The organism is Amycolatopsis sp. NBC_01307 (assembly GCF_035975215.1).
Classification (GTDB): Bacteria; Actinomycetota; Actinomycetes; order Mycobacteriales; family Pseudonocardiaceae; genus Amycolatopsis.
The window spans coordinates 10,185,066-10,242,736 of record NZ_CP108403.1 but is presented as its reverse complement, the minus strand read 5'-3'; the positions used below and the strand labels follow the sequence as shown (position 1 = coordinate 10,242,736).

The window sequence follows — 57,671 nt, the reverse complement described above, 5'->3', positions numbered from 1 at the left end:
CTACTCGAAGAGTCCTCGGCGCAGGCCATCATCCGCAACTACCTCATTCCGTGGTTTGTGCCCCGACTGGCGCGCATTCAACTAGTTTCAGCAGGCGGAGTCGGCAAAGTCGAACCAGCCTTCGAAGACTTCCGCCGCTTGTTCCTGTATGCCCATCTCGAAAAACACTACCAGGGTCGAGCCTGGGTCGTCGTTTACGGTGACGAACTCGGGAAGAAAACTATTCAATCGCTACGTACTGCGTACAAGTCGTGGTCGGACGACCACTTCCAAACCTGGAGCGAAGAGGACTTCGAGCGTTACTACCCACCACGCTTTGCCTCGGAGATGCAGCGCGTGCTTGCTTTGTCGCACCGTGAGAAGCGCGAGCCAAAGCGCCGTCTGCTTGAACAGGTCAAGACCTGGTGTGAGGCGAATGCAGATGAAGCGAAGCGCGAGTTTGAGCAGTCCGCCACCGAGGTTATTGAGTTCTTGCGGAAGATTGATGCCAGACTGTTCGAATAATGCCAGACTGCAATAACTAAAGAGGCGGAGCACTTACCTCTGCGCCACCCCCGGTTGCCTGTTTTTCCTTCCAAATCTTTGTGCGAGGCTTTTGAGTAGACTTGTAAGAGCTAAGGACCATTGACAGCAACGCCTACAGCAACGCAGCCAATTAACCACGTGCACGAGCGCACGCGAGCTAACTCGGTAACTGCCGTAAACCTATTGACATTGTTGCCAAAAGATGAGCTGAAGAGCCTTGTGTCCCCAGTTCGAGCCTGGGAGGAGCCACCAAGATTATGACCCCTGATAAAATCAGCCAACAAGCTCCAGCCCCATGCTGGAGTTTTTTGGTTTGACAGCAATAAATCGGTAGTTTGACAGCAACGGCTGCTGTCAAAGGCGCGGTAAAAGATTCGCTGCTCAACCTTGGTTAGTGCATCGTGTTTGCTTGCCATGTCAACATGCTCGTAAATACCCGTGGTTTTCACGTCGCCATGGCCAAGGATTGCCTGGATGTCGCGGTCATGCACCTGCAAGCTTTTTAGGGTAGTCGCGTTGGTGTGGCGAAGCCCGTGAAGTTTTATAGCCTTGAGGTCGTGTTGCGCACAGATACGCTGGAAAGATCTAAATAGATTTCGAGCTTCGATCGGCCGGCCGAATCGCGTGGTGAATATCAATGCTTCCCGGCCACTGGCTCCATGCCAGTTAGCGCCAGCTGCTTTCTGTTCACGATTCTGCTTATCTTGCTGTACTTCCAGGACACTCTTAGCGGCGTGTAGCAGAGGTTCATCGCGGCGGCTTGTGCGCGTTTTGAGTTCGACACTACGCATCTGCCCGTCAATACGCTGTACTTGCTGACGTATTCGTATGATGCCAGCCTTGGTGTCAACGTCGCACCAGCGTAATCCTCGCACTTCGCCGCTACGCAGGCCGTACAGCACAAGTAGCGCGAACATGGGGTAAAGCGGTTCATCTCTGGATACTTCAAGGAAGCGCCGGGCGTCGTCGGCTGTCCAGTGTTCGGCTTCTTTTGCAACGTAACTTGGTAGCAGCACGAGACGAGCAACATTACGAAATACTAATTCTTGACGCACTGCGTATGTCAAGGCGGCACTTAGAACTTTCCTGACTTGGTGCAGGGTTGCAGCAGACTTGCCAGAATTATGCAGAACCGTAAAGTAGTCTTGCACTATTCGCACGGATAGCTGCGATAGACGATACTGGCCAAGACCAGGCTTAAGGTAGAGCCTTACTATCGAGGCGTGACGGCGAGCCGTTAAGGGTCGATTGAAAACGTGCACAGCATTGGTAATCCAGTAGTCAAAGTATTCTGCAAGTCGCCAGTCTTGTTCCGGAATTGGGATGCCGCGATGAGTTTGAGCCTTCAGTGCAGTAGTTTTCTCATGAACCACTGTAAAGCTCGAACCGTAGACACTTTTTCGCTTGCGTAAGCCCGTGGTCGTCGTAACGTAGACTTGGCCTACCCAGCGCCCATCTTTGCGCTGGAAAATTGAACCTTCGCCGTTAGTGTTGCGGCGAGCCATCAGAGCGAAGCTCCGCTTTGCTCATCACGAATGAAGCGTTGTAGCTCTTCCCGCGGTACAAGCCGACGTGCGCCAATCTTGATTGTTGACAAGCGCCGCGAGTCAATCAGCCGGTACAGGCTCCACCGACTAACCCTTAGCGCCCTACAAGCCTCATCGACCGTCAACAGCAGTGGCCGCTGCGGAGCTTCATCGGATATGGGCGTCGCCAAACGTCGCCAAAACAGGCGCGGCATGGTTGCCGGTTGTTGCGTGAACATCGTTCACCTCCTCTCGTTAGTTGATCTTTCAGCGTGGGTGTCCACCCAGTCCGGCCGCCGACGTGGGTCGTCAGCGGCCGGACCGGAAGGACTAGGAGGCGTCGAACTGGCGTTGCTCCTCACGCCTGACAAGGCGCTGGATGCTGCTAAGGGAGACGCCGTACTGCTCGGCGAGAGCGCGCTTCGAAGCACCCTTAGCGGCGGCCCGGCAGATGAGTCGGATGCTGGCAGCGTCGAGCCGATCGCTCACCCGCCACTGGCGCTCGCTTCGGCCAGTGGACTGCACGCTACGACGCGGCCGGCGTGGGGCCTGCTGGGCCTTCCGCAGTCGCTCTAGCGCCCTGACCAGGGCGCCTGCGAGGTCAGAGCGTTTGTGATAGCGGCTCGTCAGGTCCACATCGTAAAGAACCCCTTCGTTTCAGCCTTCCTGGCTGGTCGGAGGGGTTTTCTGCATTCCGCGTTCGATCTTCGGTGATCGACTTACGGCGTGATGTTGCGCTCCTGCTGGGGCAGAACTGGAGCACCGCCCCAGCCCCAGCCGACCGTCGGCGCGGCCTTCCGGCTGCTCCTAGGCCCGGCCGACGGGTGACCCCCACCGTGGCGAAGAGGGGGATAACCATCGCCATCCGCCCACCCTCGACCACACTCGGTGACGGCGTCGGCGGTAGTGGCGCCGCGGTGTGCCAGCGGCGCTCGAGGTCATCGAGCAGCCGTTGCTCAACCTCGGCGCGACGTGGGAGTAGGTCTCGACGACCCGGTTGTCCAAGTGATGCCCGAGCCTGCGGGCCTGGGCGATCTCCGGTGCGCCGCCCGCGATCAGCCATGTCTTGTGACTGTGCCGCAGCCCGTGGAAAGTCAACCCGGGCCGAATAGCCGCGCAGCCCGCCTTCGTCCCGGAGGCGTCGCTGCCGTCGACCGCGGGGCGGATGACCTGCCGCAGGAACGTCGAGCGCCACAGCCACGTCCCGCTCGGCGTGGTGAACACGAACTCATACCGGTGCCGGGCGAGATGCTCGCGCAGCAGCGCGACCAGGAACGGCGGCAACGCGATCGTCCGGGCAGAGGCCCGCGTCTTCGGCGGCCCCAGCCACCACATAGACCCCGACTCGTGCAACGCACCCACCAGCGGATCGATCACGATCACGCCACGCCGGAGATCGACACTGTCCCGGTGCAGGCCGGCCAGTTCAACCCATCGGCAACCGGTCCACGCCGCGGTGATGATCAGCAGCCACGCAATCGGCCCACCGAGAACACCGGCCTGCTCGGCGATCCGCACCACCTGCTCCGGCATCGCCCAGATCCGCTCCCCCACCGCCCGCCGTGACCGCCGGCCCCGACACCTCCGTCGATGCACCGGGTTGAACGGGATCAGCCGCTCGTCGGCCGCATCGGTCAACAGCATCGACAACAGGTTTAGCTGCGAACTCACCGTCGACGGGGCGAATCCGTCCCGCTCCAACCCCGGACCCACTCGGTCACACCCAGCGCCGTGATCACACCCAACGCCAGATCCCCGAACTTCGGCAGGATGTGACACCGCAACCGACTCCGATAACTCTCGATCGTCCGCGGATCCAAATCCAGCGACCGAAACCACCGCGCCACCCACTCAGCCACCGTAACCGCACTGTCCGCCGGATCAATCCACACCCGCCGACGCCGATCCACCTCCAACCCGGCGGCATAGGCCACAGCATCACGCCGCGAGCCAAATCCGGACACCGACCGAACACCGAAACCTTGCCGCCGATACCTCACGCGCCACGACCTGCTGCCGCACTGCTCCACCCACGCCACAACTACCTCCACACCTGGATGAGACCAACGAGGCGCTGGCCCCAACGGTGGAGTTCCCCAGCGCAGACATCGCCAGCATCCGCCCTCAACGACGATGCAGCCGCCAGCCGGCAGCCAAATGCGCAGACCGAGATGACCGGTCGGTACGCACTCTCATAGCCGATGAGCGGTCCGCTTGGATGTCGATGTGACCGCGTACGACCTCGCCCGTTGCCTGCCCGCCATCCCGGACCTGCGCGCTGTGCCGTGCGCTGGTCGCGTCGGACGTCGTACTGAGCCCCGACAGCCAAGACCGGTACCACCTCTACGACACCGGTTGGCGCCCGGTGAAGAGCTGGCGTCCATGCGGGACGGCGCGAGCAACGATTACTCCGTCGTGTTCATGGCCGCGGGGGCGTACGTGCGCGGTTTCGACCACGAGTCGCCGACGAGTCCCTGCGCCACCGACGACGAGCCTTGACCCGGCGTTCCCGACGCCGTGCCCGACGTGTTCCGCGATTGTGTTGAGGAACCGGCGTTCTCCGACGAGTCAGGGGCGCCGTACGTCACGGTGTGCCTGTGGCGCGAGCACGGGCGACACCGTCTGGTGGCACGGGGACATCGCCTTCCCCGACAAAGCGGTGGCGTGGCCGACTGGCTGTTCGCCCTGCTGTCCGACGGCACACCCCAGGAGTTCCGGGACTGGGGCGCAGGACGACTACGAAATGCCGATCGACCTCGACGCGGTACGGCACATCTACGTCGGACAGTCACTGACCGCGAACGTCGTGACCGCGCTCAACTCCGCCACCACCCCTAGCAGCCGTCGCAGATCGCGTCACCGCGACCGGTTACCCGATCCGTTGACCGGTTAAAGGACATGATCCTCGAAATTGAAGAGTTGCCGAGGAAAGAGCCGTGCCGCAGGTTGGATCTGCTACTGAACACCCCTCGCACAGGCCACGGACTGCCGTCGGCCTCGGGACGATCGGCGTGGTTAAAGGCGACCAAGACGGAGGCCGACTCGCGTCCCATCAACGGTCGCCGCGACCGGCGCAACCCTGTCATTCCCGGCCTCGACGGGGCGGAGTGACGGTCTCGATAGAATCTGCCGCAAGGACCGCTTGACCGGCCACCCGCGACCTTGATACCCCTTCGGCCAGCGCGGCACGGGCCGGTTTGCCACAGAAGGGCGACGACCAACTCATGCCCATTGGACCTGGTCTACCGGCCAACGGAGCCCAGACCGGCAACGACAGCGGCCCCGCGCAGGCACCGAAGGTGTTCATCTCCTACGCCCACGACTCGGCCGACCACAAAGACGCAGTGCTCATCCTGGCGGAACTACTGACCAGGAAGGGTATCGACGTCATCCTCGACCAGTGGGCCGACCCCGTCCGCAAGGACTGGGGCTCGTGGGCGCTCGGGCACATCATGAACAGCGACTTCGTGATCATCGTCGCGTCGCTCGACTACCAGCGGGTCGGCGACGGCCTGATCGCCACGACGAACAACCCGGGCGCGCAGTCCGAGGTCGTGGTGATCCGCGACCAGCTCCACTACGACCGCCCTGTTTGGACTCGCAAGCTGCTGCCTGTGGTGCTCCCCGGCCACAGCATCGGCGAGATCCCCCTCTTCTTGCAGCCCTTCAGCGCCGACCACTACGTCGTCAGCGAGCTGACCGACGCAGGCATCGACGACCTGCTGCGGACGCTGACCAGACAACCCAGCCGGGTCCGACCGCCGCTCGGGGCCGTGCCGAACCTGCCACCCCTGCCATCCACGCTGCCGCCCTCGACATTCGCTCTGGCCACAGAGCCGGCCATGCCATCACCACACTGGTCGGTGTTGCCGGAGCCGCTTGCCGTGACCTGGCGCGCGACCCTGCTCGACGACCGTTGGGGTGCGCAGCGTGCCGCGATGCTGGAACTCCACATCGTGCCCGACGGTGGCGACCCGTTGCCGTCCGTCCGGCTCCGCCGATTCGCCACCACACTGGCTTCGTCGGGCCGCAGCCACGGCCTGTTCGCGGACACCGAGGGGGTGACTCCGCGATCGGACCAGACCGCGGTCGCGGTAACCACCGATGGCCTTGCGGGTTCTGGCGTAGCGGTACTCCGCAGCGGTCAATGCAGCGCATGGCTACCGTTGCCGAGAGCCAAGATCGGCTACGTCCTGGACGCGGACGACGTCGCAGGCCGCGTTACCGAACTGCTGTCCCTCCTCGCCGGACTGGACATACCCCACCTGCCGTACGTCGTGCCGACGATCGGCATCGAGCCGGCCACATTGGTCTGGGAGGGCTCCATCAGCGACATGAACCGCACCAGCGTGCAGATGTCACCGCACCAGCGGGATCAGATCCGGCTCCCGGCGGACGAACGGCTGCGCTGGGACGACGTCGTGGAGCACCCCGACATGGTCGCCCAGGAGTTGACGATCCGTTTGCTCCAGCTCTTCCGCACCAGAGCCAGCTGAACCGGACAAGCGGACACTGCGGCTCGGCGGGATCGTGCTACCTCGGTGGGCAACCGCAGTCCGCCGCGGCCTCCACGTTCACGGGTCCCGCTGCGGAATTCCGGGTTTCCCACCCCGAACCCGTGCGGCGGCACTAGAATTGTTCGGCGTGCCGCCTACGCGATGTCCCCGGGTGTTCGTCTCGTACGCCGGTGACTCTGACGAACACACCAACACCGTCGTCTGGTTCGCTGAGCGACTGCGCGGTGAACTGGGCATCGACGTCCGCCTGGATCTGTAGGAGCGCGATCAACGGCGGGACTGGCCCGAATGGGTGGTGGACCAGATCGAGCACGGCGACTTCGTGCTCGCGATCGGATCGCCCAAGTACAAGCGGTTGGCCGCATCGGACGACGGTCCTCACGACCACGCCCGGTTCCAACTCGCGATGCTGCGCGAGCACCTGGCCGCGGATCGGGCTCAGTGGCTGGCCAAGATCCTTCCGGTCGTCCTGCCCGGATGCTCCGCTGACGACCTGCCTGCGTTCCTCCAGCCCTACTCCGCGACCCGATACGTGGTCCCCGAGCAACTCGACGAGTTGCTGCGTGTGCTGACCGGGCAGCCCCGCCGCGTCCAGCCGGAACTGGGACCACCCGCCAACCCGGCGATCTCGGATCAAGACGGGCTGTTCCGCTCAGCGGTGCTGAACGCGGACCTGAGCCAAGTACTGGTCGAGGCGGCGGAGAGCCTCGCAGATGCGGTCGCCGATCTGTGGCGAGGCGAGTCCAGGCGGCTCAGCCTGGACGACCCGCGCCCGCTGGCCACCCATTGGCGCACTGATGCTGGCGAATTCGACCGGCTCGGGCCGTTCTTCCGCCGGGACGTGCCGTCCCAGCGGCTGGTCGTGCTCGGCCGCCCAGGGTCCGGCAAGAGCGTATCGGCGATTCGGCTGGTCTCCGAGTTGCTGGACGGGTGGACCAGGGGCGACCCGGTGCCAGTGCTTGTCCCGGTCACCGACTGGCACCCAGGCGAGCTGCACGCGTTCGACTGGCTCGCTCGCCGGCTGGCCCGGACCGTGCGCTGGGTCGACGGGAGGCGCATCACGCTGGCTTCCGCGTTGCTGGAGGTGGGCTTGGTGCTGCCCGTCCTCGACGGCCTGGAGACGATCGCGGAGGGCCTGAGGGCCGAGGCGATCGCGGCGCTCAACCGTCTGGGGTCGTCGATTCCGCTGATCGTCACGTGCGGCTTGGCCGAGTACGGCGCGCTGGACGCAGCCGGAATCGGGCTGGCGCGCGCCACCCATGCCGAACTGCTACCGCCCGATCGGGATGATGTCGAGGAGTACATGGTCGAGACCGTGCCCCACGGTGTGTCCCGCTTGGCCCCGCTGTTCGCCCGGCTGCGTGCGGAGCCCGCGCCGACACCGCTCTTGGTGTGGCTGGTCCGCGTGGTCCACCAGGAACCCAGCCGCGATCCCGGTGACCTGTGCGACCGCACACGCTTCCCGGACTTGGACTCGATCGAGGCCTACTTGATGCAGCACCTCGTCCGCGGGGTCTATCCGGACCACCCCGGTCACCGCACTCACGTGGCCTTCGCCCGAGTGCACCACAGCACGGCGCAACGCTGGCTGGAGCACCTCGCCCACAACCTCGCCTCGACCGGGGCCGCGGACATCGCGTGGTGGCAGCTCGATCGTTCCCTCCCGTGGATCGCTCCCATCTGTCGAGTCGTGGCGGGCGCCGCGCTGGGCTTCGGACTGCTCAGCGCAACCGGCGTCGTGCCCGGGTTGGTGACCGCCGCCGCGGTCGGCCTGGTCGCCGGCAACTCGCGGTACCTGGCGTACTTCAATGTGACCGACATAGAAACCCCGCACGCGTTCGACGGCTCAACACCCAACGTGCGCGCCGAGTTGCGCGATTTCGCGAAATTGCTGGGGAGTGCGCTGTTGTTCGTGGTCGGCTTGCTCGCATTGCTGACCGCCGGCCGGAGCATCGCGACGGGCCGCGTGCTCAACCTCCGCGCAGCACTGGTGCTGACGACGCTGGCACTCGGCGGCGGGTTCCTGGTCTGGTGGTTCGGACGCAAGCTGTGGCACCGGCAACGCCACGGCCGCAGCGACGGCCTGGTGGTGCTCGCCGATCTCAAACGCCCGACGAGTCCGGGCGGAACCCTCCGCGCAGACCGGAAGGTGGTCCTGGCCGGCACCGGAACCATGCTCGCGATCGCGGCGGTATTCGCTGTGCTGGGCGTCGACTACGCGGTCGGGATCGCGCTCGGCTATGCCGCCGCTTGGATGTTGTTCAGCGCGTACGCCAGATTCACCGTGGCCCGGTTCGTGCTTGCCGTGCGCGGCAAGCTGCCATGGCGGCTGTTCGGGTTCCTGGACGACGCTCGCGACCGCGGCGTGCTCCGCCAGTACGGAGCGGTCTACCAGTTCCGACACCAGCACCTGCAACGGCACCTGGGCGGCCGGGCATAGCCGGCGCCGCCCATTCCTGGATACAGCGACGACGTCGACCGCGGGCCTATGACCATGACACGGGCAACTCATCCGCCTTCATCGTCTGACGATGACCTTGTACTCCGACTCGCCGCCGAGGCCTACCTCGACCGCTACACCGGTACCGAACTTCGGCAGGATGTGACACCGAAGCCGGCTCCGGTAGCTCTCGATCGTCCGCGGATCCAGATCTTGGGCCGGGAACCACCGCTCCAAACACGACCGCAACGCGAGCCCGACCGCCGGCCGGCTCGATCCACACCCCGGCGGCGCTGATCAGTCTCCATGTTCTCGCGGCGGGTCGCACCGGGCCCTTCCGAGGAATGTTCGGCCCGGCTGTGGCGCGGGGGCCGGCCGCGTCGTCCTCGTGCCGGATGGCGTCGTACCTGGTCGCCGCGGCGTTCTCGCGGGGCGTCGCGTTCGGCTCGGCCATCCGATACTCCCCCGGCTCCAGCAGCTACCGGACGGCCAGAGGCGCGGCACGCCGGACGCACCATGGAATTGTCATCTTTCTGTCCGAAAACGACTGCCCAAAGCAATTGACAGTACGCCAGAAGCTGGTCTGGCAACGAATCTGTCATTTCGTCGACGTACTAGTAACGGCAATACCGGCCGGAACGAATGAACGGAGGCGTTGCGCGCCGTGCCTGGCCGCTCACGAATCCGCCCGAACCCGTCCGGAGGACACTGATGACGAGCACCGAAACGGTCATGACCGCGGTGGCGCAGACACTGTTCCAGGTCGCGGCCGACGGCTGGGTCGCCGTGGTGGCGTGTCCGCTCGACGGGTCCGAGGCGGAAGGCACGTGGCTCGTCTCGTACGGCCGCACCTGAGCTTTTGCGAAAGACAGTCGAGGTACGTCGGCCGGAAATCCGGACTGCAGTAGGGCGGGAGGTTCTCTTCCGTTGCCTGATCAAAGAACTTCCGTCCGACCGTCCCAGGAGGATCCGTGCATTCGTCACCGGCCGATCGGACGGCGGGCAGTGTCCCGTTGTTCCTCGACGTCCTCGTGAGATCCGTCGAACTTGCGCCCAACGACATCGAGATCGGCCTGATCCGGTTCTCCGGCTGGCAGCTGCACCGGATCGATCCGCTGCCGGCCGGTTTCGCCGGGCACGCCGCCTATCTCGTCCGGGTGAACTACGAGTTCGACGTGCCCGCCGGGGAAGCACCTCCGGCCTGGGCGGAGGTGTGGTTCGCCTTCGACGCCGCCGAGGTGATGGTGGTCGACGCGATTCCCCGCGCGGCGACGGTGGCCGAGCCCGCGCGCACCTACGAGCTGACCCAGCAGCTCAACTTCGTCCGCCGCGGCGAAGGCCGCTCCCTTTGGGCGGCCTACGCGAGCGAAACGAACGTCGCGCTGCCCGCTGTCCGGCCGGAAGTGGTCAGCTTCGGCCTCGGGGGCGCCCGGGTCCGGTGGCGGCATTCCGGCGGCGTCCGCGCCGGTACGCACACCGCGTGGCTGGTCCTGCTGGCCCCGCCGGACCGCACCGAGCTGCCGGTGCTGGCCGGGGGTGCTTACCACCTGATGGCGGACGGCGACCTCGATCTCCGCGCGAGCGGCGAGCCGGACGCGTTCAGTGTGCGGCTCCCCGAAGCGCCGGAACCGGAAGTCCCGGCCGGGCCGGCGGGCGACGGACGGCCCCGGGTCTTCGTCTCGTACGCGCAGGAGTCCACGGCGCACAAGAAAGCCGTCATGAAGCTCTGCCTGCTGCTGAGCGAGGCGGGCGTCGATGTACGCGTCGACCAGGACGGCTTGGAACACCGCCGTAACTGGGACGAGTGGACCACGACCCAGATCCTGCGCACCGACTATGTGATCGTCGTGGCGTCGCCGGCGTACCGCGCGGTGGGCGACGGCGAGCTCACCGACTCGACACGCCACCGCGGCATCCGATCGGAGTACAGCCGGCTGGCCGACCTCCTGCACCGCCAGCGGGACCAGTGGACGAAGAAGCTGCTGCCGGTCGTCCTGCCCGGCCGGAGGCCCGACGAGATCCCGCTGGCATTCCTCCCCGCAATCGCCGACTACTACGTCGTTCCGGCCTTCACTCTGGACGCGGCCGCGGAACTGCTGAAGGTGCTGTTCACCGACCTTGCAGGGTGAACCCCGCCCAGCTCTCGATACCGGTCGCACCGGAGCCGGGCCGCCTCAGCTCCACCAGCGTGTCCGGCAGCGCGTCGAGCGACGGCGATTCCTCGAGCAACGCGATCTGCGCCCGGCGCAACGCCTCGGCGGGAGCGAGACCGTGGCGGCGCACATTGTCGTGGAACAACCACATCAGCGCGGCCGTGGACCAGCCCGCGGACACCCGCCACAGAGAGCCGACGACGGTCCGGGCACCGATGGCCAGGAAAGTCGCCGAGAGCGACAGCGCTTCGTCGTAGTCCACTCCGGACACCTGCGTCGTGCAGCCGGCCAGGACGACCAGCGCGAGCTCGAGAGGCCGCGCCGGGCTCAGCTCCAGCAGATCCCGCGCCGACAGAGCGCCGCCGGCGAGTTCGATTCGGGACCCCAGCGGGCTGCGCACGTCCGCGAAGGCGTGGCAGGCGAGGTGCAACACACCGAGCGGGCCACGCAAGTGATCTCGAACTTGCTCGGGGGTGCCCGGACCGGCCGGGGCGGGGATCCACCGCCGCGGCGCTTGCCCGGTACCACCCAGGAAGACGCCGCTGGGGTAGCCGGAGTCCCGGATGGCCACCGCTTCGACCGCCCCGGCCGCCAAGTCGCCCGCCGGGTTCCCGACAAGCAGGGCCTCGTCGCCACGGATCTCCGGGCGCGCTACAGCTTCGCATAACAACCGCCCCGAAGGGACGTACGAGACGGTCGCATCCTGGACGAAGTGGCGGTCTCGGCCGTCGACCGGGCGGTAAGCGGCGTGCCAGGGCACCAGCCCGAGGACGCCGAGCGGAACCAGGACGAGCCGTGGTTCGCGGCCGGCGACCTCGACGGCGTAGCCGAGCAGCGCAGCGGCCGCGGCGTCCCACGCCCAGCCGCACAGCTCGCGCAGCTCGGCGCGCCACCGCTGGTACTCGGGGCCGGCCGGGTGAGCCGCGTCATCCCAAGCGGCGTAAGCCTCTTGGTAGCGCTTGACCGCCACGGCGTCGCCCATCGCGGGCAGTGAGCGCACGTGCGGGTCGCCCACCGCGGGGACGAGGACGGCAACGGCCGCGTGGTGGGCGTTCGCCGGCAGGATGTAGGCGAGCACATCCGAACCCTGCGCCCGCAGCGCGTCTTGCAGCTCCTCGACGGTGGGCGGGCTGAGCAGGTCTTCCGAGTCCTTCGCGAGGACGCGGAGCACTTTGCGCCGCAGGGCGCCCCAGCCGCTGCCCGGGCCACCGTATTCCGGCACCAGCGGCTCTTCGACACCACCCGCGGACTCCCATTCGAGCGCGAGTTCGTCCTGGCCGAGGGTGCTCAGCTGGGCAGAGACCGACCGCGTCGTGTTCGCCGACCGCAGCACCAGGCTCCGCCGGGCATCGATGATCTGGACGAGCTCCCCCACGGCGTCGTCGTCGACGCACCAGCCGGTCAGCTGGTCGGCGGCGTCCATCGCCGTGCGGGCGATCTCCGTCGCGTGCTCGCTGTCCGACTGGATCAGCACCCGCCACGCGGCGTTTTCCACGACTTGGCGGGCGAGCTGCCGGCTTTCGGCGAAGTCGCCGGGCCGGCCTCGCCGCCGCAGCGCGGCAGCGAGCGACGTCGCCTGTCCGGTCAGCAGCAGGGTGCCGTCCCGGCCGATCCCGGCAAGACATCGCCGGTAGGCGTCGATCGCGCGCTCCAGCGCCTCGGGATCGCCCGGGACCAGTTGCGAGAGATTGTCGTACGCGACGGCTCGCACACCGTGGAGCGGCATCGACTCCTCGCCGTCGGCCGGAACTTCCATAGTGGCCAACCGAGCGCAGATGTCCCGCAGCGCGCCGACATCCTTGTTCCGCAGGGCGGCAGTCACTTCGCCACCGATCGATATCGGTGCCAGCAGGCTCCCGAACAACCCCCCGGCGCGAGCGGGACCGCGGGCCGGCAACGGGACGGTGCCGAAGGCGGGCGCACCGACCCCGATGATCGTCTCGATCATGCCGAGAAGCGGCTCCAGAGCGGGCTCGGGTGGCAATGCGCTCAGGAGGTCCCAGGCGCTCCGGGCCAGAGTGTGGACCTCCCGTTGGTCCGTTCCGGCGTTGAAGGCCCTGATCACCCCGTGCACCAGGTGGAGCGCCGCGGCTTCGGCGCGCTTGGCCGGATCTTCCGCCTCGTCGTCACGCACGTCGGCGAAGTACGCCATCCCGGCTTCCAACGCGCTCAGGGAACCGGTGGCCGATCCCACCATGGCGAGCAAGGGAGCCATGAGGGTCACGAGTTCCCCTGGACCGTCCGGCAGGCCGGGAGCGGCGAACGCCCGCTTCAGGGCGGAGAAGTCCGCGTCGCCGTCGCCGGCGACGATGCGGGCAGTGTTGTCGAAGAACTCCGTCATCGCTTCGAGAAGGGTGCGGAGTTCCGGTGCCAGGTCCAGGGCGTCCAAGGCGTTCCGGAACAGCGGGCTCATCGAAGTGAGCAGCGTGCGGAACGCGGCGAGGTCGGCGGTCACCCCGTGGGAGTCGTGGACCACCAGGTAATACCAGGACATCCCGACCTTGTACGACAGCCACGCCGCCTCTTCGGACAGCCCGCCCGCGGCGACCGCCTCGTCGACAGCTGTGTGGGCTTGCCGCACCCATTCCACCACCGGTTGCCGTGCCAGCAAGTCCTGCAGGTCCGGCCGATTGCCGTCCTGAAACGCCGCCTCGAGCCGCCTGGCGTGGAATTCGTACGTCAGGCCGGGGTCGGGCACGGGAAGCCCGATGCCGTGGCCGACCGCTTCCAGAACCGCATCGGCATGGCGCTGCTCCCCGGTGCGCTCGAACAACTCGCCGTGCGTCTCGGCGAGCTGGCTCCAGACGTACCAGGCGTCGTCGGCCGCCGAGTCCTGCGCGGCGGCGCCGCGGGCCAGCCACTCGGTGGCCGCGGTGAGGTCAGTGACGCTACCGGCTTCCTGGCCGCGTTCGAGCAGCGCTTCGCCATACCACAGCTCGATTTCAGGGTCGGCCGTTCCGGCGGCGACGGCGAGACTGTCGATTATTCGGTCGAGGTCGTCGGGATCCTGCTTCTCCGCGAGTTCCCGGCGGGCCAGCACGAGCCGTGCCAGTTGCAGGTGCCGCTGCGGCTGCGCGGGATCGTCGTGGGCGGTGATGTCGGCTGCGGCGGTGGCCAGCGCGATGGCCGTCTGAAGGTCGTTCGGGTCGTCGTCCTTCGCATAACGGTCGCGGTGGAGGCCGGCTAGCAGTGACATCCCCTCGGGCAGCGCCGGGTGCCCGGCGGGTAAGCGGCCCAGTGCGTCATCCACGAGCGTGATGGCCTGCCGGAGGTCGGCGTCCTCCTCGAGGAGGTCGTGGCGGCCGCTGAGCATCCGGCTGCGGTGCAGGTCCAGGAGCGCCCGGGCGGCAGAGTCGGCCAGCTGCTCGCTCAGCTCGGAGATCGCCGTGAGCGCGTCGTCCAGCTCCTGGAGGCGCGTCTCCGGGGACACCGACTCGTCATCCCACAACGCGCCCAGCCGGTCGGTGCGGATGTCGGCCGTGGTGAGCACCGCTTCCGTGAGCTCCTCGACGGTCGACGCGGTCGTGATCGCCTGCTCACCCCAGTGCAGTGCGGCGGTCCACTGGGCGGGGTCGCCAGCGCTCGCGCGGTAGGCGTACGCCACGGCCAGCGCGGTCCGCCACGAGCACGCCAGTTCGTCGCCGCCGGCGAACGTGACGCCGTGCCGGAGCAGCAGCGTCGCGATGGCCAGGCCGGCCGTAAAACCGGGGGTGGTCTCGTCGAGCGAATCCAGCAGCAGGTAGCCGATCGGCCCCGTGCGTCCCGGATTCGCAGTCAGCGGGTCGTGCGCAACCTGGGCAGCCAATTCGCTCGCGCGTCCAAGAATCGCGGCCTCACTCAAGCCTTCTTCGCTCATCGGACCTCTCGTCAATCCACTGTTCCTAGGGACCCTGGTACAGGCGCAGCTGCACCCGCGTCGCGTCGACGCCGGCGAATTCGGTCAGGTCTGGTAGTCCTCGACCACACCGGCTCAGCCCAGGAGAGGTGCGGGCAGGCGTACTCCAGCGCCACGTCCCTCCGGAGGGCGGGCGCGCTCCGCACGGTTAGGCCCGCCCCTGGTTCGTTCCCCGCGCGCCGGATCCCGCACGACCACGGCGACCACCAATGCGGCCCGAGCCCGCGTCGTGGCGCCCAGCCCGATCCGTACCCGGATCTTGCTCCGCACCAACTTCGCCGCCGCAGTCCGGCCGTCCACAGGGCAAGGAGGACCACCTCGGCGACCTCCGGGCGGTCTTGCCGAGCAGGACGGCGTCGTACACCCGAGCGGCCGGCACCCGGAACGCCGCTGCTTGCCCGGGTGCCGGCACGGTCCCCGGCCGATGGCGCAGCGCGGCCACGGCCCGGCGGACCCGGTCGACGAGGAACGCCAGTTCGTCCGAGGTGTCGGAAGGGCGGGCGCCGGTCAGCCACGCGGTGACGACGGTCCAGTGTGGCCCAGCGCCGGCGTACATCGCGGCGAAAGAGGCGCCGGGCCGTCTCGTACTCGGCCACGGCGGCGGCCGACGCATCAGCCGGGCCGGGCGAGTCGAAGAAGGCTGACAACCGCCTGGCCTCGGGCTCGAGTTGGCCATCGGGCGTCCGAGCGCTCGAATCTCTCGTAGACCGGCTCCGGTCGCGACAGTCATCAGCGCAGTGACACTCTCGTAGTCCTCCATAGTGCCATTCTCCGATCCCACACGTGGAGTCCACGTGTGGGAAATAAACTTTTTCGGCGAAATGAATGTCAAGCCCAATAGAACATCCATTCGGATCGTTCCACCGCCCCAGCATTACTTCATCCGAAGTGCTCTGTCAAGCTCTCCGCGTCATCGATCGGACTTTTTAACCCGCGATATCACGACGCCGCATCAGTGACGTTCACCCGTAACAACCTTGACCACCCCGCGACTTACACGGCGAATCACGACCACCAGAGGGCGACACTCGCAAGAAAACTGGTGCACACCTTGACACAGGGCGTTGTCAACTATCCGAAGACGACGGCCGACCCGCACTGATCCGCCGGATCACCGGTGTCCGCAAGGACGGTTACCAGAATCTAAATAGGGACTCCGCCGACCCCGGCTGAGGTCATCGTCTACGTCGCGACTCCGAGTTCGGCAGCCCGCGTCAACCTGCAACACCACCGAGCGGACCGGCGTGCACCCAGCCGTCACCGGCTCGGCCAGCCGAGCCGCGAATCTAGTCAACGAAGCAAGCGATCAGAGAGGGTGACCCGGACGGTACCCGATCTACGTCATCCTGGACAGACTGTCGGCCAACCATCTCAGCTATCCGGATTTGAGGCTAGCGACACAACGTCGAGTTGTGCTTGACGCCAACATTACCCCTGGGGTCAACCCGATCGATCCACACTTCGGACCGTTACGTCAGTTCACCATCGCCAACTTCCTCCGGCCCAACCGGTCCGCACTACGTTGACGCAACGCAACCGACACCCCGACGTAGTGGCCGCACAACGCCAGAAAGGCGCTCGCATCCGCAGCCGAACACCGCCACCGGGGCCACAATCGACCCAGAGCAGCATGACCAACCCGAGTGGGGTTCGAACTCGACGTCCGCGCGTTACATCCATTCATCAAACCGAAGCACGACTGTTATCTTCATAAAGATAAGTACACACCATGAGAATTACTTACCAACCGACGTTGAGCAACTTCGATAATCACAATCCGAGAAGAAGACAAAAGTATGACACTTCGCATTACCTGTTTGATTCCGTCTTCCGCCGCGTGCAATCCTCCGTCGACGATCCTACAAAGAAAGGCGTGAGCCAACGATGACACAGGTATCCGACGAAACCGTGTCCGACACATCCTTGTCGGACGGGCAGATGATCATGCCCTTCTACCTGCTGGTCGACGTCTCGAGTTCCATGAGCGGCGATGTCGGCGAGCTCACCACCGCCATCAACGACATGGTGCAGGCGATCCTCAAGGACCCCGTGGTGGACGACCTGGTGATGCTTAGCATCATCACCTTCAATCACACGGCTTCGACGATCGTGCCGTTGAGCCCACCCAGCGACATCACTGTGCCCGCTCTGCACGCCAGCGGCGGCACGAGCTACGGAGCGGCCTTCAATGAGTACAACCGGGTGTTCGAGGCCGACCGCGCACGCCTGAAGGGCCAGGGCATGCGGGTCTACCGCCCGTGCGTCTTCTTCCTGACCGACGGCGCCCCCGGAGACTCCGACCACCTGACGACCTTCCGTTCGCTGTTCGCCTTCGACCCGGAGACCCGCAAGGGGAACCGCGCGTTCCCGTACTTCGTGCCATTCGGCTTCCGTGGCGCACCGAAAGACGTGATGCGCTCCCTGGCCTACCCCGATTTCGGTAAGACCAAGGGCCGCTGGTTCTCGTCCGGTTCAGACAAGGTGGGCGAAATCCTCCGCGCGATGACCGAGGTCATCGGCCGGACGGCGTTGAGCTCCGGCCAGTCGGCCGCCGCCGGCGCCCCGCAGATCATCCCGCCGGCGCCGACACCGGGCATGGACGCCCAGTTCGGCGAGGCCGGCGGAGACTGGATGTGAGCCAGGCAGCGGACCGTGCGCCACGACCACCGCTCGTGGGGGGCCGCGGCTCTCCCGCAGTCGGCGACTCCGGGCGGGCCGCCCGGGAGCTCGCCGCGGGAGAGCCGCCTGCCGGCCCAGCGGTGCCCGACCATGTGCTGTCCGAGCATTCGACGCCGGAGCTGGAGATCCGCGCAGCTTCGGTGCGGGGTCTGATGCACCGGCACGTCGGCACGCCCCGGCAGGACGCGTTCTCCGTGGTGCGCGACCCGCTGAGCGGCACTGTGGTGGCGGTCGTCTGCGACGGCGTCGGCTCGCTGCCCCGGTCCCACGAAGCAGCCGCCTTCGTCGTTGATCGGCTGCCACCGCTGTACCTGGCCTGTCGTGATTGGGAGAAAGCAGTGCTGACCGTGAACGCGGAGCTGGCGGCGTTCGCCCGGCAGACCAGCGCCAACGTGCCTCCGGAGCAGCAGGACGAAGCCGGCATGGCGACGACAGTGGTCGCCACGGCGGTGACACCCACGAAGACCGGCGTCCACGTCGACTTCGTCCGCAGCGACGACAGCACGGCGTGGGCGCTGTCGACCGCAGGCACGTGGTCCGAGCTCGCGGCCGACTTAGCCGCCGAAGGTGTGGTGCACACCGGCTCGGTCCGTGCGCTCCCCACCGAAGCCCCTCGGTTACGGCTCGCGCAGACGGCCCTGGACGGCGGGGCGCTGTTCGTCATGACCGACGGCGTCGACAACCCCCTGCGTGGCGCCGTCGAGGTTCGCGCGGAGCTGGCCGGCTGGTGGAGTGCGCCGCCGCCGATCTTCGACTTCGGCAGCCAGGTCGGCTTCGCCCGGAAAGGACACCTCGACGACCGCACGGTGGTCGGCTTTTGGCTACGCCCCGGGGAGGGTGAACAGCCGTGATCCGCAAGCAGGACCTGGGGCCGATGGACTACATCGCCAGCGGCGCGATCGGCGACGTGCACGGGTTGACGGCGTTCAGCCTCCCGGGGCACCCGGAGCTGGCCTTCAAAGAGATCAAGCCGGTCGGCGGAGCCGTCACCGCCTCCGCGCGCGCCCAAGCCCTCGACAGCATCGTGAAGATGGTGGCTTTCCGGGCGGGTCTCAACCAGGCGGATCGCGACGACCTCGACGAGTACACGACGTGGCCCCTCGACGTCGTCGAAGACCGCGGGCAGCCCTGCGGCATGGTGATGCCGCTCATTCCGGCAGACTTCTTCACCACGACCACGCCCCAGAACGGCAAGCCGGGGAAGCTCGTCATGGAGCTCCAGTGGTTATCCACAAAGGACGCCCTGGTGCGCCGGCTCGGCATCGACCGGTCCGGCTTCCAGGACCGGCTCACGCGGATCGCGTTGACAGCGCAGCTGGTTTACGCCGTCGGCCGGCTGCACAAGCACGGGCTCGTCTACGGGGACTTGAGCCTGAAGAACGCCGCGGTGGCGCTGAACCCATTGCGGGTCAAGCTGCTCGACTGCGACGCCGCGGCTTCGCTGACCGATCCCCAGCGGAAGCAGATGCACTCGCCATCGTTCAACCCGCCGGAGATGTCCACAGGCACCAAGCTCCAGGACGATGTCACCGACGTCTACAAGCTCGGCCTGTGCGTCATTCGGTGCCTGGCGCAGGGGGCCGGGATCACGCAGGCCAAGGACCCGGCCATCCTGACCGCCACGCTGGACCAGCCAGCGATCGACGTCATCGCCAGGGCCGTGGGCGTCGACCGGGCCCGGCGGCCGGACGCGCGCGAACTCTTCGACTGCTTGGAACGCAACCTCCTGGCCAAGGCCTCACCGCCCGTCCTCCGGGCCGCCTGGCTGGACCGCGACACCACCATTCGCGGCCAGGACATTCAGGTGAGCTGGAACAGCACCGGGGCCAAGGAGGTCGTCATCAACGGCGCCAACGGCCTGCGTACCACCGTGCCGGACCAGGGCACGCCCACCGGGACCTGCACGGTGACCCCGCTCGCGTCGGGCCCCATCCACGTCGAAGTGGTCAACAGCCACGGGAGCATCCGCATGCTCGCCGGTAACGCCACGCTCTACGAGCTGCCGCCCTTCCGGGTCGACCTGACCGGGCTTCCCCGGCCGGCGGTTCCGGGCATGTCGCCTGTGCGCATCCCTCCCGTACTGCACGCACTCCCGGCTGTACCCCAGGTGGGCACCGCAGCACACCCGGTGCCACGGGTCGAATTCCCGTCGCTGGACGCGGTGGCGGACGCGGTTTCCTCCGTGCGCACGGGGCCGCCGCCGATGGACCGAGTCGCAGCCGCGCTGACCGGCGCTTCAGGACCGGCACCGGGCAGCCGTTGGGCGCACCTCGCCGCTGCACCCGGCCCGAATCTTGCTGCTGCCGCCGGGAGCACCGCGAGTGGTGTGCACCAGGCGCTCGTGGACGCGCGTGAACAACTCAGGGACCGGGTGGCGGCCGAGGTCGCCACCGCCATGCGACAGGGAAGCCCAAGACCATGAAACACTCCCCTGGCCTCGCCGCGAACCCGCCACGGCGGTCCGGTGACACGCTCACCTGGATCGGCGGCGCCGACCGAGCCATCCTGCAGGCCGCACCGACGAACCGCAGTTCGTTCAGCCAGATGGGCCTGGTCGTGCTCGCGACCGCCGGGCTCGGCGTCCTGTCGATGTCGTTCGCCCTGCACAACGGCCTCCACCTGCCGGTGCCGCTGGCCGTCATGGGCGGCCTGATCTGGGGCTGCATCATCGCGGTCATCGACCGCTTCCTGGTCATGAACCTCAAGCTGCGCGGCGGATTGGCCAAAGCTTTCGTGGTCGTCGGGCTCCGCGTCGCGATCGCCGCGCTGCTCGGGATCGTGATCTCCACCCCGCTGGTCCTGCAGATCTTCGAAAAGGAGATCTCGGCCCAGGTCGTCCGGGACAACCTGGACAAATCCGTGTCGGACGGCAAGGTCGCCGCAGAGACACCGGAGTCCAAGCAGCTCAACGAAACCAAGGCGAAGATCGTCGAGGACGAGAACACCCTTCGCGGTATTCTGCCCGCCGCGGACTCGCCGGAGATCAAGAGCCAGCAGGAGTACCTGGAGAAGGCGCGCCAGGACGCCAAGACCGCGCAGGACGCCGCCGACACCAAGTACCGCGCCTGGCAGTGCGAGCTGTACGGGTCCTCCTGCGAAGGTTCCACCAGCATCCCGGGCAACGGGAACCTCGCGAGAGCCCGCGAAGCCGAGTACAAAGCCGCCAAACAGCAGGCCGACACGGCGAACGATGCGGTCACCAAGGCCGAAACCGCGGTCACATCGACGCGTGAATCGGCTTCCACTCAGGGACGTGACGCGCTCAAGAAGGCGCAGGACGCCGCCAACGCGGAGCTGCCCGGACTGCGCCAGCGAGCGAACGAACTGCAGGCTTTCGTCAACGGCAACGTCAACAACGTCAGTACGATGAACAGCAACGACAAAGGGATCCTGGCGCAGATCGTCGCGCTCGGTCATCTCAACAACAGCAGCAGTGCCGCCGCGATGACCCACTACTCCGTCGCCGGCCTGCTCTTCATGATCGAATTGCTTCCTGTCCTCGTGAAGGTCCTGACCAGTATGGGGCCGCCATCGGCTTACGAGCGTATCCGCGACGTCGCCGAAGACGCGGACGTCGAGAACGCGAGGATCGAAAAGCGCCGGGAAGCGCGCGACCGCGACGAGATCGAGCGGCGAGCCGCGGAAGACGTCAAGAAGGACGGCGCGGTCGTCGACGACATGCGCGCGCGCGAGCAGGACCTCGGCGTCAAGGCCAACAAGCGGGTCGCGAAGGAGATGGAGAAGATTCTCGACGCCGCATTGGCCCAGTGGGCACGCGATGTCCAGAAGACACTGCAGACCGCGGCCGGAGCGGGAACGAACGGAACCGCAGTCAATGGGATCGCCGGCCCGGGATCGCCGGCCGCGACCGTACCGCCTGCGCCCCAGCCGACCACGGGCGCTCCAAACACCGTCCGAAGCAAGTTCAACCTGCCGAACGGGAAGAAGATCGGCTCGACGAACGGGAGCACGCCATGACGGAACCGGTGGCGACGTGGGCCGGGTGCCTCGTCCTCGTGGTCGCGCCGGCACCCCTCTCAGCGACGGCCGCCGAGGCGGTTCTGCAGGTCGAGCGGATGATCTACAACGACCCCGTGTACATCGACGCAACCCGCGTTTCGTCGTCCGATGTGGCCGAACCGCTGAGCGGTGAACTCGACACCGTCGCGTTCACGCTGTACCGGGAACTGGTGGTCTGGGGAGCCTCGCCGGCGCGCAATCCCGCGCCACGTGCGACGTTCTGTGTGCTGCTGGTGCATCCGAACCAACAGGAAGCCGACCGCCTTGTCAACGCGCTGGCGAACAGCCCGCAGCTGAGTGAGCTCCCGATCATCTTCCGCACCGCCGAGGTGGCGGACCCCGGCACCGAAGATCGCGACGTCGTTCCCGAGCTGGTCACCCACGTGAAGGAAGCGATCGATGCAACGGCGCGCGAGATCGACCGCGATGCCGAGTTCAGCCTCGATGTGGACCAGCTATCACGCATGGCCGTGAACACACCCTTGGTGCCGTCTCCACCGCCGTCCTCATCGCCGGCTCCGGAGCAGCAGTTCCCGGAACCGCCCCCGGAGCACTCGGTGGTGCCGGCGCGGATCACCGAGGAACCAGCTCCGGTCGAGCCACCCGATCCGGAACTGCCGACACTCGCAGCGATTCTCCTGCCGGGCAAAAAGAACCGGCTGTCCCTCGCCGATCTGGTGCCCGACGCCATCCGCCACCGGTCGCAGGAGGTCATCGCTCGCCGGAACCTGCCGAGCTCCGGCGTGGACGTAATCAAGGAGCTGAGCGACCACACGAGCCGCGTCATCCTGCTGTATATGGTGTTCGCGTCCGAACCCTTGAAGCCATCACGGGGGAAGCGCAGGGCTCGGACCGAGTTCGCGTGCGCGCTCACCCGATTGCTGCTGGCAGAGGCCGTCGATCGGGATCCATGGTACGTACGGACATTCAGCGCGGGACGGAAACTTCTCCCCGGGCGACCCGTGACCGACCCGGAACTGGTGCGCCACCGCGACTTCCCGGACCAGTGGGGCCAGCACTTCGACCTGTTCGACATCGTGGGCGCCATTTCGGACGCCGCTGAACGGGACCGGTCGTCATTCCGGCGGCGGGGCGTCGAGCCTGCGCGGACAGCGGTGGTGTTCATCGCGGGGTCGGTGCCGCACATCTGCGAAGACACCAGGACGCGTCTCACCGCGCTCTGCTCAACCGCCACGGTCACCTGGGTCAGTTTCGAACCCGTCAGCACCGAGAAGGACGAGGAGCGGTTCGAATCCGCGGGTGTGCAGGTCTTCGAGCACCACGAAGACCTGGTCGATGAGCTGCTGCGAGCCGTCGACCCGCCACTCCCGCCACCCGCCGAGGCCGAGCTGACCGCGGTCTCAGCGGAACCGTCGCCCCAGAGCGAGGAGTGACCGGTGTCCGGGATGCTGTCAATGTACACAGCCTTGGCCAAGGGAGTCGTCCGCACGTCCACCGCAGCCGGTCGCGCAATGGCGGAGCGGATAGGCAGCGCGCAGCTGGCGGCCGACGGTCGCAGACAGTCGGTGGGCGCCTACGACCATCGCGGTCTCTACCAGGGATCACGTGCTCCCGCGGTGTTGACCGCGGATGAGTTCCCCCTCGGCCGTTTCGTGTCGGTAAAGGGCCGCCGGGGCGCCGCGGTCGGCCTGCCAGAGACACAGCTGCGCCTGCACGCCTGCGTCGTCGGCCCGTCCGGCGCCGGCAAGACCAGGTCGGTCATCGTGCCTTGGGTGGTCGCCGCGTTGCGCTGCGGCTACAGCGTGGTGTGCGTCGATGTAAAGGGCGATCTCCTGGGGGCCGTCGGGGCGGAAGTCCGGGCGCAGGGCAGCCCGCTGGGCGTGCGGGCTCGCAAGATCGACTACACCGATCCCGCCCGCTCGGCGCGGTGGAACTGGCTCGAGGGCATCGACTCCGACCGCGCGGTGGACAGCGCAGTCCAGTCCATCATCGGCAAGCAGCCGCCTCCGAAAGGCGACCCGTACTTCTTCCACCTGGACGGTCAGGTCCTCCGCGGCCTCCTCGAACTCGCCCACGGATCGCCCAACCGGCACAAGTGGACTGCGAGCAGGCTTCTCGACCTGCTGCGTGACCAAGCGCTGCTCGAGCATCTTCTCCAGCGCTACCCGAACAACCCGGGCACGGCGCGCCTCCGCGATCTGCCCTACCTGCCACCCGACGAGTTTGCCAAGCGAGTGACCGGGGTCGCCGTCCGGCTCGACGCCCTGGCGCGGCCATCGGTCGAGAGTGTGACCACGAACAGCACCATCAAGACACCGGACATCCTCACCGAGCGGCAACTGGTGTCCGTGGTCGCGCCCATGCAGGACGGCCAGATGGCGCAGAGCTTGTCCAGCCTGTTCATCAACGACTTGCTGTTCCGGGCGTACAACCGCTTCACCGGTTACCAGGGGCCACCGGTACTGCTGGTGTTGGACGAAGCGGCGCAGCTTGCCGACCGTGTCGACTACAAGAACCTGCTCAGCGTGACCCGGTCGGCCGGGGTGGGCGTCGTCATCGCCCTACAGGACGTCGCCCAGTTCAGCGACCCGGCCGAGCGCTCGGTCGCGCTCGCCAACTGTGACGTCTATGTGTCCTTCGGCGGAGTGTCCCAGGAGTCGGCTCGCTTCCTGTCGGAGCGGCTCGGCAAGCACGCGGTCGACACGACGACGGTGGCCCGGACGGCGGAGGGGTTCGGCTACCGGACGAGTACTTCGACGAGCCAGCTGACTGTTCCGATCCTCGGCGAACGCGAGATCATGAACATCCCCTTCGGCGAGCGCCCAGCCATCGTGCACGCCCGGTCGACGGCCCCGATGCCGTTCTTCGTCGACTTCGCCAGGCCATGACACGCGCGAGGGACACGGGCGATCGCCTCCGCGACGATCGAAGTTTCCGCGAGCGCGCGAAGCTCCTCCGCGCCGAGGAGCGCGCTTACGGCGGGCACACCTTCGGCCGCCACGTCGACGTGGGGCCGGCATACACGTGGGCCCGTGTGCAGCGCGAACTCGTCGATCGCACAACCGGCCTTTCGCACTTCCGTTCCGACGCCACCCGCTGGACCAGCGAGGTCTACCTCGCTCGCGCGGTCGACGGCATCGAGCGCTCGACAGAGTACCGTCGCAGCATGGCCGCATCGGAAACGGAGCTGCGGCGCGGCCAGCCTCCGCCAACCGTGCGGCCGCTAGTCCGCGTTCCGCTGCGTCAGGCCATCGGCGCGGACTGGTCCAGAGCTGTAGCTGGCCACACGGCCGACCCCGCAGGCATCCGCATGACCCGATTCGGCCCGAGGGCGGCGGTCGTCGCCGTCTACCGGGCCCGCCCAGGTGGCGGCTGGTACCTACACACTTGCTACCCCACCCCGTGAGGCGGAGCCACCATGCCGATGAGCACCCCATTCGAGAACTTCCTGACCGCATTCTGCGCAGCAGACGAAGATTTGGACGCCGCCACCCAAACGCTACGGCAGTACCCGGACAGCGCAGTGGCCCGGCAAATCCGCACGGAAATTGACACGGTGATCCGCGACCACCTTTTGACACCGTCCGACGCCCGGCGCCTGATGGCCCGGACGTTCCGGACCTCCGCGGAAGCGGCCGAGTGGCTCGCTGCCCGCCGCTCGGAGTGGTTCAGAACCTGACCGTCATCAAGGACAACGGCACCGACCGATCGTGGGAGCGACTCACCGAGCACCTGGATCAGAGTCTGGCCGGACCCGATCTTGCCGCCCAGTCTTAAGTAGCTGCAGAGCGTGCGTCTCGGCAAGGAGCGACCAGCAGCGGCTGACATAGCTCGCCAGTGCGGGTTCCGGGTGCACGGCGCCCTCGACTTGATCTGCTCGACTGGCTCCAAGCCCAGAATCATGTGCAGATCGCACATTTGTTCGAAACGAACGCGGGCAACCCTCTCACCAATTTCACTGGGGCAGAGCAGGGGCAACCCCCTGTTTCAACTGCACTGAACAACACATAGTTGCCAGCAACGACGGTCAAGCGCATCATTTCATCAGGCGATTCTCTATCGTCGCAGGTCAGGACCATGATCGGCCCACACTGGCAGTGAGGGGGTCAGGGGTTCGAGTCCCCTTAGCTCCACTTTCTTATAGAACCCCTTCGTTTCAGCTGTTGTGGCTGGTCGGAGGGTTTTCTGCGTTTCGGGTTCGATCTTCGGTGATCGACCTCGCGGCGTGATCTTGTGCTCCTGGTGGGGCAGAACTGGAGCACCACCCCCTCGATACGGCGTCGGCGCGGTGTTCCTGCTGCTCCCGGGCCCGACCGGCGGGTGACCCCATCGTGACGAAGAGGGGACAACCGGCGCCCGTCTCCCACCGTCGACCACACTCGGTGACGGTGTCGGGGCGCCGTGTGCCAGCGGCGCTCGAGATCGTCGAGCAGCCGCTGCCCGACCTCCTGAGCGACGTGGGGGTAAGTCTCGACGACCCGGTTGTCCAAGTGATGCCCGAGCCGGCGGGCCTGGGCGATCTCCGGTGCACCACCCGCGATCAGCCACGTCTTGTGACTGTGCCGCAGCCCGTGGAACGTCGACCCGGGCCGCGCAGCCCGCCTTCATCACGGACGCGTCGCTGCCGTCGATCGCCGGGTGGAAACCCGCCGCAGGAACGTCGAGCGCCACAACCACGTCCCGCTCGGCGCGGGGAACACGAACCCACGCCGGTGCCTCGCGAGGTGCTCGCGCAGCAACGCGGCCAAGAACGGCGGCCACGCGATCGGCCCACCGAGCAGACCGGCCTGATCGGCGATCCGCACCACCTGCTCCGCAGCCGATCGGCCGTCATCCAGGATGCGCGGACTGCGGCGACGGGTCCGAAGACACGCCCATGCCGACGAGCGGACGTCCATCCGTTGTGTTGTCCCGCCCGCTGGATGTCATCGTCTTGCGGATCGCAGACGGGCGGATCGCGGTACGAGGTCAACCGCAGGACCATCGCCAGGGCCGCCCTGCAGGAGGTGCCTCTCAGCGACCCGGTGGAGGACCGTCCTCGACGACCACTTTCTCGGCGCTTCGCTTGGCGAACGCCGCCCACAGGCTGAAGCCCACGACGCCCACCGCGACCGCCAGCCAGAGCCAGACGAACGGCTCCCTCAGGGGGAACCGCACCAGTACGAAAACGATCATCGCGACCCCGACGACCGCGCCGAACACGGCGGAGGGCTTGGACGGCTTGATCCGGTACACGAGCATCACTCCCCAGACAGCAATTTCGTGGCCCTCGACTACCCCCTGAACGATCTACCGAAACTTCACCGGCTTCCTCGATTGGAGCCGGTTCGACGTCGCCGTACGCCAGTCCCGTAACGGCGGCACGGGGTGGCTTCGGGTCGATCGCACCCTGTCGAGGTTCGAGCGGATGGTCCTGGTCGTGGGGTGGTCGGGTCCCCAACACCCGCTGGCTGTCGGCAAGGGTCGCCTCGAACAGCGGGATCATCCGCCAGGTGGTGGGCAGCAGCCAGGTTGTTCCGCAAGCTCAGCTCACACCGGTTCCACAAACGCACCGGACTCGCCTCAAATCGTGAACACACCAGGTCGGCCAACGAATGCAGCTCGAACAGCCCCGATAGCGAAGATTAGGGTTTCGTGTAGGGGTTTCCCTGATGAGCGACCACTGTCTTCCTCCTAACCTTCGACAAGTGCGGCCGCGGTGGTACCCGAAATCGTGGCCAGCCGGCCGGAAGTCGAATGATTCAGGAGGAAAAATGGCTCAGGAAACGACTTCTTTCGAAGAGTACGACAAGAAGGCCTACGAGTCGCAGGTTGCCGCCCTGCGGTTGAACGGGTCGGCTGTCGTCACCAACCTCAAGAACATGAAGCGGACGTTCATCAGTGTCAGCCTCGAAGGATCGAACGTCGCCGCCAGCATCGACGGCAAGCTGATCTACGACAAGGACGACAAACGAGGGTACTTCTGCGACCAGATCGACGTCGAACTCTCCATCGGCTCGCCGTACAAGATCGGCATCGACAGCCCGCAGACGACCATGGGCAGCGAATCGACGAGCACCAGTTCGCAGTGGCAGCTCGACGTCAACGCGGGAACGTTCGGGCCGGTGCCGACCACGGGCGTCAGCGGCGGCATCGTCATCGGCAGCTCGTTCAGCAAGGGCCTGCAGGACTGGAAGGTCGTCAACACCTCGACCAACGACGTCATCCGGCACAGCTACCGGATGGCCGCATCCGAGCGCGCGGCCTACGAACAGCCCTCCGACCTCGTGGACCAGACGGCGGGCGGCCAGCTCCAGGGCTGCCCGCTCTTCCACGTACCGGACATCTCGGTGGCCAACATGCCGCTGCTGACCACGGGCATCTTCGTGAGCGACCGGCTCCAGGATCGTTCGCGCGTCAACCTGCAGGTGAAGGTCACCGGACACTTCGTCCGCGTCGAGAAGACCTTCGAGTTCTTCGTGGTCGACATCGAAACCCTCCGCAAGCCGTGGACCTGGCAGTACTCGGTCCCGGTCACCATCCCCGCGGCCGACTGACCTGTATTTCAGCACCACGCCTTGAACGGAGGGGAATCATGCCCGAGGAAGTTCCGACGTCCGAACTCCAGCGAATGCCAAGAGACATGTTCAACGAGATGGCCAGATACCTGTCCCCAGCCGACCTTTCGAGTCTGCTGACGACGTCATCGGACATGAACAAGAAGGTCGGCGCGTACATCGACAAGATCCTCCTGTCCGGCGACATCGTGCGGTCCAGCGGGATCCCGGTGGATCGCACGGAATCATGGCGCAAGATCGTCTCGTTCCTCGATCGGGGTGACTACCTGCGCAACCCGGGGCAGGACCCGAAGACCTCGATCCTCGACGTCCTGAAGAACCAGGAAAACCACGACCAGGCCGAAAAGTTCACCCAGTACATCGTGATCTGCACGTACGGGCTGGAGCGGGAGGCGAACCAGTTCAAGGCGTACGCACTGGACGCCCTGGAAAGGGTCAACTACACCTTCACCTGGTTCGAGGACGGCAAGTACCTCCGCACCGGGGACAAGGACGAAAACGGAGAAGGAGTCATCTTCTCGCGCCCGGAGGGTGAGACGATCCTGGACATGGCGCGGCGATGGCGGGTCATATCCGGAGTGCTGGCACCCCTCCCGGGAGAAGCGCCCGATCAGCGACACCGGTAGGCCGGTCTCCAGGGTCAACCGGCGGCGAAGTGGGTGACGAGCTGGGTCCGCGAGCGGACACCGAGTTTGCGAAACGTCCTGCTCAGGTGAGCCTCGACGGTCTTCTCGCTGACGAACAGACGCTCGGCGATCTCACGGTTGGTCAACGCGTCCGCGGCCAACCGCGCGACCCGGCGTTCGGACGGCGTCAACCCGCGCACGCCGTTGATGCGAAGCTTGGGCGGCCGGCCGCCACCTCGCGCCAGCCCGGCTTTCAACCGCTCGGCCAGTTCGAGGGCGTGACACTCCACGGCCAGCTCGGCGGCACGCCGGACAGTGGCCCGAGCGGTGCCTCGATCACCGCCCCGCAGCTGCAGGTCGCCGAGATCCGAGAGGGTCCTGGCCAGCTCCAGCCGGCCAGGACCCTCTCGCAACAGGTCTGCTGCTTCAGCGAGATTCCGCAGTGCCTCGGCGGGGGCGGCGAGCTGGGCCGCGGCGCGCAGGGCGATCGCGATGTGCCTGGGAACAGCGAAATCACGGGCCAGCCGCAGTTGCTCGGCGACGAATGCTCCGGCTTCTTGCCGGTTGCCTGCGAGCAGATGGGCTCTCGCGGCCGCCAACCGCCACGGCACGTCCCAGATCAGGCTCATACCCCAACGTTCGTACCACTGTCCGCACAGCAGCGCGTCGGCGAGTGCGGCGGCGTGGTCGCCTTCGCTCAGATGCAGCCGGATTCTGGCCTCCAGCAACCACATGAGGGTGGACGCGTGCGGTTGCCGCCCACCCGCGAGCTCGCCGCTTTCCAAGATCTGCCGCGCTTCCGGCAGCCGGCCCTCCTCCATTCGCAAGTGGACCGCGGTGGCGTCCAGCAACGGCAACCCGACGTTCGGCCGGGGTGTCGCCGCGGTGCCGAGTTCGACGTGTTCGACGGCCTCCGCCAGATCACCACGCGCCCAGGCGATCCGGCTCAAGTAGCCTCGGATGATGCCCATCGGCAACAGCAGCCCGCGCTCGACGGCGGTGTCCAGCGCTCGTTGCATGCGCCGTTCGGCTTCGTCCAGCTGATCGGCCACCAACAGGGTGTGCACCGCCGCCCAGAGGGCGCACCGCTCGGGGGTGAGCGCGTCACCGGCGAGCGCCGAGCGTGCGAGCCGCAGCGCTTCGGCGACCGGGCGACCGGCGAAGATCGCCTCGATCGACCGCTGCGAGTCCGGTATCGCGCCTGGGCGGCCGCTTCGCTGTTCCAAGGACTCCAGGTGCCGCAGCAGCAGGGTGCGGCCGGCCGGATCGGCCCTGGCCATGCCGACCAGTTCGCCCTCGACCTCCAGCTCGAGGTCCGGGGCATCGGCACCGGCCAGATCGTCGAGCGCTTGGACCAGCAACGGGATGGCCGTGTGCGGGTCACCACTGGCGTTGCGGAACCGGGCGAGGCTGTAAGCGCACAAGGCCCGCTGCCTGCGGTCATCGGTGAGCGTGAGCGCTTCCCGCAGGTGGGTTTCGGCGTCGGTGACGGCCAGGTGGTGGGCCCGGCAGTTGCCCAGCTGCCGGCTGATCTCCGCCCGCAGTGCCGGTGCCGGCGGTTCGGCGCGCGCCCTCTCCAGGAACACGGCCGCGTCCTCCGGCGACCCGTGCTGGAACGCCTGCCTGGCCGCCGCGGCCAGCAGTGTGACGCGGTCGTGCACGCCGCGCGGGGCAGTGCGCAGCAGGTGCGAGGCGATCTGGACCAGTGGTCTTCCCGCTCGCTGCAACACCGCCGCCGCCCGTTCGTGTTCCGCGCCGCGGTCGTCCGCCGGGATCAGCGAGAGCGCGACATCGCCCACGACGGCATGCACGAAGGCAGGAGGGTCGAAACGCTCGAATATCCCCAACCGAGTGAGCTTCTGCGCGGCCGCCACGGTTCCGGACCCAGGCAGGCCGGCTTGTTCGGCCACGACAGCGACGGGCGTGTCGTCACCGAGCACGGCGACCGCCCGCGCCACAGCTTGGACCTCCGGTGTTTGGCGGCGCAACCGGCCGGCGACGTACCAGCGGATCGCGTCCGGGCCCGAATCCGCGACGGAGGCGGCGTTGGCCGCCTCCGGCCGTACGCCGTCGGCGGCCAGCACTCGCAACAGTTCCCGGACGAACAGCGGGTTCCCGGCGGTGACGGCGTGACAGGCGACGCAGAACTCGTCGTGCGCGTCCCCGCCCAGCTCCCGCCGCACCAGTTCGGCGACCGCGACGCCGCTCAGGTTCTTGGGGCGCAGCAACGTCAGTTCCCCGGCGGCGAGGATGTCGTCGATCAACTCGTCGGCGCCGGGTTCCGCGGGCCGGATCGCGATGATCACCAGGGCCCGGGCCGAGTCGAGCCGGCGCGCCAGGAAACCCAGGAACTGCAAGGACGGCAGATCGGCCCACTGCGCGTCGTCCACCAGCACGACCAACGGCGCCCGCTCCGCCAGGTTGACCAACAGCCAGTACAACCCGTTCAGCAACGGGTAGAGCGAGCCGGGCGCGTCCTCCTGGCCGGTCTCTCCGAACAGGCGCTCGGTGGCTTTGGCCGCACCCGTGAACACTTCGTCCCGCGCGGCCCGCTCCCTCGGCAGAACCGGCTCGAAGAGCTGCCGCACCACGCCGAAACCGAACTGGCGTTCCAGCTCCGCACCGCGCGCCCCCATCACCGCGCACCTCTGACCGGCCGCGAGCCTGCGCACCTCCCGCAGCAGTGTGGTCTTGCCCAGCCCCGGGCCCGCTTCCACCACCGCCAGACCACCCCGGCCGGCCGCCAATTCGGCCAACGACCGCTTGAGGTCGCGCAGCTCTCCGTCCCGCTCCACGAGCCGCGTCACCAGACGTTCACACTCCTGTGTCCGACACCCTGAGATCAAGAACTTCGTCGAGCCGGAAGTGTTGTCAGCATAACGACTCGCCACAGGGCTGATCCACGTCGAACACTCTGCTCCGTGTGGCGCAGGAGTGGGCGCGGATCGAGGAGTTCGGGGCGGCCACCCTATCTCCGATTCGCGCAGGCCACAGCAGTCGTGCTACCGGACGCAGAACGGCGGCGGCGCACAGACAGAACTGTCCTGGGAGGGCCGAGATGATCTCGGCCGTCCCAGGACAGTTCGGTACGAGGGGTCAGATCTTGCCCGCGGCGACGTCGGCGAGGGTGACGCGGAAGGACTTGTAGTTCACCACGTAGTGCTTGGACGATTCCGCCGAGGTGACCTCCTCACGGATCGGCAGGCCGTTGTCGGCGTTGATGATGAGGACGTCCGCACTGCCGCCCAGGATGGCGGGAGGCGCGGTGAGGGTCAGCGCGGCCTGGCCGTCGACGTCGGTCTTGCCGACGATCATGTCCGGGATGGTCGCGTACAGCTTCAGCACGCCCGCGCGGACCTCCGCATCGGCGGCGTTGGCGAACAGCGCGTGCTGGGTGTTGCTCCACAGGTGGTTGTTGATGAGGTTTTCCAGCTCCTGGCCCGTCGGACGCGGCCGGGGAGCGGGAACCGGCTTGCCGATCTTGCGGAACACCTCCGCGGTCTCCGCTTGGGCGGCCGCCCAGGCCTTGTCGGCCTCGGCGGGGCTCAGGCCGATTCCCAGGGCGTTGCCGGCCGCGGTGATCATCGCGATCCTGGCCTTGTCCACGTCGCCGTTCGCGGCGAGACGGGCCGCCGCCATCACCTTCCCGTCGTACGGCGTAGCCGGCTCGGCGTCGCCCTTGGCGACCGCGTCCGCCAGGGTCTTCGCCGAGTCGCCCGTGAACTGCCGGCCCTTGTCGGTGTAGAGGGTGTAGTAGAGGTCCGGCTTGCCGTCCAGCCCGAACTTCGTGTTGATGATCAGCGACGCGTCTCCTGGCCGCGTGCCGGCCGCCCGGACCGCGGAGGCCAGCTTCACCAGCGGCGCCTCGACCGCCTGCGGGGCGGCGCCGGACGGGCCGGCCGGGACGCTGCCGCCTGACGTACCCATCACCACAGCCGCCGCGACGGCTGCCGCGCCCACGGCGGCGACGCCGACCTTGGGCCAGGAGAACCAGTGCTTCGGCCGCACGACCGTGGCCACGGGTTCCTCCATCGCCGTCCGCAGTGCCGCGCGGGCACGGTCATAGGCCTCGGGACCGGGGGACGGCACGTCACGCAGATTCTTCATGAGATCCATTTCATCCATGGGCTGTCTTTCACGTTGTCGGGACTTGCAGCAGCGCGATCACTTCGGGGGCTTCACGCAACGCCTTGCGTGCCTGGTGCAACAGGCGGCGGGCCGTGCCGGCCGGGATGTCGAGCACCCGCCCGGCCTCGGCGACGGTCAGGTCCTCCCAGGCGACCAGGCCCAGCACTTCCCGCTCTTCCGGTTTGAGCCGAGCCAGTGCCCTGCTCAGCAGGGCCTGCGTGTCCACGCGGGCATCCACCGCCGGCCAGGGATCCCAGTCACCCGCCACGCCGGTCAGGTCCGACGCCGGCTCCTCGGCCGGCGCGGACCGCCAGTGCCGGCGCAGCCTGTTCAGCGCGACGCCGTACAACCAGGGCCTGGCTTCGGGATACGAACGGTCGTAGTTCGCACGGGACTCGTAAGCCGCCACCCACACATCGCCGAGCACGTCCTCGGCGGCCTGCCGCCCCACTCTGCGCGCCAGATAGTTCCCGAGCGCGGTCTCGTGCCGGCTGATCACTTCCACGAAGGCATCGGTGTCCCCGCGCAGCGACCTGCCGATCAGTTCCGCGTCTGACGACATGAAGCTCCTCGGGTTTCGCTTCGCCCTGACACCCCGTCTTTGCCAACGCGCGCCCAAAGCGTTCAGGTCAGGTCACCCCACTGGGGCACAGCGAGCGAGTCCCGAGGCGGAGTCCAGCGGGTCACGCCCGCCTCAGCGCCGACTCCGGCGCCGGCGGCACGGTGTCCGGTGCTGGTCACGTCCGGGGGTCCGCATCGGCTGTGGGCGGCCTACCTGTCAAACCCATTGTCCAGAACGTGCAGAATGCACTACTGCGCCGGCGGCTGTTCAGACAGGATCAGGGGCAATCGAAATCGTCGGAGGATGCCTGATGACCGCACCGCACGCTGGTCGTGGAACGCCGCCCGATGATGACTTCGGGCACCTGGTCAGCCGGCGTCCCGCTCTTGTGGAGCAACCGGGTGGACCTGACGAGCTGGCCGCGCTCATCGTCGGCTCTGCCGCTCTCGGGCGGACGGTCGTCGCTCGGGGCGAGGGGCACTCGACCTTCGGGCAGGCGCAGTCCGCGGGAGGCGTGCTGGCGGACCTGCGGTCGCTGGCCGGGGTCCTTGAGGTCGGCGCCGACCGGGTTACCGTGTTGGCCGGTACTCGCTGGTCGGCTCTTCTCGAGGCGACGCTCGCGGCCGGCCTGACGCCGCCCGTGCTTCCCAACTACCTTGAACTTTCGGTCGGTGGCACGCTCGTGGCGGGCGGCTTCGGCGGGACGGCTCACCAGCACGGCCCGCTGACCGACTCGGTGCTGGAACTCGACGTCGTCACCGGTGACGGCCAGGTGCACACCTGCCACCGCGGCGACGAGCTGTTCGCCGCGACCCTCGGTGGCCTGGGGTTGTCCGGCGTGATCACGCGCGCGGTGCTGCGGCTGGTGCCGGCGCCCGAGCGCGTCCGGCGGCACCTGGTGGCGGTGCCGGACGCCGCGACCCTCATCGCGGCGCAGCGGGACCTGATCGGGAGCACGCAGTGGCCCTACGTCGAAGGCATGGTGCAGGCCCGCGCGGAGGGCAGCGGGTTCCTGCTCGACGTCGCCGCCTTCTACGACGCGGCCACGCCGCCTGACGACGCGAAAGCGCTGGGCGAGCTGGGCTTCGACCCGGCGGACGCGACCACGACGGACCTGACCTACTCGGAGTTCCTGCACCGCATGGCGGCCGGCGAGGCGACGTTCCGGGCTTCGGGAGACTGGTTCCACCCGCACCCGGGGCTCAACCTGCTGCTGCCCGACGAGGTGGCGGCCGAGTTCGTCGCCGAGGTCGCCGCCGAGCTGACCCCGGACCACATCGGGCCGAGCGGCGTCGTCCTGCTCTACCCCGTCAAGACCACCGACGCGCCGCTGCCGCGGATGCCGCGGGGGGCGACGGCGTTCTTCTTCGCCCTGCTCCGGACCGCGCCGCCGGACCCGGTCGCCGCGGAAGCGCTCGTCACCGCCAACGAAAAGCTGTACCACCGCGCCCGGTCGCTCGGCGCCGTGCAGTACCCCGTCGGCTCCGTCCCGATGCGCCCGGCCGACTGGATCGTCCACTTCGGACAGGCCTGGCCACTGGTGGAGTCGGCGAAGCAGCGCTACGACCCGGGCAACGTCCTCGGCAGCGGCCAGGGTGTCTTCACCGGCGAAGAAGCGGAGTGACCACAACGGGGCGTCGCTGACGCGAAGTGACCGCAATCCAGGAGCAGCCTGCTCCCGCGCCGTCGTGTGACCCTTACGGGCATGGCGGTTTCCCCCAGTATTGCGCGCGCTCCCGTGGTGGATCCGGTGCGCCGGCCGGTCGGTCCCGTCGTCGTGCGCGACCTGCGCGACGGCGTGGTGCCCGACGCCTGCGTCGTGTGGCCGGACGATCCGTACTACGACGTCTGCGTCGACACGGCCAAGGCCAAGTACCTGGCCGTCTACGGCGCCGTCATCGACCCGCACCCCGACTTCTTCGTCGCGGCTCGTGACGTCGTCCGTCCCTCGGCCGAACCCCTCGGCGTCGCCGGGATCACCTCGGCCGGCGGCCGGACGCTGCTTTCCGAGCAGTACCTCGACTGTCCGGCGCAGGACGCCTGCGCGCGGCTCAGCGCCGAAGTCCCGCCACGCGAACGCGTGTGCGAGCTCGGCCCGCTCGTGTCGAACGCGCGCGGGTGCGGGCTGTTCCTGATGCGCACCGTGCCCGAGATCGTGCGCTCGCTCGGCTTCGACTACCTCGTCGCCACGCTGACCGAACAGCTGCACGGTGTCGCCCACCGCGCCGGCTGGCGGTTCACCACGCTCGCGAACGCCTGCCCCTCGGACCTGCACGACACGGACCGAGAGCGCTGGGGCACCTACTACTCGACCCGGCCCCGCACCGGGATCCTGCTGTGCGCTTCGCACGGCACCGCGAAAGGAGCAGCTTGATGCGCTGGTTGAGGCAGGTCGACCTGGACGCCGCGGACGCGGTGGCGGTCGAGGAGCTCGCCGCCGACGGCACGGTCACGACCTACACCTACGGTGCGGTCTTCGGGGCGGCCGTCCGGCTGGCGGAGGCGCTCGACCTCCGCGCCCGCGGCCGGGGTGACGACGACAGCACCGTCGGCATCCTCACCGGCAACGGTGTCGCGGCCGTGATCGCCGACATCGCCTGCCAGCTCACGACGGTCAGTTCGGTCCCGATCCCGCTCGCGTTCGCCCGCGAGCAGGCGCGCCACCTGCTGCGCACGGCGATCACCGTGCTGGTCGACGAGCAGGGGACGCGGCAGCTGGAAGCGTGGGGCGGGGCCGCGGATCTGCTGCCGCAGAAATGCGAGATCGTCCCGGTGGCCGCCGAGGCCGATACCACGGCACTGGCGGACGCCTGCGAGCGCATCGCCCTGGCGGAAACGTTTTCCGAGGAGGCGATCTGCAAGATCGTGCACACCTCGGGGACGACGTCGACGCCCAAGGGCGTCATGCTCCGCCGCGGCGCGGTCGACGACCTGCTCGATTCGGTCCGCTCCCGAGTCGGCGTCGAGGCCTGGCAGCGGTACGTCTCGGTGGTGCCGATGAGCTTGCTCGTCGAGCAGGTTTTCGCCGTGTACCTGACCTTCCTGGCCGGCGGCACGGTGGTGTTCCTGTCCGAGGACGTCAAGCCCCTCGGCACGGCGGGATCCGATGTGGAGCGGGTCCGCGAGCTGCTCCCGCGCGTCCGCCCGACCGTCTCACTGGTGCCACCGTCCCTGGTGGAGTCCCTGGCCCAGAAGGTGGACCGCACCGGGGAAGCCGGTACACGCGCGCTTTCCCTTTCGTTGTACGGCCGGGAAGACCCGATGCTGCTCTTCAGCGGCGGCGCGCCGGTCTCCGACACGGTCCTGCGGGCGATGTGGGATCGCGGGCTGCCCGTGTACGTCGCCTACGGCCTCAGCGAAAACGGTTCCGTCGCGACGCTGAACGCACCCGGCCAGGTGAAGCTGGGCACGGTCGGCCGGCCGCTGAACCACTGCCAGGCCCTGGTCGGCGAGTCGGGCGAGCTGCTCATCAAGAGCACGTCCCAGCTGTCGGGCTACCTCGGTTCGAGCGACCCGAGCGCCCTGCCGCTGGACGACGACGGGTGGCTGCACACCGGCGACATCGCGCTGCTCGACAACGACGGGTACGTGACGATCACCGGCCGCCTGAAGAACGTCATCATCACCTCGAACGGCCGCAACGTCAGCCCGGAATGGGTGGAGGCGCAGTACAAGAGCCGGCCGGCCATCGAGTCGGCGGTCGTGTTCGGGGACAACCTCGAACGCCTGGTCGCGGTGTTCGTGCTCGCGCCCGGCGCGGCGCCCGGGGAAGCGCTTTCGCAGGTCCGGGAGGTGAACGCGGAGATCCTCTCCGAGATCGAGCAGGTCGCCAAAGCTGCCTTCGTCACCGGCGACGAGCTGTTCCACGCCGAGTTCTTCACCGTCACGGGACGTCCCCGCCGGACGGACATCTGGACCGCGGTGCAGGGGCACCGCTTCAACATGGTGGAGGTGTGAGCATGTCCGAGTTCGCCGAGTTCACCTTGGCCGACCACATCGACGGCCACGGCCTCGTGGTCGAGAGCGGCGCCCGCGACCCGTTGACCGCGGTCGACGGCGTCGAGCTGCTGACCGCGCTGTCCGAGCACGGCTACGCGGTCCTGCGCGGCTTCGACACCGCGCCGGAGTCGTTCTCCGGGCTCGTCGAACGGGTCTCCTCGCGGATCACCCTGGACCCGGCGCGCCGGTTCGCCGGCGGCAGCGTGGCCCAGAAGATCGAGGCTGGGCTGGTGCCGCAGGGCCTGCACGTCGAAAACGGGGCCACGCCGTGGGTGCCCGACCTGGTCTGGTTCTACTGCGAGCGGCCGGCGAAGATCGGTTCGCAGACCACGATCTGCGACGGCGCCCGCACCTGGGACCGGCTGTCGCCGCGGACCCAGGAGCGGTTCCTGGAACAGCGGATCTCGTTCGCCCGGCCGATGCCGGCGGACAAGTGGAAGAACCTGGTGTTCCGCCTGCTCGACGGCGCGAAGACCGCCGAACAGATCACGTTCGACGACCTGCTCGCGGTCACCGACGACGACGTCGACGTCAAGTACCTGCTCCGGGCGGACGGCTCGGTGCACTACACGTACTTCACCCACGCCGCCCACACCACGATGTTCGGTCAGGGCCCCGTCTTCGCCAACAGCATCCTCACCCCGTCGGTCAACTACGAGCCGCCGGTGATCGAGTTCGAGGACGGCACCCCGCTCGACGCCATGCTCATGCGCGAGATCATCGAAGCGACCGCGCTGGAGACCGACGAGATCGACTGGTACGCCGGCGATGTCGCGATCGTCGACAACAGCCGGGTGATGCACGGCCGGCGCAAGATCCGCGACGAGAACCGTTCGCTGTTCAACGCGCAGAGCTACGTCAAGCCCGAACTCCTCGCCGAGGCCCGGTCCCGGCTCTCCTGATCGGAGGCGCGATGGAAACCCAGTACGACGCGATCGGCCAATCCTACGAACGGCTGAAGAAGCAGATGCCGCTGGCCCGTTTCCCCGAGGGCGCGACCTTCCACCGGCTGGCCACCCGGCCCGCGGGCGCGGCGGCGGCCGAGGTCCTCGACCTCGCCTGCGGCACCGGCTGGTACAGCCGCGCGCTGGCCCACGGCGGCGCGCGGGCCGTGCACGGCGTCGACATCTCCCAGGAGATGGTCGCCTCGGCCCGGCGCACCGAGGACGCCGAACCGCGCGGCATCGAGTTCAGCGTCGGCGACGCGCGCTCGGCCGGTGTGCTCGGCGAGTTCGACGTCGTCACCGCCGTATGGCTGCTGTGCTACGCCGAAACGCAGGCCGACCTGACGGCCATGGCCGCCACGGCGTACTCAAACCTCCGCGACGGGGGCGAGTACGTCGGGATCGAGATGAACCCGGCCTTCGACTGGAGCCGCGAGCCGGCGACGAAGTACGGCCTCACCCACCGGGTGCTGGAGGAGTTCGACGACGGCAAGCGGCTGGAGGTCACCGCGCACGTCGAGCCGGAGATCTCGTTCAAGGCCGTCTTCTGGTCGGCGAGCCCGATCGTGCGCGCGTTCCTCGACGCCGGCTTCCGGTCCGTGGAGTTCACCGCACCCGACCTCCCGGAAGCGGCGGTCGCCGAGTTCGGCGCCGGCTTCTGGGCGGAGTTCCTGGCCAACCCGACGATTCTGGGCCTGCGCGCCCGGAAGTGAGGAGGTCACCGTGCCCGCCGGACTCGAACCATTGCTGGAGTCGCTCGGCCGCGCACAGCGGAAGGGCTTCGAGTACAAGGGGTTCGTCGCCAACCACGCGCCGATGGGCGCCGAGGTGTTGTCCACAATGGACGTCGGCGAGGAGCTCGTCGGCTGGACCGACACGTACCTGACCTGGGTGGACGATCCCGAACCCGCGAAGCAGCGGATCGACGGCGATCCGGTTTCCCTCGCCTGCGCGCTCGGCGACATCGAGCGGTCGACGGACTGGATCGAGTTCTTCACCCGCGAGCTGGCCGAAGCGCACTGGCGTGACGTCGTCGACGCGTGGTGGCCGCGGCTGCTGCGCGGCATATCCGCGGCCGGCACCCACGGGTTCCTGCGCACCGCCCACGCGGTCCGCGCGATGAACGAGCACGGCAGCGAACACCCGTTGCTGCTCGACGAGATCGCGCACGGCCTCGGCTACTGGGCGGCGCGCTACCAGGAGCTGCCGGGTGTCTACGCGCAGGCCCGGCCGCTGCGCACGGCCCCGGGCGCGCTCGAAACGATCCCGTGGCTCCCCGCGACGGCCAAGTCCCGGCGTGAGGGCATCCCGGGCCGGCTCGACCTGCTGCGGGACGACCGCGAGTTCGCCGCCGGCGTGGAAAGCTTCCGCCCGACGGTGTCGTGGCCGGACCAGATCGGCCGGTTGACGCAGATCGGCGCCCGCGCGTTCGCCGCGCACCACAACACGCCGATCCCGTTCGTCCACCTGGTGACCGCGCCGTCGGCGTTGCGGATGCTGAGCAAGGACCTGACCGCCGAGGCCCTGGAGTCGACGGCCTGGCACCTGTGGCAGTTCTTCGCCGGGATCTTCGCCGGGTTCGGTGCGCTGACGCCGGAACCGGCGGCGGTGCCGGTGGAACCGGCGCCGTCGATCGACGCGCTCCGCACGGCCGCCGTCGAGCACGGTGACGAGCACGTCATCAAGTTCACCGACGCCTGTCTCACGGAGTTCACCATTTCCGGTGACGACATCTTCCTGCGTGCGGCATCTCTCGCGCCGGCCCGCTTCGGTGCGCTGCACTGTAAACCACGCTGATCGGCGCCGGCCGGTGCCGAACCACGGAAAGAGGTCGGGATGCCGAGCGAACGGACCGCGCCGACGAGGTCGCTCGTCCTGGTGATGGCGATCGCGACCGGGGTGACGGTCGCGAGCCTCTACTACGTGCAGCCGCTGCTGCCGATCGTGGAGGCGGAGTTCCACGTCGGCTCGACGGCGGCCGGGCTGACCGTCTCCCTGTCCCAGCTGGGTTTCGCGGTCGGCCTGGCCGCGGTCGTCCCGCTCGCGGACGTGCTGGCCCGCCGCAAGCTGGCGGTGGGACTGCTGGCCCTGCTCGCCGCGGCGATGGTCGTGGCGGCGAGCAGCCCGTCGGTCGCGGTGCTCATCGGGGCGTCCGTGCTGATCGGGCTGGGCGTCACCGCAGCTCAGGTGATCGTGCCGTTCGCGGCGTCCATGGCCGACGACGCCTCACGCGGCCGCGTGGTCGGCACGGTGATGACGGGCATGCTCGTCGGCACCCTGCTGGCTCGCACGGTGGCCGGCCTGCTGGCCGACGCGGCCGGCTGGCGCATCGTCTACTGGGGCGGCGCCGTGCTGGTGACGCTCGTCGCGTGCGTCCTCGCCCGCCGCCTGCCGGCCGACGGCCCGCGCGAGCGCCTGAGCTACCCGGCGCTGCTGGTGTCGATCTACCGCGTGTTCCGCGCGGAACCGGTGCTGCGCAACCGGATGGCGATGGGTGCGGTCGGTTTCGCGACGTTCAGCCTGTTCTGGGCGACGATGGCGTTCATGCTCGCGGACGCGCCCCACCACTTCGACGCGAGCACGATCGGGCTCTTCGGCCTGGCCGGAGCGGCGGGCGCGCTCGCCGCGAACTTCGCGGGCCGCTTCTCCGACCGTGACCTGGGGCGCCGCCCGGGGGTGGCGTTCGCGGGGTGTGTGCTGCTCTCGTTCGGCCTGCTGGTGCTGGGCCGCCAGTCGGTGGTCCTGCTGGTGCTCGGGATCGTGGTGCTGGACGTCGGGGTGCAAGGCCTGCAGGTGACCAACCAGGCGACGATCTACCGCCTGGCCGCGGGCCGCAACGGCCGCATCACGGCGAACTACATGATCGCCTACTTCGTCGGGGGCGCGGCGGGCTCCGGCCTCGGCAACGCGGCGTACGTCGTGGCGGGCTGGACGGGCGTGTGCGTGGCGGGAGCGTTCCTGGGCGCGGTGCTGCTGGGCCTGGCCGCCCGTGCCCGCCTGCCGCGACCGGCGCCGGCGGACCGGGTACCCGCGCGCTGAGCACCGGCCGGTGCGCTATCGGGCGAAGGCGGAACGCTTCGGGAGTCCTTTGTAGGCACAACCGGTCAGGAACCGCCCGAACCGGACTCCGAGGCCGCCACGGCAGGGTTGATCCGCGTGTCGGATCGGACCTACTCTTCAGCGTCGATGACTGCCGAGGAGGACCGATGCGAGGCATCAACCGTAGCCGTGGCCACCTGGTGATCATCTCCTGCGCGCTGACCGCCGGCCTGCTGGCCGCGACGGGCCCGGCGGCGGAGGCGGCGCCCGCACAAGCGCCGCGGTACTCCCCCGGTGCGCCGGGCGCCGGGGACCCGTACTTCCCCGACATGGGCAACGGCGGCTACGACGTCGGCCACTACGACATCCGGCTGGCGTTCAGCCCCGCGACCCAGGCGATCGACGCGACCACGACGATCTTCGCCACCGCCACCCAGGACCTCTCCCGCTTCGACCTGGACTTCCAGGGACCGCTGAAGATCAGCAGGCTCTCGGTGAACGGCCGGAACGCCGCCTTCACCCGCAGCGGTGCCCAGGAGCTGGTGATCACCCCGCCGTACGGCCTGCGGAAGGGCAGCGCGTTCGTCGTCTCGGTGAGCTACGCCGGTGTCCCGCAGAAGATCGACGACCCCGCGCTGGGCCTGTCCGGCTGGGTCGCCACCAAGGACGGCGCGGTCGCGCTCAACCAGCCGATCGGCGCGGCGACCTACTACCCGGTGAACGACACCACCGACGACAAAGCGACCTACACGCAGACCATCACCGTGCCCACCGGGCTCACCGTGCTGGCCAACGGCGAACCCGGGCCCACCACCACCCGCGATCACCAGACGACCTTCCGCTGGTCCATGAACCGGCCGATGTCCAGCGAGCTGAGCATGCTCGCGATCGGCGACTACGACGTCACCCGCGGCGTCGCGGCCGGCGGCCTGCCGAACATCACCGCGATCGGCAAGTCGATCGACACCAAGCCCGGTCAGGGCAAGGTGTTCAACCAGACCACGGCGCAGGTCATCCAGTGGGAATCCTCGATGTACGGGCAGTACCCGTTCGACTCGACCGGCGGCATCCTCGCCGACGTCGGCGTCGACTACGCCCTCGAGACGCAGAGCCGCCCGGTCTACGACCAGAGCACCAGCGACGTCGACGGCGACCTGCTCGCCCACGAGCTCGGCCACCAGTGGTTCGGCGACAGCCTCACCCCGGTGCACTGGTCGGACATCTGGCTCAACGAAGGCTTCGCGACCTACTCGGAGTGGCTCTACCAGGAGAAGTTCGACAAGGTTCCCGTGCAGCAGACCTTCGCGAAGGCCTACGCCGACGAGAAGGACTGGAGCGGCGAAGTCGCCGACCCGGGGCGTGACCACATCTTCGACGACCTGGTCTACAACCGCGGCGCGATGGCCCTGCAGGCGCTGCGCATGAAGATCGGCGACCGCGCCTTCTTCAAGGTGCTCACGCAGTGGCCGACGGCCCACCGGTACGGCAACGTCTCGACGCGGCAGTTCATCCAGTTCGTCGAGCGGCTGACCGGCCGCGACCTCGGCTCGTTCTTCCACACCTGGCTCTACCAGCCGGGCAAGCCGGCACTCTGACGACCATGACCGACACCGGCCCGCCGGACGCCGACGAGGCCACGTTCATCGCGGCGGTCCGCTCCGGCGACGCGGCGCGGTTCGCGGTCGTCACCGAACGCCACCGGCGTGAGCTGCAGGTGCACTGCTACCGGATGCTCGCGAACTATGAGGACGCCCAGGACATGACGCAGGAGACGTTCCTGCGGGCGTGGCACAAGCGGGAGACGTTCAAGGGCCACGCGGCGCTGCGGACCTGGTTGCACCGGATCGCGACGAACGTCTGCCTCGACTTCCTGGACAAGCGCACGCTCGTGGCGTCGGAGCTGCCGGCCCCCGGCTCCGAGGTGCCGTACCTGCAGCCCTACCCCGACCGGATGCTCCCCGCGGACCCGCAGGAATCGGTGGTGGCGCGGGAGACGATCGAGCTGGCGTTCATCGTCGCCGTCCAGCACCTGCCGCCGCGGCAACGGGCGGTGCTCATCCTGCGCGACGTCCTCGGCTGGCCGGCGTCGACGGCCGCCGACGCCCTCGAGCTGACCGTCGCGTCGGTGACCAGCGCGCTGCAACGGGCGCGCGTGACCATGCGCGAGCAGCTGCCCGGCCGCCGCCTCGACTGGCGGAGCCCCGCCACCCACGAGCTGTCGGAGGACGAGCGCGGCGTGGTGAAGGCCTACATCGACGCCCACGAGCGCAACGACGTCGACGCGCTGACGGCCCTGCTGCGCGACGACCTGCGCTTCGCGATGCTGCCGGATCCGGGCACCGTGACCGTGGGGGCCGGGGACGCGGTGGACGGCTGGGTCGCCGGTGGGCTCTTCCTTCCCGGCCACGACTGGCGCTGCGTCGCCACGACGGTCAACCGCATGCCCGCCGCCGTGCTGTACCGCCGCACCCCCGACGACCCGGAGTACCGGTTGCTCAACATCGCGGTCCTGCACATCGTCGACGGGAAGATCGCCGAGCTCACCGGCTTCGACGTCACCGGCAAGCCCTGGCTGGGCCTGCCCCCGACCCTCAGCGCCTCGTCTCGTACCGGGTCAGCACCACGCCGCCGGGGAACGTCCGCGTCTCCACGAGGTTCAGGTTCACCCAGCTGTCCAGCGCCGTGAACAACGGCGTGCCGCCGCCCACCAGGACCGGGTGGGTGACGATCTCGTAGGCGTCGACCAGCCCGGCCCGCACGGCCGCCCCGGCCAGCCTCGCCCCGCCGACCCGCATCGGGCCGCCGTCCCCGGCCTTGAGCCGGGTGATCTCGGCGACGGCGTCGCCGGTGACCAGGCGGGTGTTCCAGCCGACCTCGTCGATCGTCGAGGAGAACACCACCTTCGGCGTGTCCCGCCAGTTCCGCGCGAACTCGGCCTGCGCCGGGGTGACGCCGGGCTGCTGGTCGCCGGTCGGCCAGTGGGAGCTCATCGCTTCCCACAGCCCGCGCCCGTACAGCGACAGCGTGCCCGCCAGCTCCTGATCGAGCCACCACTGGAACATCTCGTCGCTCGGCGGCCCGCTCCAGCCGAGGTCGTCGCCGGGCGCGGCGACGTAGCCGTCCACCGTCACGTTCATGCCGAAGATCAGTTTGCGCGTCAAGCCAGCCTCCTGTGAGTCGATCTCACACGTATAGACGGGCGCGGCGCGAGAATCTAATCGGTGCGACGACGTCGCTCAGAACAGGGTCGCGGGCTCGATCGGCTCCGGTTCGGGCAGTGGTTCGAGGGTGGGCACCAGTGCTCGGACGTCGTCGTGGAAGTGGCGGGCCAGTGCCGGTGCGTCGTTGTTGTCGGGGGTGTGCAGGAAGACCGTCGGTGACCGGCCTTCGCGCAGCCAGCCGGCGACCACCTCGGCCCACGGCTGCCAGCCCTCGACCGTCTCCTCGACCGAGTCGCGGCCCAGGTAGCGGACCACCGGCTGGTCGGTCAGGGCGCGCGTCCGCCGTGGGAGCCGCGGCTTCTTGGTCCAGGCTTCCTGCTCGGCCTCGCTGGTCGGCGGGGTCCCGAAGAAGACCGTCGTGTCGAACGGCACCCACTCGGCGTCCGCGGCGGCCAGCGCCCCCTCCAGCAGCGACGTCGAGGCGGCGTCGGTGAAGAACCCCGGGTGCCGCACCTCCACCGCGCGCCGGCGGTCGGCGGGGAGCCGGCGCAGGAAGCGGACCAGGGCGTCGACGTCCGCGGGGCCGAACGAGCCCGGCAGCTGGGTCCACAGGACCGCCCGGTCGCCGAGGGGTTCGATCGCGTCGAGGAACGCCCGCATCTCGGTCTCGACCCCGGCGAACCGGCGCTCGTGCGTGACGACCTTGGGCAGCTTGAGCACGAACCGGAAGCCGGGATCGGTCTGCTCCGCCCACGTCGCGACGGTGTTGCGGGCGGGCGTCGCGTAGAAGGTCGTGTTGCCTTCGACCGCGTTGCACCAGCCGGCGTAGGCCCGCAGGCGCTCGCCGGCCGGCAGCGCCTGCGGGACGAACCGGCCGGGCCACGCCTTGTGGGTCCACATCGCGCAGCCGACATGTAGACGTGCCACTCCGTCCGCTCCCCTCGCTCGTGCGGGAAACCACCACCTGGGCAGCAGTTTTCCACTCACGGCAACGGGAGCGGCCGGCGGCTGCGTCAGTTCCACCTCTGGTCTACGTGGTAGTGGCAGTCCCACAGCACCAGCCGGGTCCCGTTCGCGGTGCTGCCGTTGTCGGCCAGGCCGACGCACTTGCCGGAGGGCGTGTTCTTCAACGCCCACCCGCCGGCCGGCACGTCGACCCAGCTCCACTGCTGGTCGGGATTCCCGTGGCAGTCCCACAAAACCAGCTCGGTCCCGTTCGCCGTGCTGCCGTTGTTCGCCAGGCCGACGCACTTGCCGGACGGCGTGCTGCGCAACAACGGGTTACCGCCCCAGAACCAGTACTGGTCGGGGTTGAGGTGGCAGTCCCACAGGACCAGCCGCGTCCCGTTGGCGGCGCTGCCGTTGTCGGCCAGGCCGACGCACTTGGCGGGCGAGACGGCCAAGCTGTGGATGGGGCGGCTGTCGGTGGCGCTCGCCGGGAGGGTGACGCCGGCCGTCAACGCCAGCGCCCCGGCAAGCGCCACGATCACTCGGCTGAATCCGCGCATGGTGAGACCTTTCGCCGTTCCTGGTGGACAGGGCTTCGCACCGGAAAGCATCACCGGATCAGCCGGTGTGGCAGCCCGTCCAAGGGGCAGCACAAAGGGCGGCACCACGGGCGGGAACTCAGCGGAACGCGGCGATGTTGCGCGCGGCCCAGCCGGCGAACGGGCGCGGGGCGCGGCCGAGGACCCGCTGGACCTCCGGGCTGACACGCAGCTCGTCCGGGTTCGGGGCACCGAGGATGTCCAGCGTGTCGTCGGCGAGCTCCGCCGGCATGCTCCGGGCCATCCCGGCCTTCGCCTCCGCCCGGGTCAGCTCGTGGAACCGCACCGGCGAGCCCAACGCGGTGGCGATCGCTTCCGCCTGCCCGCGCGGCGTGATCACCTCCGGGCCGGTCAGCGCGTACACGCCGCCGGTGTGCCGGTCGTCCAGCAGGCAGGCCGCCGCGACCTCGGCGATGTCCGCCGGGTCGATGATCGGCACCCCGACGTCACCGAAGGGCGCGGCAACGACCCGTCGCTCGCGGACGGACTCGGCCCACCACAAGGCGTTCGAGGCGAACCCGCCCGGCCGCAGCACAGTCCAGTCCACATCGGACTCCCGCAGCACGTCCTCCACCGCGCGCAACGCGATCCGCGTCGCACCGAACGGCCTGGTCGCCACGCCCAGCGAGGAGAGCAGGACGATCCGCCGGACCCCACCGGCCACGGCCTGGTGGATGACGTCGGCGGGGCTCGCTCCGGTGGCGTGCAGGTCGCCGGACAGCAGCAGGAACAACGCCTTCGCCCCGGCCAGCGCGGGCTCGAGGCCGGCCGGATCGGCCAGGTCGGCCACCACGTGCCGGCCGCCGGCCGGCGCCGGCGCCGCGTGCCGCGACACCGCCGTCACCTGCTCGCCCGCCTCGATCAGCGCCCGCGTCAGCGGCTTGCCCACGTTCCCGGTGGCTCCGGTCACCACGATCATCTTCAGCTCCTCGGTTCGACGTCTTCTACGGCCGAACGCTAGGAGCCGGGCTAACTTTTGGTAAGGACATACCTGGAGGTAAGCTCCGGACATGACCGGAGGCGCGCAGCTCACCCCCGCCGAGGCGGGCAAGCGGTATGAGGTGTTTCACACCGACTGCCTGGCGCGTGACGTGGTCGACCACGTCACCAGCAGGTGGGGCATCTGGGTGCTGATCTGCTTGCGCAGCAACGACCTTCGGTTCTACGAGCTGCGCGAGAGCATCCAGGGCATCAGCGAGAAGATGCTTTCCCAGACCCTGCGCACCCTGGTCCAGGACGGCCTGGTCTGGCGGAAGGTCGAGCCGACGACACCGCCCCAGGTCACCTACGGGCTGAGCGAGTTCGGCCGGTACGCCAGCGAGCCGCTGACCGAGCTGTTCGACCGGATCACCGAACGGCTGGCACCGCGCGGCACGGACTAGCGTCGACGGGAAAGGGACTCCTGGTCAGCGACGGCGGCCGGTGGCCAGGATGACGAGGAACTGACCGCCGCCCGGCTCGATGTTCGCCGTCACCGGCAGGTCCGGCACCAGCCGGGAAAACCGGTCCACGAGCCAGTCCGCCGCCTCTTGCGCGTCCTGTTTCGTCGGGCAGCGGGCCACCATCTCGCGGCCGCCCTTGCGCTCCAGCCGCCCGGCCACGGTGATCAGCGGCGCGGGCTCGGCCACGTGCAGGCGATCCGGCCAGGCGATGACCACCTTGACCGCGCCCTTGCGGGTGTTGCACCCGCGGTGCGCGAGCCGCTCGGCGATCTTGGCCTTGCGGTCGGCGGTCCGGCTGTCGACGCTGGGTCCCCGCGGGTCGTTCACCGACATGTCGGGGTCGACCGGCTCGTCGCACACCCAGCACCGCCAGCCGTCGCGCTCGGCCACGTCATCGAGGAGACTCATCCTGGCAAACTAGCCTGCGCGGCCACCGTCGTGCGCACCGCACTCGGGTGCGGCTCAGCCGATCCGGAAGCTGCCCGCGCAGGGGTAGCCCGGCACGCCGGCCGTCGCCGGCTTGGCCGGCTGCGGGTAACCCAGCAACCACAGCTGCCCGGTCATCGCCACGTTCGCGGCCAGTGAGGTGTCGGCGAACAGGCGGAACCGCGTCTGCCGGCCGTCCGGGTGCAGCGCCCAGCCGGTCAGCTTGGCCACACCGCGGACGCGCGGCGCGAACGGCGTGTCGAGCGCGACCCGCAGCTCCACCCAGACGTCCTCGGTGATCGGCCGGCGGATCCGCAGGACACCGGCGACCATCAGCAACCCCAGCAGCACCAGCACCGCGCTGCCGCCGGCGATGCCGCCCAGCGCGGCCGGGCCGGTGATGCCGTCGGGCTCGAACCGGACGGTCGCCACGGCGACGAAACCCGCCGCGCCCAGCACCAGGAACGTGCTCGCGGAGACGACCGTCCGCCGGATCCTGGCCGCCCGGTGCGCGGCCAGCACCGGATCGTGCCGCGGCGGCGTCGGGTGGCGTGAGACGGGCTCCACGGGCGTCGCCCCGGATGTCGCGGTGTCTTCGATCCGCCCGGCCCGCAACCACATCGCGCCCGGCAGGCGGACGAACACCCGCCGGCCGCCGCCGAGCACCCACAGCCGTCGCTCGCCGGCCAGCTGCACCCGCGCCCCGCCGGGGAGCCGGGACCGCAGCCACCGCCCGTCCGGCAGCCGCACGAACACCCGCGATCCCTTCGCGAGCAACCCGTCCGGGGCGACGTCGAGCCGGTGGTACGGCTCCCCGAACAGGCGCCGGACCCGCTGGTAGACGCTCAGGACGTAGCTCCACAGCGCCAGCGAGCCGCCGAAGACGGCGAAGTAGTAGTACGGCAGGGCGCTCCCCGGCCGTTCGACCAGCGCGAGCAGGACGCCGAAGAGGAGGAGCGCGCCGCTGAGCCCCATGCGGACCGTGGTCGCGTTGGTCAGCTGCCGGACGTACCCGGGGAACAGCGGTTCGGCCCCCGACGGCACGGCGGGCACGGGCTCGTGGACGCGGACCCGGCCGACGTCGGATGCGATGTCCATGGCTCGTCGTCCCCCGTCGGTCCGTGTGCTCGGCCGCGGCAGCGTACCGGGCCGGATCCGGGCTATCCCAGCTGGTCGCGGCGGCGGGTCAGGTAGGCGGTCTCGGCGGTGTTGCCCGCCAGCCCGATGGCCCTGTCGTACGCCTCGCGCGCCGGCCCGCCGCGGCCCAGCCGGCGCAGCAGGTCGGCGCGGGTCACGTGGTAGGCGTGGTAGCCGGCCAGCTCGTCCGCCAGGCGGTCGACGGCCGCGAGAGCCACCTCCGGGCCGTCCAGCTCGGCGACGGCGATGGCCCGGTTGAGGGCGACGATCGGCGACGGGTCGAGGCGGACGAGCCGGTCGTAGAGGGCCAGGACCTGCGACCAGTCGGTGTCGCGCATGTCGCGGGCGGAGGTGTGCACGGCGTTGATCGCGGCGAGGATCTGGTAGCGCCCCGGAGCCACCCCGGCGGCGGCCGCGGCGAGGCGTTCGCGCACCAGCCCGTGCCCCTCGGCGATCAGCACCGCGTCCCAGGCCCCGCGGTCCTGCTCGGCGAGCGCGACCAGCTCGCCGCTCGCCGAGACGCGGGCAGGGCGGCGGGCCTCGGTGAGCAGCATCAGCGCCAGCAGGCCGGCCACCTCGCCGTCGGCCGGCAGGAGCGCGCGGATCAGCCGGGCGAGCCGGATCGCCTCGGCCGTCAGGTCGTGCCGCACCGGATCGGTGTCGGGGCCGGTGGCCAGGTAACCCTCGTTGAAGACGAGGAACAGAACGGCGAGCACGCCGGAGACGCGGGCCGGGAGGTCCTCGGCCGCGGGCACCCGGTAGGGGATGCGGGCCGCCTTGATCTTGGCCTTCGCGCGGGTGATCCGCTGCCCCATGGTGGGCTCGGCCACCAGGAAGGCGCGGGCGATCTCCGGCATGGTCAGGCCGCCGACCATCCGCAGCGTCAGCGCCATCCGGGTCTCCATCGCCAGCGCCGGGTGGCAGCAGGTGAAGATCAGCCGGAGCCGGTCGTCGTCGATGGCACCGAGAGGCTCGGGTGGGGCGTCGTCTTGCACCATCTGGGCCTCCTTGTGCTTGTCGTCACGCTTGTTCTCGCGCCGGATCCGGTCGATGGCCTTGCGCTGGGCGGTGGTGGTCAGCCAGGCGCCGGGGTTGGGCGGCACGCCGTCGGCCGGCCACCGCTCGACGGCGGTCGCGAACGCCTCGGCCGCGGCCTCCTCGGCGACGTCGAGGTCACCGAAACGCCTGGTCAGCGCGGCGACCACCCGGGCCCACTCCGCGCGGTGCACCCGGGTGATCGCCTCCTCGACGTCGCTCATCGGAACGGCCGCACCTCGATCTTGCGGTCACACGCCTTCGACGCCTCCGTGGCGAGCTTGAGCGCCACGTCCAGGTCGGGGGCCTCCCACACCCAGACGCCGGCGAGGTACTCCTTCGACTCCACGAACGGGCCGTCGCTGAACACCGCCTGCTCGCCGCGGCTGTCGACGACGGTGGCCGTGTCGGTGTCCGCGAGCCCGCCCGCGAAGACCCAGTAGCCCTCGGCGATCAGGCGTTCGTTGAACGCGCTGATGGCGGGCTGCCGGTCCGTGCGGCCGGGATCGTCCTTGTCGTCGATGACGGAAACCAGGTACTGCATCCGAAGCTCCTCTCCTGCGGGGTCGAGACAGTGTGGTCCGGCGGTCAGGCCTTCGAGCCGGTGGCGTACCGCGGGCGTCCGGCCGGCCGCAGGACCTGGATCGTCACGCCGTTGGTGTCCACTCGCGACTCGACCACCTCGAGCGCGAGGTCCGGGCCGGTCTCCGGGAACAACCGCTTGCCCTGGCCGACGACCACGGGCACGACGATCAGCGTCAGCTCGTCGACCAGGTCGTGCGCCAGCAGCCACCGGACCAGGGTGCCACTGCCGTGCACCTGCAGGTCGTCCCCCGGCTTGGCCTTCAGCTCGCGGACGGCCGCCTCCAGGTCACCGTCGAGCACGGTCGTGTCCGCCCAGCCCGGCGCGGTGAGCGTGGCCGAAGCGACGTACTTGGGGGCCTCGGCCAACGCCACGCCGACGGGGTGGGCGCGCATCCCGTCGACCGCTCCCCAGGAGCCGGCGAACAGCTCGTAGGTCCGGCGGCCGAACAGGAACGCCCCGGCGCGCTGGTAGGTCCGCGTGATGAACGCCCGGGTCTCGTCGTCACCCGCGCCCAGGGCCCACCCGCCGCGCTCGAACCCGTTGCGGCGGTCCTCGTCCGACGCGCCGCCGTTGCCCTGCACCACGCCGTCGAGGGTGATCTGGGTGATGGTCGTCAGCTTCATGGTGGTGGTTCCTCACCTCGGCGCCGCCCCTCGTGGGCGGCCTCACCCCTGCCACGAACGCCACCGACCCGATCCGACAACCCCGCCAGGATTTCTTCGGGGAAGTTCCCGGACGCGCGCCCGGCGGGGCGCCGCCACCGCATTTTTCCCCACACAGGAGTCCGGCAACCCGCCCACCGAGGAAATTCCGGGCGATTACCCCGGCATTTCACCTGCCCTTGCCTAATGGACGTGAATTGATCACGCCGAATTCCGTCACTACGTACACTCGAAAGCGGCGAAGTCAACACGGGTGGTCTATGCTCATTTCCGGGCACACTCCGTAGATTCGTCCGCATGTCCCGCATCGGTCCCGTTTTAGCTGCCGCAGTACTGGCCGTCCTGTTGATTCCCCCCACCGCCGCCACCGCGGCGAAGTCGCCGACGCCGGGGCCGGTGTGCGACCACCAGCCGGTCGCCAACACCACCGCGCCCGCCGGGGCCGTGGTAATCGACCCCGCCGTTTCCGCCGACCTGTACCACAAAACGCAGGATTCCCCGGCCGGCACCACTTTCTGGCTCGCGCCGGGAACGCACACGCTCGCGTCGGATCCGTTCGGCCAGGTCATCCCGAAAGACGGGGACGTCTACCTCGGCGCGCCCGGCGCGGTGCTCGACGGGCAGCGGATCAACCTGGCCGCGTTCACCCAGCAGGCCAAGGACGTCGTCATCCGCGGCCTGACCGTGCAGAACTTCGTCCCGCCGCAGGACCAGGGCGTCGTCAACCACGATTCCGGGGAACACTGGACCATCGAAAACTCCACGCTGCAGAACAACGCCGGCGCCGGGTTGATGGCCGGCGCGCGGCAAGTGGTGCGGCACAGTTGCCTGCGGAACAACGGGCAGTACGGCATGAACGCCTACCGCTCGGACAACACGATCACCGGACTGGTCGTCGAAGGCAATGAAATCGCCGGGAACAACACCGACGACTGGGAAACCCGCGTTCCCGGCTGCGGGTGCAGTGGCGGGATCAAGTTCTGGTCCGTCAACCGGGCCGACATCCGCGGGAACTGGGTCCACGACAACCACGGCGCCGGCCTGTGGGCCGACACCAACAACAACGACTTCCTCATCGAACACAACCTCATCGAGGGCAACGAGGCCGAAGGCCTGTTCTACGAGATCAGCTACAACCTCGTCTTCCGCGACAACACCCTGCGGCGCAACGCCCTCGTTTCCGGCAAGTACAAAGCCGATCGCGGCGACAACTTCCCCGTGGCCAGCGTGTACATCTCGGAGTCGGGCGGCGACCGCCGGGTGCCGGCCCGGACCCACCTGATCGACATCTACGACAACACCTTCGAGGACAACTGGTCCGGGATCACCGCGTGGGAGAACGCCGACCGGTTCTGCAACAGCCCCGCCAACACCTCCAGCAACACCTGCACCAAGCTGGTCCCCGACCGGACGTCGTGCTCGGCCCCGGCGATCGCCACCCGGCCGCTCTACGACGACTGCCGGTGGAAGACGCAGCTGGTCGAGGTGCACGACAACACGTTCCGGATCGACCCCGCCCACATCGGCTGCACCAGCGCGCTGTGCGGCCGGATGGCGCTGCTGGCCAACTACGGCACCTATCCGGACTGGTCGCCCTACCGCGGCACCGTCGTGCAGGACGCGATCACGCACGACCAGGGCAACTACTGGTTCAGCAACGCCTACTACGGCCCGTGGAGCTTCGTCGCCGGCGACACGTCGCGCACGCTCACCGCGCAGCAGTGGCAGTCGACGCCGTGGGACCAGGACGACTGCGCCTCCTTCGACGGCGTGGCCGGCCCCTGCTGAGCGGGACGGCGGCTGACGGGGCCCGTCAGCCGCCGTCGCCCTGATCCGGGCGGCGGGCCAGCGACGCGAGGATGATCTCCCGCGCCGCGCGGTCGGTGGCCGCGAAGGCGGCCGGGTCCCGGCCGATGCGTTCGGCGCCCGAGCGCATGACCCCGGACAGCAGCTCCACCGCCAGCTGGACGTCACCGACGTCGCGGAACTCCCCACGCTCGATGCCGGCCCGGACGACGTTCTCCACCGCGACGACGATCGCGTGGAACGGGCTGTCCGGGCCCTTCGGCGTCCCGGCGAACGGCAGGCCGGCGCCCGGCCGGAACATCAGCTGCACGACCTGGTCGGTGAACGCGTCCAGGACGGCGACGACGATCTCGCGCAGCCGCTGCGCGGCCGGGTCCGCGGACCGCGCGGCGATCGCGGCCACCCGCTCGACCGCCGGCTGGGCCAGCCGCTGCGTCAGCGCCAGGACCAGCGCGCTCTTGTCGCGGGCGTAGTTGTAGAGGGTGTTGCGCGCGAGCCCCGCCCGGGCCGCGATGTGGCCCATGGTGATCGAGTCGTAGTCGCGTTCGAGCAGCAGCTGCCGCGTCGCCGCGGCGAGCTCGGCCCACACCACCTCGTGGTGCTCCTCGATGCTGGCTCCGCGGATCCGTGGCATCGGATCATCTTCCCATCGCCGCGCGTCAGCTCGCCCGCGCCGCGGCCAGTGCGACGCTCGACAGGTGCGGGTTGTCCTGGTGCGCCGAGGTGAGCTTGACGCGGTCGAGGCGCCAGCCGGCCGCCGTCCGGACCGCCTCGTTGTCGTAGAAGCCGACCACCAGCCAGTGGTTCGGCCCCCCGCCGGCTAGCTCGTCCGAGACCCAGTGGTCGGCGCGGACGTGCGCGTGGATCTTCGCCCGGTCGCCGTCGACGTCGACGACGTGCCCGGTGATGGCGTGGTGCGTCGCCGTGTAGAAGGCGAAGGCACCGCGGAGGTTCTCGACGTAGTCGGCGAGCGGCACGGTCATCGGCGGAATGTCGGCGACCGACCCGAAGTCGAGCGTCACCGGATCGGTGAAGACACGGCCGGGCAGCTCGGTGAACTCCTTCAGGTCGGCGATGTCGGCGTAGTGGCCGAGCAGCTCGACGAGTTCGGCGCGGTCGCTGAGCGCGTTCATGGGGGTCCCTCTCCGTTCGGTGCTTCTTTGATGCGACAACCTGTCGTAAAGATTACGACAGGTTGTCGCGAAAAGCCAGCAGCCCGAGCTCGCGTAGGAGCTCGGCATGGCCAAGAACGCCCTCAGCGGCCTCGTGGACCGGATGGAGCGCCGCGAGCCCATGCAGCAGACCCGCTCGCAGGACCGGCGCGCGATCACGCTCAGCACCATCGATCTCGGGAAGGAGATCGTCGAGGTGCTCTACGCGGATGTTTCCGAGCGCATGCCCGGCCTCGATCGCCGAGACGCGCTAGCAGCCCGGGCCTATCTCGGGCGTATCGGAATCCGCGTACCCCCTCGCAACGGTCCCGCGGCTTCAGTGGGCGCGTGGACCACAGCGAACGGAGGCCGTGTGCTCGACGGGTGGCACGGCTGGACCGGGACGTTCACCGGCGTCGCCGTCATCACGGTGGCCGCACTACCCTTGGCCGCACTGGACGTGTGGGTGTCGGCCCGCCGCAGGGCGTGGCGGATGGCGCTGGCCGAGGTCGCCATCGGGTACGGGACGGTGCCGTGGGTGTGGCTGATCATGCTGCCGGGCAGTCACGCCGGCACCGTGCCCGGGCGGGTGAGCCTGGTGCCGCTGCGCGACCTGCTCACGATGCCGGTGAGCCAGATCGCCGGCAACCTGCTCGTGTTCGCGGCGCTGGGGTTCTTCGTCCCGGTGCGGTTCGCGACGTCGGTGCCGCGGGTCCTGGCGCTCGCGGCGGGGCTGTCGATCCTGCTCGAGACCGCGCAGTACGTCCTGCGGCTGGATCGGGTGTCCTCTGTGGACGATGTGCTGCTCAACGCGGCCGGCGCGGGGCTGGCCGCGTTGGCGTCACGGCGCTGGTGGGCGGCCCGCTGAGTGCGCGTGCCGGCTAGGCGTCCGGGACCGAGCGCCCGCCTGAAGCTCACCCTCAGCTACGCCGGGCTCCTCCTGCTCACCGGCGCCGTCCTGCTGGTCGTGGTGTGGGTGTTCCTGCTGCGCTACGTCCCCGACAACGACCGGGGCCTGCTCGGCATCGCCCCCAACCGCTACCTCCTCGTGCGCGTCTTCTTCCCCGCCGCGGCCACCGCGATGGGCGTCCTGGTCGTGGTCGGGCTCGTCGGCGGGTGGGTGCTCGCCGGCCGGATGCTCGCGCCGCTCAGCCGGATCGCGGACGCGGCGCGGCTGGCCTCGCGGGGCTCGCTCTCGCACCGGATCCGCCTGGAAGGCCCCAAAGACGAGTTCCGCGACCTCGCCGACGTCGTCGACGTCATGCTCGGACAGCTCGAATCCCACGTCGCCGAGCAGCGGCGGTTCGCCGCCAACGCCTCCCACGAGCTGCGCACCCCGCTGGCGATCTCGAAGACGCTCCTCGACGTCGCCCGCACCGACCCCACCCGGGACCGGAGCGAGCTCGTCGAACGCCTCCACGCCGTCAACGCGCGGGCGATCGACCTCACCGAGGCCCTCCTGCTGCTCAGCCGCGGCGAGCGCGGGAGCTTCACCCGCGAGGCCGTCGACCTCTCGCTCATCGCCGAAGAAGCCGCCGAGACGCTGCTTCCGCTCGCCGAACAGCGCGGGATCACGCTCGACGTCACCGGCGAGCCGACCCGGAGCGCCGGCTCCGCGGAGCTGTTGCTGCGGATGCTGACGAACCTCGTGCAGAACGCCATCGTCCACAACCTCCCCGACGGCGGCACCGTGACGGTCCGCACCGAGGCGAAGCGCTACGCGAGTGTGCTGCGGGTCGAGAACACAGGCCGGGTGCTACCCGCGGACCTGGTGCCGACGCTCACCGAGCCGTTCCAGCGCGGCACCCAGCGCACCCGCACCGACGAGCACGCGGGCGTCGGCCTCGGGCTGGCGATCGTGCACAGCATCGTCCGGGCCCACGACGGGCACCTGGAGCTGACACCCCGCGCGGGCGGTGGCCTGCTGGTCACGGTCCGCCTCCCCGAGACCGGCCGGGGACGCGGCTGACGCAGCCGTGTCAGGGCGGTGTCAGGTGCGTGTCAGCTCCGGCCGTGATCGTGGCTTCACCAGCCCGCCACGAAAGGCACTTCGATGACCAAGACCGCAGGCCTGCCCATGGACCGCGACGCCGGCCCCTTCGACCCGCCCCGTGAGATCACCCGGCTGCGGGAGACGCGGCCCGTCAGCCCGCTGCTCTTCCCCGACGGCCACGAAGGCTGGCTCGTCACCGGGTACGACGCCGTCCGGACGCTCATGGCCGATCCGCGCTTCAGCTCGCGGCAGGACATCGGCGTGCTCCACGTGCCGTACGAGACGCCCGGGATGCCCGTCGCCACCGAGCCGTCTCCGCCGCTTCCCGGCGTCTTCATCGCGATGGACCCGCCGGATCACAGCCGGCTGCGGAAAAGGCTCACCGGGGCCTTCACCGTCAAGCGGATGAAGCAGCTCGAAGCGCACATCGTCGACGTCGTCGAGCGGCAGCTGGACGTGCTGGCGAAGCTGACGCCGCCGATCGACCTCGTCGCGGAGTTCGCTCTCCCGGTGCCGTCGCTGGTGATCTGCGAACTGCTGGGCGTCCCCTACGCCGACCGCGCGGAGTTCCAGGCGAACTCGGCCCAGTTCATGGTCAAGGAGCAGCCGCTCGAACAGAAGATGGGCGCCTACATCGCGCTGAACACCTTTCTCGCCGAGCTGGTCACGCGCAAACGCGCCGAGCCCGGTGACGACATCCTGTCCGATCTGGCCGGCCAGGACGATCTCAGCATCGAGGAACTGACCGGCGTCGCCTTCCTGCTGCTGCTCGCGGGCCACGAAACCACCGCGAACATGCTGTCGCTGGGCACTTTCGCGCTGCTGGAGCACCCCGCGCAGCGGGCCGAGCTGACCGCCGACCCGGCGCTGCTGCCCGGGGCCGTCGAGGAGCTGCTGCGCTACCTGTCCGTCGCCGACATCTTCTACCGCTACGCCACCGAGGACATCGAGCTCGGCGGCGAGACCATCCCCGAGGGGTCGACCGTCGTCGTCTCGCTGCTGGCCGCCAACCGCGACCCGAAACGCTTCGAGAACCCCGACGTCCTGGACGTCCACCGCACGGCCCGCGGGCACCTGTCCTTCGGCCACGGCGTCCACCAGTGCCTCGGCCAGCAGCTGGCCCGGATCGAGATGCGCGCCGGGTTCGAGGCGCT

51 protein-coding genes (2 of these 51 cut by a window edge) are annotated in these 57,671 nt (G+C 68.9%); 29 read left to right on the top strand and 22 right to left on the bottom strand.

What is annotated here, in order from left to right:
- Positions 1-504: the 3' portion of a hypothetical protein gene (locus OG439_RS46230; protein WP_326946658.1), read on the top strand. The gene continues 45 nt to the left of window position 1, outside the view; the window shows 504 of its 549 coding nt (coding positions 46-549); the start codon falls outside the window, past its left edge; its stop codon occupies positions 502-504.
- Positions 505-614: 110 nt separating this feature from the next.
- Here the strand turns inward: OG439_RS46230 and OG439_RS46225 are convergent, their stop codons facing one another.
- The 4 genes from OG439_RS46225 to OG439_RS50500 form a co-directional block, all read right to left on the bottom strand.
- Positions 615-2,030 carry a site-specific integrase gene (locus tag OG439_RS46225; protein WP_326946657.1) on the bottom strand — a complete coding sequence of 472 codons (1,416 nt, stop codon included), beginning with the start codon at positions 2,028-2,030 and terminating at the stop codon, positions 615-617.
- Positions 2,030-2,266, bottom strand: coding sequence for a helix-turn-helix domain-containing protein (locus OG439_RS50505; RefSeq protein ID WP_442792361.1), 237 nt, complete (start codon positions 2,264-2,266; stop codon positions 2,030-2,032). Before OG439_RS50505 ends, OG439_RS46225 begins: the two co-directional genes overlap by 1 nt.
- 592 nt (positions 2,267-2,858) lie before the next feature.
- Positions 2,859-3,695: a tyrosine-type recombinase/integrase gene (locus OG439_RS46220; protein WP_326946656.1), complete on the bottom strand. Its 837-nt coding sequence runs from the start codon at positions 3,693-3,695 to the stop codon at positions 2,859-2,861.
- Between the two features lie 23 nt (positions 3,696-3,718).
- Entirely contained in the window at positions 3,719-3,910 is a 192-nt protein-coding gene (locus OG439_RS50500) for a hypothetical protein (RefSeq protein WP_442792360.1), read from the bottom strand.
- A 1,440-nt stretch (positions 3,911-5,350) separates the two neighbouring features.
- Between OG439_RS50500 and OG439_RS46215 the strand changes: the two genes are divergently transcribed.
- From OG439_RS46215 to OG439_RS46210, 3 genes are read left to right on the top strand one after another with little or no spacing between them, the layout of a single operon-like run.
- On the top strand, positions 5,351-6,547 hold the full coding sequence (locus OG439_RS46215) for an SEFIR domain-containing protein (protein WP_326946655.1): 1,197 nt from the start codon (positions 5,351-5,353) through the stop codon (positions 6,545-6,547).
- Between the two features lie 34 nt (positions 6,548-6,581).
- Positions 6,582-6,827 (top strand): SEFIR domain-containing protein, encoded by a 246-nt coding sequence (locus OG439_RS50495; protein ID WP_442792266.1) that lies wholly within the window; start codon positions 6,582-6,584, stop codon positions 6,825-6,827.
- A gap of 36 nt (positions 6,828-6,863) precedes the next feature.
- A complete protein-coding gene (locus tag OG439_RS46210) occupies positions 6,864-9,008 on the top strand; it encodes a hypothetical protein (protein ID WP_326946654.1) in 2,145 nt (714 codons plus the stop codon).
- A 78-nt stretch (positions 9,009-9,086) separates the two neighbouring features.
- On the opposite strand, the gene OG439_RS50490 is transcribed toward OG439_RS46210, so the two are convergent.
- Complete coding sequence (locus OG439_RS50490) at positions 9,087-9,245, bottom strand: hypothetical protein (protein ID WP_442792265.1); 159 nt, start codon at positions 9,243-9,245, stop codon at positions 9,087-9,089.
- 474 nt (positions 9,246-9,719) lie between these two features.
- Here OG439_RS50490 and OG439_RS46205 point away from each other — a divergent pair, with 474 nt between their 5' ends.
- Both OG439_RS46205 and OG439_RS46200 read left to right on the top strand, forming a co-directional pair.
- On the top strand, positions 9,720-9,863 hold the full coding sequence (locus tag OG439_RS46205) for a hypothetical protein (protein WP_326946653.1): 144 nt from the start codon (positions 9,720-9,722) through the stop codon (positions 9,861-9,863).
- 116 nt (positions 9,864-9,979) lie between these two features.
- Complete coding sequence (locus tag OG439_RS46200; RefSeq protein ID WP_326946652.1) at positions 9,980-11,137, top strand: toll/interleukin-1 receptor domain-containing protein; 1,158 nt, start codon at positions 9,980-9,982, stop codon at positions 11,135-11,137.
- Here OG439_RS46200 and OG439_RS46195 read toward each other — a convergent pair.
- Entirely contained in the window at positions 11,118-15,017 is a 3,900-nt protein-coding gene (locus OG439_RS46195) for a CHAT domain-containing protein (RefSeq protein ID WP_326946651.1), read from the bottom strand. The genes OG439_RS46200 and OG439_RS46195 overlap by 20 nt on opposite strands.
- A 1,947-nt stretch (positions 15,018-16,964) precedes the next feature.
- Between OG439_RS46195 and OG439_RS46190 the strand changes: the two genes are divergently transcribed.
- From OG439_RS46190 to OG439_RS46160, 7 genes are all read left to right on the top strand, one after another.
- Positions 16,965-17,693: a vWA domain-containing protein gene (locus OG439_RS46190; protein ID WP_326946650.1), complete on the top strand. Its 729-nt coding sequence runs from the start codon at positions 16,965-16,967 to the stop codon at positions 17,691-17,693.
- A gap of 122 nt (positions 17,694-17,815) precedes the next feature.
- Positions 17,816-18,586: a protein phosphatase 2C domain-containing protein gene (locus OG439_RS46185; RefSeq protein WP_326946649.1), complete on the top strand. Its 771-nt coding sequence runs from the start codon at positions 17,816-17,818 to the stop codon at positions 18,584-18,586.
- Positions 18,583-20,157, top strand: a complete 1,575-nt coding sequence (locus OG439_RS46180) for a hypothetical protein (RefSeq protein ID WP_326946648.1) — start codon at positions 18,583-18,585, stop codon at positions 20,155-20,157. The genes OG439_RS46185 and OG439_RS46180 overlap by 4 nt, the downstream gene beginning before the upstream one ends.
- Positions 20,154-21,713 carry a DUF4407 domain-containing protein gene (locus OG439_RS46175; protein WP_326946647.1) on the top strand — a complete coding sequence of 520 codons (1,560 nt, stop codon included), beginning with the start codon at positions 20,154-20,156 and terminating at the stop codon, positions 21,711-21,713. The genes OG439_RS46180 and OG439_RS46175 overlap by 4 nt, the downstream gene beginning before the upstream one ends.
- The gene (locus OG439_RS46170; protein WP_326946646.1) at positions 21,710-23,149 is read left to right on the top strand and encodes a hypothetical protein; all 1,440 of its coding nucleotides are present in this window, start codon (positions 21,710-21,712) and stop codon (positions 23,147-23,149) included. The genes OG439_RS46175 and OG439_RS46170 overlap by 4 nt, the downstream gene beginning before the upstream one ends.
- Before the next feature lie 12 nt (positions 23,150-23,161).
- Positions 23,162-24,604, top strand: a complete 1,443-nt coding sequence (locus OG439_RS46165; protein ID WP_326951794.1) for a type IV secretory system conjugative DNA transfer family protein — start codon at positions 23,162-23,164, stop codon at positions 24,602-24,604.
- 530 nt (positions 24,605-25,134) lie between these two features.
- Positions 25,135-25,395: a hypothetical protein gene (locus OG439_RS46160; RefSeq protein ID WP_326946645.1), complete on the top strand. Its 261-nt coding sequence runs from the start codon at positions 25,135-25,137 to the stop codon at positions 25,393-25,395.
- Positions 25,396-26,323: 928 nt separating this feature from the next.
- Here OG439_RS46160 and OG439_RS46155 read toward each other — a convergent pair.
- Positions 26,324-26,521, bottom strand: coding sequence for a hypothetical protein (locus OG439_RS46155; RefSeq protein ID WP_326946644.1), 198 nt, complete (start codon positions 26,519-26,521; stop codon positions 26,324-26,326).
- A gap of 208 nt (positions 26,522-26,729) precedes the next feature.
- A complete protein-coding gene (locus OG439_RS46150; protein ID WP_326946643.1) occupies positions 26,730-26,957 on the bottom strand; it encodes a hypothetical protein in 228 nt (75 codons plus the stop codon).
- A 512-nt stretch (positions 26,958-27,469) separates the two neighbouring features.
- Between OG439_RS46150 and OG439_RS46145 the strand changes: the two genes are divergently transcribed.
- Positions 27,470-28,252 carry a hypothetical protein gene (locus OG439_RS46145; protein ID WP_326946642.1) on the top strand — a complete coding sequence of 261 codons (783 nt, stop codon included), beginning with the start codon at positions 27,470-27,472 and terminating at the stop codon, positions 28,250-28,252.
- A 38-nt stretch (positions 28,253-28,290) separates the two neighbouring features.
- Entirely contained in the window at positions 28,291-28,899 is a 609-nt protein-coding gene (locus OG439_RS46140; protein ID WP_326946641.1) for a hypothetical protein, read from the top strand.
- A 14-nt stretch (positions 28,900-28,913) separates the two neighbouring features.
- Here the strand turns inward: OG439_RS46140 and OG439_RS46135 are convergent, their stop codons facing one another.
- From OG439_RS46135 to OG439_RS46125, 3 genes are all read right to left on the bottom strand, one after another.
- Positions 28,914-31,706, bottom strand: coding sequence for a helix-turn-helix transcriptional regulator (locus OG439_RS46135; protein WP_326946640.1), 2,793 nt, complete (start codon positions 31,704-31,706; stop codon positions 28,914-28,916).
- 289 nt (positions 31,707-31,995) lie between these two features.
- Entirely contained in the window at positions 31,996-33,006 is a 1,011-nt protein-coding gene (locus OG439_RS46130) for a hypothetical protein (RefSeq protein ID WP_326946639.1), read from the bottom strand.
- Between the two features lie 28 nt (positions 33,007-33,034).
- Entirely contained in the window at positions 33,035-33,589 is a 555-nt protein-coding gene (locus OG439_RS46125) for an RNA polymerase sigma factor (RefSeq protein WP_326946638.1), read from the bottom strand.
- Positions 33,590-33,899: 310 nt separating this feature from the next.
- On the opposite strand from OG439_RS46125, the gene OG439_RS46120 reads away from it, so the two are divergent.
- From OG439_RS46120 to OG439_RS46080, 9 genes are all read left to right on the top strand, one after another.
- Positions 33,900-35,213, top strand: coding sequence for an FAD-binding protein (locus OG439_RS46120; protein WP_326946637.1), 1,314 nt, complete (start codon positions 33,900-33,902; stop codon positions 35,211-35,213).
- An 81-nt stretch (positions 35,214-35,294) separates the two neighbouring features.
- Positions 35,295-35,963 carry a thermostable hemolysin gene (locus OG439_RS46115; RefSeq protein ID WP_326946636.1) on the top strand — a complete coding sequence of 223 codons (669 nt, stop codon included), beginning with the start codon at positions 35,295-35,297 and terminating at the stop codon, positions 35,961-35,963.
- Entirely contained in the window at positions 35,963-37,546 is a 1,584-nt protein-coding gene (locus tag OG439_RS46110) for an AMP-binding protein (RefSeq protein ID WP_326946635.1), read from the top strand. Before OG439_RS46115 ends, OG439_RS46110 begins: the two co-directional genes overlap by 1 nt.
- A gap of 2 nt (positions 37,547-37,548) precedes the next feature.
- A complete protein-coding gene (locus OG439_RS46105) occupies positions 37,549-38,490 on the top strand; it encodes a TauD/TfdA family dioxygenase (protein ID WP_326946634.1) in 942 nt (313 codons plus the stop codon).
- An 11-nt stretch (positions 38,491-38,501) separates the two neighbouring features.
- The gene (locus OG439_RS46100; protein ID WP_326946633.1) at positions 38,502-39,245 is read left to right on the top strand and encodes a class I SAM-dependent methyltransferase; all 744 of its coding nucleotides are present in this window, start codon (positions 38,502-38,504) and stop codon (positions 39,243-39,245) included.
- A gap of 10 nt (positions 39,246-39,255) precedes the next feature.
- Positions 39,256-40,329 (top strand): hypothetical protein, encoded by a 1,074-nt coding sequence (locus OG439_RS46095; protein ID WP_326946632.1) that lies wholly within the window; start codon positions 39,256-39,258, stop codon positions 40,327-40,329.
- 39 nt (positions 40,330-40,368) lie between these two features.
- Complete coding sequence (locus OG439_RS46090) at positions 40,369-41,571, top strand: MFS transporter (RefSeq protein WP_326946631.1); 1,203 nt, start codon at positions 40,369-40,371, stop codon at positions 41,569-41,571.
- A 167-nt stretch (positions 41,572-41,738) separates the two neighbouring features.
- Complete coding sequence (locus OG439_RS46085) at positions 41,739-43,166, top strand: M1 family metallopeptidase (RefSeq protein WP_326946630.1); 1,428 nt, start codon at positions 41,739-41,741, stop codon at positions 43,164-43,166.
- Positions 43,167-43,171: 5 nt separating this feature from the next.
- Complete coding sequence (locus tag OG439_RS46080; RefSeq protein WP_326946629.1) at positions 43,172-44,257, top strand: RNA polymerase subunit sigma-70; 1,086 nt, start codon at positions 43,172-43,174, stop codon at positions 44,255-44,257.
- Here the strand turns inward: OG439_RS46080 and OG439_RS46075 are convergent.
- From OG439_RS46075 to OG439_RS46060, 4 genes are all read right to left on the bottom strand, one after another.
- The gene (locus tag OG439_RS46075; RefSeq protein ID WP_326951793.1) at positions 44,163-44,708 is read right to left on the bottom strand and encodes a dihydrofolate reductase family protein; all 546 of its coding nucleotides are present in this window, start codon (positions 44,706-44,708) and stop codon (positions 44,163-44,165) included. The two genes, OG439_RS46080 and OG439_RS46075, sit on opposite strands and share 95 nt — an antisense overlap.
- A 99-nt stretch (positions 44,709-44,807) precedes the next feature.
- Positions 44,808-45,632, bottom strand: coding sequence for a DUF72 domain-containing protein (locus OG439_RS46070; protein ID WP_326951792.1), 825 nt, complete (start codon positions 45,630-45,632; stop codon positions 44,808-44,810).
- Positions 45,633-45,745: 113 nt separating this feature from the next.
- On the bottom strand, positions 45,746-46,240 hold the full coding sequence (locus OG439_RS46065; protein ID WP_326946628.1) for an RICIN domain-containing protein: 495 nt from the start codon (positions 46,238-46,240) through the stop codon (positions 45,746-45,748).
- A gap of 118 nt (positions 46,241-46,358) precedes the next feature.
- Entirely contained in the window at positions 46,359-47,198 is an 840-nt protein-coding gene (locus OG439_RS46060; RefSeq protein WP_326946627.1) for an SDR family oxidoreductase, read from the bottom strand.
- A 91-nt stretch (positions 47,199-47,289) separates the two neighbouring features.
- Between OG439_RS46060 and OG439_RS46055 the strand changes: the two genes are divergently transcribed.
- The gene (locus OG439_RS46055) at positions 47,290-47,661 is read left to right on the top strand and encodes a winged helix-turn-helix transcriptional regulator (protein WP_326946626.1); all 372 of its coding nucleotides are present in this window, start codon (positions 47,290-47,292) and stop codon (positions 47,659-47,661) included.
- A gap of 24 nt (positions 47,662-47,685) precedes the next feature.
- Here the strand turns inward: OG439_RS46055 and OG439_RS46050 are convergent, their stop codons facing one another.
- The 5 genes from OG439_RS46050 to OG439_RS46030 all read right to left on the bottom strand — a co-directional run bounded on the left by OG439_RS46050 (position 47,686) and on the right by OG439_RS46030 (position 51,528).
- Entirely contained in the window at positions 47,686-48,129 is a 444-nt protein-coding gene (locus OG439_RS46050) for a hypothetical protein (protein ID WP_247061536.1), read from the bottom strand.
- Between the two features lie 54 nt (positions 48,130-48,183).
- The gene (locus OG439_RS46045; RefSeq protein ID WP_326946625.1) at positions 48,184-49,245 is read right to left on the bottom strand and encodes a hypothetical protein; all 1,062 of its coding nucleotides are present in this window, start codon (positions 49,243-49,245) and stop codon (positions 48,184-48,186) included.
- Positions 49,246-49,307: 62 nt separating this feature from the next.
- Positions 49,308-50,543, bottom strand: a complete 1,236-nt coding sequence (locus tag OG439_RS46040) for an RNA polymerase sigma factor (protein ID WP_326946624.1) — start codon at positions 50,541-50,543, stop codon at positions 49,308-49,310.
- Positions 50,540-50,863 (bottom strand): YciI family protein, encoded by a 324-nt coding sequence (locus OG439_RS46035; protein ID WP_326946623.1) that lies wholly within the window; start codon positions 50,861-50,863, stop codon positions 50,540-50,542. The genes OG439_RS46040 and OG439_RS46035 overlap by 4 nt, the downstream gene beginning before the upstream one ends.
- A gap of 44 nt (positions 50,864-50,907) precedes the next feature.
- Positions 50,908-51,528, bottom strand: coding sequence for a dihydrofolate reductase family protein (locus OG439_RS46030; protein ID WP_326946622.1), 621 nt, complete (start codon positions 51,526-51,528; stop codon positions 50,908-50,910).
- 336 nt (positions 51,529-51,864) lie between these two features.
- On the opposite strand from OG439_RS46030, the gene OG439_RS46025 reads away from it, so the two are divergent.
- Positions 51,865-53,355 carry a right-handed parallel beta-helix repeat-containing protein gene (locus OG439_RS46025; RefSeq protein ID WP_326946621.1) on the top strand — a complete coding sequence of 497 codons (1,491 nt, stop codon included), beginning with the start codon at positions 51,865-51,867 and terminating at the stop codon, positions 53,353-53,355.
- Between the two features lie 25 nt (positions 53,356-53,380).
- On the opposite strand, the gene OG439_RS46020 is transcribed toward OG439_RS46025, so the two are convergent.
- Together OG439_RS46020 and OG439_RS46015 are read right to left on the bottom strand one after the other, a co-directional pair.
- Positions 53,381-54,007 (bottom strand): TetR/AcrR family transcriptional regulator, encoded by a 627-nt coding sequence (locus OG439_RS46020; RefSeq protein ID WP_326946620.1) that lies wholly within the window; start codon positions 54,005-54,007, stop codon positions 53,381-53,383.
- A 25-nt stretch (positions 54,008-54,032) separates the two neighbouring features.
- Positions 54,033-54,506 (bottom strand): nuclear transport factor 2 family protein, encoded by a 474-nt coding sequence (locus OG439_RS46015; protein ID WP_326946619.1) that lies wholly within the window; start codon positions 54,504-54,506, stop codon positions 54,033-54,035.
- 106 nt (positions 54,507-54,612) lie between these two features.
- On the opposite strand from OG439_RS46015, the gene OG439_RS46010 reads away from it, so the two are divergent.
- From OG439_RS46010 to OG439_RS46000, 3 genes are all read left to right on the top strand, one after another.
- The gene (locus tag OG439_RS46010; protein WP_326946618.1) at positions 54,613-55,392 is read left to right on the top strand and encodes a VanZ family protein; all 780 of its coding nucleotides are present in this window, start codon (positions 54,613-54,615) and stop codon (positions 55,390-55,392) included.
- 6 nt (positions 55,393-55,398) lie between these two features.
- Complete coding sequence (locus OG439_RS46005) at positions 55,399-56,493, top strand: sensor histidine kinase (RefSeq protein ID WP_326946617.1); 1,095 nt, start codon at positions 55,399-55,401, stop codon at positions 56,491-56,493.
- A gap of 84 nt (positions 56,494-56,577) precedes the next feature.
- A protein-coding gene (locus OG439_RS46000) for a cytochrome P450 (RefSeq protein ID WP_326946616.1) crosses the window boundary here: on the top strand, positions 56,578-57,671 show its 5' portion. 121 nt of this gene lie beyond the right edge of the window; 1,094 of the gene's 1,215 nt are visible here — the first part of the coding sequence; the start codon lies at positions 56,578-56,580; the stop codon falls past the right edge of the window.

Coding starts and splice junctions, on each gene's coding strand:
- OG439_RS46225 (WP_326946657.1), bottom strand. CDS start 2,030: ATGGCTCGCCGCAACACTAACGGCGAAGGTTCAATTTTCCAGCGCAAA.
- OG439_RS50505 (WP_442792361.1), bottom strand. CDS start 2,266: ATGCCGCGCCTGTTTTGGCGACGTTTGGCGACGCCCATATCCGATGAA.
- OG439_RS46220 (WP_326946656.1), bottom strand. CDS start 3,695: ATGCTGTTGACCGATGCGGCCGACGAGCGGCTGATCCCGTTCAACCCG.
- OG439_RS46205 (WP_326946653.1), top strand. CDS start 9,720: ATGACGAGCACCGAAACGGTCATGACCGCGGTGGCGCAGACACTGTTC.
- OG439_RS46195 (WP_326946651.1), bottom strand. CDS start 15,017: ATGAGCGAAGAAGGCTTGAGTGAGGCCGCGATTCTTGGACGCGCGAGC.
- OG439_RS46175 (WP_326946647.1), top strand. CDS start 20,154: ATGAAACACTCCCCTGGCCTCGCCGCGAACCCGCCACGGCGGTCCGGT.
- OG439_RS46170 (WP_326946646.1), top strand. CDS start 21,710: ATGACGGAACCGGTGGCGACGTGGGCCGGGTGCCTCGTCCTCGTGGTC.
- OG439_RS46165 (WP_326951794.1), top strand. CDS start 23,162: ATGCTGTCAATGTACACAGCCTTGGCCAAGGGAGTCGTCCGCACGTCC.
- OG439_RS46160 (WP_326946645.1), top strand. CDS start 25,135: ATGCCGATGAGCACCCCATTCGAGAACTTCCTGACCGCATTCTGCGCA.
- OG439_RS46150 (WP_326946643.1), bottom strand. CDS start 26,957: ATGCTCGTGTACCGGATCAAGCCGTCCAAGCCCTCCGCCGTGTTCGGC.
- OG439_RS46145 (WP_326946642.1), top strand. CDS start 27,470: ATGGCTCAGGAAACGACTTCTTTCGAAGAGTACGACAAGAAGGCCTAC.
- OG439_RS46140 (WP_326946641.1), top strand. CDS start 28,291: ATGCCCGAGGAAGTTCCGACGTCCGAACTCCAGCGAATGCCAAGAGAC.
- OG439_RS46130 (WP_326946639.1), bottom strand. CDS start 33,006: ATGAAGAATCTGCGTGACGTGCCGTCCCCCGGTCCCGAGGCCTATGAC.
- OG439_RS46125 (WP_326946638.1), bottom strand. CDS start 33,589: ATGTCGTCAGACGCGGAACTGATCGGCAGGTCGCTGCGCGGGGACACC.
- OG439_RS46120 (WP_326946637.1), top strand. CDS start 33,900: ATGACCGCACCGCACGCTGGTCGTGGAACGCCGCCCGATGATGACTTC.
- OG439_RS46115 (WP_326946636.1), top strand. CDS start 35,295: ATGGCGGTTTCCCCCAGTATTGCGCGCGCTCCCGTGGTGGATCCGGTG.
- OG439_RS46110 (WP_326946635.1), top strand. CDS start 35,963: ATGCGCTGGTTGAGGCAGGTCGACCTGGACGCCGCGGACGCGGTGGCG.
- OG439_RS46105 (WP_326946634.1), top strand. CDS start 37,549: ATGTCCGAGTTCGCCGAGTTCACCTTGGCCGACCACATCGACGGCCAC.
- OG439_RS46100 (WP_326946633.1), top strand. CDS start 38,502: ATGGAAACCCAGTACGACGCGATCGGCCAATCCTACGAACGGCTGAAG.
- OG439_RS46090 (WP_326946631.1), top strand. CDS start 40,369: ATGCCGAGCGAACGGACCGCGCCGACGAGGTCGCTCGTCCTGGTGATG.
- OG439_RS46085 (WP_326946630.1), top strand. CDS start 41,739: ATGCGAGGCATCAACCGTAGCCGTGGCCACCTGGTGATCATCTCCTGC.
- OG439_RS46080 (WP_326946629.1), top strand. CDS start 43,172: ATGACCGACACCGGCCCGCCGGACGCCGACGAGGCCACGTTCATCGCG.
- OG439_RS46075 (WP_326951793.1), bottom strand. CDS start 44,708: ATGAACGTGACGGTGGACGGCTACGTCGCCGCGCCCGGCGACGACCTC.
- OG439_RS46070 (WP_326951792.1), bottom strand. CDS start 45,632: ATGTGGACCCACAAGGCGTGGCCCGGCCGGTTCGTCCCGCAGGCGCTG.
- OG439_RS46065 (WP_326946628.1), bottom strand. CDS start 46,240: ATGCGCGGATTCAGCCGAGTGATCGTGGCGCTTGCCGGGGCGCTGGCG.
- OG439_RS46060 (WP_326946627.1), bottom strand. CDS start 47,198: ATGATCGTGGTGACCGGAGCCACCGGGAACGTGGGCAAGCCGCTGACG.
- OG439_RS46055 (WP_326946626.1), top strand. CDS start 47,290: ATGACCGGAGGCGCGCAGCTCACCCCCGCCGAGGCGGGCAAGCGGTAT.
- OG439_RS46050 (WP_247061536.1), bottom strand. CDS start 48,129: ATGAGTCTCCTCGATGACGTGGCCGAGCGCGACGGCTGGCGGTGCTGG.
- OG439_RS46045 (WP_326946625.1), bottom strand. CDS start 49,245: ATGGACATCGCATCCGACGTCGGCCGGGTCCGCGTCCACGAGCCCGTG.
- OG439_RS46040 (WP_326946624.1), bottom strand. CDS start 50,543: ATGAGCGACGTCGAGGAGGCGATCACCCGGGTGCACCGCGCGGAGTGG.
- OG439_RS46035 (WP_326946623.1), bottom strand. CDS start 50,863: ATGCAGTACCTGGTTTCCGTCATCGACGACAAGGACGATCCCGGCCGC.
- OG439_RS46030 (WP_326946622.1), bottom strand. CDS start 51,528: ATGAAGCTGACGACCATCACCCAGATCACCCTCGACGGCGTGGTGCAG.
- OG439_RS46025 (WP_326946621.1), top strand. CDS start 51,865: ATGTCCCGCATCGGTCCCGTTTTAGCTGCCGCAGTACTGGCCGTCCTG.
- OG439_RS46020 (WP_326946620.1), bottom strand. CDS start 54,007: ATGCCACGGATCCGCGGAGCCAGCATCGAGGAGCACCACGAGGTGGTG.
- OG439_RS46015 (WP_326946619.1), bottom strand. CDS start 54,506: ATGAACGCGCTCAGCGACCGCGCCGAACTCGTCGAGCTGCTCGGCCAC.
- OG439_RS46010 (WP_326946618.1), top strand. CDS start 54,613: ATGGCCAAGAACGCCCTCAGCGGCCTCGTGGACCGGATGGAGCGCCGC.